The following is a 53997-nucleotide window of genomic DNA, read 5'->3' as shown; positions in this document are numbered from 1 at the left end:
GGCGCGCGAGCGCAGCCACATCCTCTGCGGTCTGGCCGTGGCGGTGTCGAACGTGGACGAGGTCGTGGCGACGATCCGCGCCTCGAAGGATGCGGCCGAGGCCCGTGACCGGCTGATGGAGCGGCGCTGGCCCGCGCACGACATCCTCGAATACCTCAGGCTGATCGACGACCCGCTGCACCCGGTGAACGACGACGGCACCTACAACCTGTCCGAGACGCAGGCCAAGGCGATCCTCGAGCTGCGCCTGCAACGCCTGACCCAGCTCGGCGTGCAGGAGGTGACGGACGAGCTGAAGGCGCTGGCCGACGCGATCCGCGACTACCTCGCCATTCTCGCCAGCCGCGCCCGGATCATGGAGATCATCTCGGCCGAGCTGACCGAGGCCAAGACGCTGTTCGCCGTGCCGCGCCGGACCGAGATCGTGGACTGGGCGGGCGATCTGGACGACGAGGACCTGATCGAGCGCGAGGACATGGTCGTGACCATCACCTCGGGCGGCTACATCAAGCGCACCCCCCTGTCCGAGTTCCGCAGCCAGCGGCGCGGCGGCAAGGGGCTGTCGTCTATGGCCACCAAGGAAGACGACGTGGTGACGACGCTGTTCGTCGCCAACACCCACACCGAACTGCTGTTCTTCACCACCGACGGGATGGTCTACCGGCTCAAGACGTGGCGGCTGCCCTTGGGCGGGCGGACCGCGCGCGGCAAGGCGCTGGTCAACATCCTGCCGATCGACGGCGGCACCTCGATCGCAGCGCTGCTGCCGATGGATGCGCCCGAGGCCGAGTGGGACGACTATCAGGTGATCTTCGCCACCGACGGCGGCGAGGTGCGGCGCAACGCGCTGTCGGACTTCACGAACATCATGCGCAACGGCAAGATCGCCATGAAGCTGCCCGAGGGCGTGAGCCTGATCGGCGTCCGCATGGCGACCGATGGCGACGACGTGATGCTGGTGACGGCCAAGGGCCGGGCGATCCGCTTTGCCGCGACCGACGTGCGGGTGTTCCAGTCCCGCGGCTCGACCGGCGTGCGCGGCATCCGGCTGGCCGAGGGCGACCGTGTGGTGTCGATGTCGGTGATCCGCCACTTCGAGGCCGACCCGGCCGAGCGCGCGGCCTACCTCAAGATGCGCCGCGCGGTGGCCGGCGCGCTTGATGACGGGGCCGAGGCGGACGAGGACGATGAGGCCGCCGAGGGCACGACCGAGGGCGCGATCACGCAGGAGCGCTATGCCGAAATGTCGGCCGCCGAGGACCTGATCCTGACGGTGACGGCGCAGGGGGCGGGCAAGATCAGCTCGAGCCACGGCTACCCGCTGCGCGGCCGCGGCGGTCAGGGCGTGATGGCGATGGACCGTGCGATGCGCGGCGGCGATCTGGTGGCGAGCTTCCCGGTCGAGCCGGGCGACCAGATCATGCTGGCGACCTCGACCGGCCAGTCGATCCGGGTGCCGGTGGACGGCATCAGCTTCCGCTCGCGCACCGCGGGCGGGGTGCGGGTGTTCAACACCGCGGGCTCGGAAACCGTCGTCTCGGTCGCCCGGGTGGCCGATCAGGGCGACGAGGCCGAGGACGAGGCGGGCGGCGAGGGCTGATCAGGGGGCGTTCTCGGGCGGGCTTGGGGCTGCGCCTGAGAGGCTGCCGCATGGTGAGCGTGTTCGGTCGATGGCGCCTTTGCCCGGACAGGGTGGCGACGCAAGCGTGAGGCCGGCACGGAGGGCTGACGGGCCCCGCGTCCGCCGGGAGACGCGCCGCGCCGGGGGTATCGCCACGTTGGCGTGTGCGGTCACTGAAGCCGCTCTCCTCCAACGTCGCCAACGTTCTGAGGCGACGCCGGTAAGGTCGCCCAATCCCCCGGCAAGGCCCCAGATCACCCCATAAGCCCCTGCCGCTAAGCCGTGAGCCCCCCTCCCCGCTCACCCCGCCAGCAGCTCCAGCGCGGCGGCGTGCAGCTCGGGCGTGGCGGCCGCGATCACCCGGCCGCCGTGGTGGGCCGGGCCACCCTGCCAGTCTGTAACGATCCCGCCCGCCGCCTCGACCACCGCGATGGGCGCCACGATGTCATAGGGCTGCAGCCCCGCCTCAATCACCAGATCGACGCAGCCGAGCGCCAGCAGCCCGTAGGCGTAGCAGTCGAGCCCGTAGCGCGTCAGCCGCACCGCCCCCGCCACCCGGCGGAAGGCGGCGCCATCCTCGGGCGTGCCGACCTCGGGGAAGGTCGTCATCAGCGTCGCCTGCGCCAGCGCCACGCCGCGCCGCACGCCGAGCGGCGCGGGGCCGTGCGGCGAGGCGATAGCGGCGGCCCCGAGACCGCCCTCGAACCGCTCGCCCGTCCAGGGCTGGTCGATGATGCCGTAGATTGGCCCCTGCGCATCGGTCACCCCGATGAGCACCCCCCAGCTCGGCGCGCCGCAGAGATAGGCGCGGGTGCCGTCGATCGGATCCAGCACCCAAGTCAGGCCGCTGGTGCCGGGCGTCGGGCCGTACTCCTCGCCCACGATGGCGTCGTCTGGCCGCCGCGCGGCGAGGATCGCGCGCATGGCGCGTTCCGAGGCGCGGTCGGCCTCGGTCACCGGGTCGAACCCGGTGGCCAGCTTGTTGTCGGGGGAGAGCGCCGGGCTGCGGAAGAGCCGCAGGGTCTCGGCGCGCGCGGCATCGGCCATGGCGGCGGCGGTCTCGCGCAGCGCGCGGGCCAGATCGGCGTCGGGCGCGCGGCGCAGTCTGTCGGGATCGGTCATCGGCGCGGCCTTCCGGGCAGGGTCGGTTCAGCCGCGAGACTTAGCCGACCGCCCGCCCCCGCGCCACCCGGCGCCGTCGCCGCCGTGTCCGTGGCCGTCAGGCCGACAGCGAGGTCGGGTTGGCGCTGACCGACAGCACCCGGGCCAGTTCGAAGATCTGCCGGCGCTGCGGCTCGGGGATGCTGTAATAGGCGCGGATCAGCTGCAGCGCCTCCTTGTCCGAGATCAGGTCGAACTCGGCCGGCGACGCGCCGTCCAACCCCTCGAAGAAGAAGGCCACGGGCACGTCCATCGCCTGGGCGATGTCCCACAGCCGCGAGGCCGAGACGCGGTTCATGCCGGTCTCGTATTTCTGGATCTGCTGGAACTTGATGCCGACAGAATCGGCGAGTTGCTGCTGAGTCATGCCGATCGTCCAGCGGCGATGCCGGATCCTCTGGCCGACGTGCACATCGACAACGTGTTTCATCGTGAACCTCGTGCAAGTGATACGGGAAATAACGCTGCGAAACGCAATCTGCGAGAATAATCGCATGACAAACAGGGACCTCTGCCTAAAAAGACAGGTCCGGCGGGCCTGACCGAGGGGCGCCGCGACGAGGGGGAATGACATGGACCGGATGATCCGAATCAACGCCACGGGCGAGGGGCCGACGCTTGTGACAGGGGCGGGGGCGGCGCGCCCCGCGCCGGGCCCGGGCGAGGTCGTCGTGCGGCTGCATGCAGCGGCGCTGAACTTTGCCGACCTGCTGATGGCCGAGGGGCGCTATCAGGACACCCCGCCGGTGCCCTTCACCGCCGGGCTCGAGGGCGCGGGCGTGGTCGAGGCGGCAGGTCCGGGCGTCACCCTCGCCCCCGGCACGCGGGTGGCGGTCAGCGCGCACGGCACGCTCGCCGACCGCGGCGTGTTCGCCGCCGACCGCTGCACCCCGATCCCCGACGCCATGCCGATGGAGGACGCGGCCGGCTTTCAGGTCGCCTACGGCACCAGCCACCTCGCCCTGACCGGGCCGGGACGGCTGGCAGCGGGCGAGACGGTCGCGGTGCTGGGCGCAGGCGGCGGGGTCGGGTTGACGGCGGTAGAGATCGCCGCCGTCTCGGGCGCCCGCGTAATCGCCATCGCGCGCGGCGCCGACAAGCTGGAGGCCGCCGCACGCGCAGGGGCGACCGAGCTGATCGACAGCGCCGAGGTCGAGGACCTGACCGCGACGCTCAAGGCGCTCGGCGGGGTGGACATCGTCTATGACGCCGTGGGCGACGCGCCGGGGCTGGCGGCGTTCCGGGCGCTGCGTCCGGGCGGGCGGCACCTGCTGATCGGCTTTGCCGGCGGGCGACCGCCCGCGCTGCCGCTCAACCATGCGCTGGTCAAGAACATCTCGATCATCGGCTTCTACTGGGGCGGCTACCGCATCACCGATCCCGCCGCCCTGCGCGCCAGCCTCGACGCGGCCTTCGCGCTTTATGCCGCGGGTCGCCTGCGCCCGACCACCGGCACCGTCCTGCCGCTCGAGGAGGCCGCCGCCGGCTACGCGCTGCTGCGCGGCCGCGGCGCGGTGGGCAAGGTCGTGCTCTCCATCGCGCCCGAGCCGGGCCGGGCGTGACGCCCCCCCGCGGCACGCCGAAGGGGGCCGTTTTTCGCCGCCCGGCGGTTGAAAACCCGCGGTGCGGCCACGATATTTCCGGGACAGTCCGCCTTGGCGCGGGCTGCAGAGCTTACTCGATCAAGGAACGACGATGGCAGACTACAACACGATCCGCCGCCCGGCCACGACGGCCCCCCGTGCTGCGGTCTATGACGAAGGCCTGCGGGCCTACATGAACAAGGTCTACAGCCTGATGACGGCCGGCATGGCGGTCAGCGCGGCTGTCGCCTGGGGCTTCGCCGAGATGGCCGGCGGCCCGGGCGCCTGGACCGAGTTCGGGCGGGTGATCTACCAGTCGCCGGTGCGCTGGGTGATCATGTTCCTGCCCCTCCTGATGGTGTTCGCGTTCGGCGCGGCGCTGAACCGGCTGTCCACGCAGGGCGCCACGCTGATGTTCTATGCCTTCGCCGCGGCGATGGGCGCCTCGCTCAGCTCGATCTTCCTGCGCTACACCGATGCGTCGATCGTGACGACGTTCCTCGCCACCGCGGGCGGGTTCGCGGCGCTGTCGCTCTATGGCTACACGACCAAGCGCGACCTGACGGCGATGGGGCGGTTCCTGATCATCGGTCTCGTTGGCCTAATCATCGCGATGATCGTCAACATCTTCGTCGGCTCGGGCGCGGTCGCGTTCGCGATCTCGACCATCGGCGTGCTGATCTTCGCGGGCCTGACCGCCTATGACACCCAGCGGATCAAGAACACCTACCTTGAGCTTGCCGCGTCCAACAGCGACTTCATCGGCAAGTCGGCGATCATGGGTGCGCTGACGCTGTACCTGGACTTCCTGAACCTCTTCACCTTCCTGCTGAGCTTCATGGGCCAGCAGGAGTGATCCTCAGGCACTGAGTTGACGGGGGCCGGCGGAAACGCCGGCCCTTTTCGTTTGGGCCTTGGAGAGGCCTGAGGAGCCAGCGGCGGGAGCCAGCGGTCACTGGTCAGGCTGGCTCACCCTGCTGGGCCCTGAGAGGGCCGATCCAGTCCCGGAGCGCGAAAGCGGTCACCAGCATCGCCTCGATTTCCTCGATGGCCGCCTCGATCTGCTCGTGATCGGCATCGGCGCAGGATGCAGGTGACCCGCCTCGTCCTTGACGAAATGAAGGTTCATCATCTCCGACCGACCCTCGACTTTGAACCACGCCCCGTGGACCGCCCGGTTCCGGTAATCGACCCGCTCTTCCACGCGGTGGCAGAAGATGGACACGTCAGCAGCCAAGTCAGCGGGCAGGTCTTTGGTCATCGCCCTTACAGCGCGAAGCAAGGTCTTCCTGCTCTTTCGCGCCTTGATCTCCTCTTGGATGAAGAGACGCGATTGGAAGCCGGGCAGCATTTCGTGAAGCGTATGCTCGATATGGCCGGCCACGACGACGTAGTACCCAAGCCGGGCAAAGAACTCGGGCGGAAGTCCGAAAGGCTCAGTCATCGCCGCTCCAGCAACGTCAGCCGTGTGTCTGAAATCTTTGGGAAAAGTGGCAGCCCGTAGGGGAGTCGAACCCCTCTTTTCAGGTTGAAAACCTGACGTCCTAACCGATAGACGAACGGGCCACCGTGGCGCCTCTCAGCGTCTGCTGCGCGGCGTGGAGCGGTGTTTAGGCGACCCTGCCGGGGGCCGCAAGCAGAAAATGATCCCCTCGGCGATCTTTCCTCTCGGCCCCGCCCCGCCCGGGGGGCGGGCCGCCCTGCCCCGCGCCTCAGGCCGCCGGCGCGGCGTCGTCCAGACGCAGCCGCACCCGCCGCCGCCCGCCCCAGACCGACAGGTCGAGCCGCCCGGCCAGGTGAAACCGCCGCCCGTGCGCGCCGAGCAGCGCGGGGCCCAGCGGGCCCTGCATCGCCCCCCAGCCAACCGCGTCGAGCGCCGGCGCGCCGGGGCTGCGGGCGCGCAGGCGCAGGTGGCCGTCGCCCATCGTCTCGACCCGCTCGAGGATCACGTCGGCCAGCGCAAACCGCGGCGCCGGCGCCGCCGCCCCGAACGGCCCGGCGCGGTCCAGCGCTTCGAGCAGATCGACGGTGGCGAAGGCCGGGTCGAGCAGCCCCGAGATCCGCAGCCGCCCGGCCTCGGCCCGCCCCGCGAGCGCCGGGGCCAGCAGCTCGGACAGCCGCGCCATCGCTGCGGGAATCGCCGCCTCGGCCACCGTCAGTCCGGCGGCCATCGCGTGCCCGCCGCCCTTCTCGATCAGCCCTTCCGCGGCCAGCCGCTGCACCGCGCGGCCGATGTCGACGCCGGGGACCGAGCGGGCCGAGCCCTTCCCCACCCCGCCCGCCACGCCGATCACAACCGAGGGCAGGCCGCTCGCCTCTTTCAGCCGGGCGGCGACGATGCCGACGACGCCCGGATGCCAGCCCGCGCCGGCCGCCCAGGCGAGGCTCGCGTCGCCGCGCGCCTCGGCCTGCGCCACGGCCTCGGCCCGCACCCCGGCCTCGATCGCGCGGCGGTCCTGGTTCAGCGCGTCGAGCTCGGCGGCGAGCCGCGCGGCCTCAGACGGGTCGCCGCAGCTCAGGCACAGCGCGCCCAGGTCGGCGCGACCGACCCGGCCGCCCGCGTTGATCCGCGGCCCGAGCAGGAAGCCGAGGTGGAAGGCCGAGGGCGGCCCGTCGAGCCGCGCGGCATCGGCCAGCGCCACCAGCCCGGGCCGCTCGCGCCGGGCCATGATGGCGAGGCCCTGCCGCACGAAGGCGCGGTTCACCCCGATGAGCGGCGCCACGTCGGCCACCGTCGCCAGCGCCACCAGATCGAGCAGCGGGATCAGCGCGGGCTCGGCCAGCCCCCGCGCCCGCAGGCCGCGGTTCGCCTGCACCAGCGTCAGGAACACCACCCCCGCGGCGCAGAGATGGCCGAGGCTGCCGTCCTCGTCGGCCCGGTTGGGGTTCACGACGGCCAGCGCCGGGGGCAGCGTCTCGCCGCCCTGGTGGTGGTCGAGGACGATGACCTCGGCCCGCCCCGCGGCGGCGAGCGCCTCGTGGCTCAGCGTCCCGCAGTCGACGCAGACGATCAGGTCATGGGCCGCCCCCAGCGCCGCGATGGCGGGGGCGTTGGGGCCGTAGCCCTCGTCGATCCGGTCGGGGATGTAGAGCGTCGCATCCCGCCCCTGGGCGCGCAGCCAGGCGAGGATCAGCGCCGCCGACGCGCCGCCATCCACGTCGTAATCGGCAAAGACCGCGATCCGCTCGCCGCCCACCGCCGCGGCCACCAGCCGCTCGGCCGCCACGCCCATGTCGCGTAAGGACAGCGGGTCGGGCAGCAGGTCGCGCAGCTTGGGTTCCAGATAGCCGCCCGCCGCCTCGGGCGCGACGCCGCGCGCGGCGAGGATGCGGGCCACCGGCAGCGGCAGGGCGGCGGCTTGCGCCAGCCCCTCGGCCAGCCGTTCTTCAGCGGGATCGGGGCCCGCCCAGCGGCGGCCGGTCAGCGACGCCTCGACATTCAGGAATGCGGTCATGGCGCGCTTGTCGCCAAGGCGGCCGCCTTAGGCAACCCCCTCGGGCCACGCGCCACGGGCCGGCGTCTGTCCGGCCCGGAGACCCATCGGCGGCGCAGCCGGTGCTGTGCCGCCGGGTCAGGTCAGCGGATCGGGTTGCGGTAGAACACCCGCCGCACCGACCCGGTCTTCGAGCGCATGAGGATCGTCTCGGTCTCGATGAACTGCGGCTCGCGCCGCAGCCCCTGCACGATCGAGCCGTTGGTGACGCCGGTGGCCGAGAAGATCACGTCGGCCGTCACCATCTCGTCGCGCGAATAGATGCGGTTCAGGTCGGTGATCCCGGCCTTGGCGGCGCGGCCGCGCTCGTCGTCGTTGCGAAACAAGAGCCGGCCCCACATCTGCCCGCCCATGCACTTGAGCGCCGAGGCCGCGAGCACCCCCTCGGGTGCGCCGCCCGAGCCCATGTACATGTCGATGCCGGTCTTCTCGGGCTCGGCCACGTGCATGACGCCGGCCACGTCGCCGTCGGTGATCAGCCGGATCGCGGCGCCGGTGGCGCGGACCTCGGCGATCATCTCTTCATGGCGCGGACGCTCGAGGATGCAGACGGTGATGTCCTCGGGCTTCACGCCGCCGGCCTTGGCCAGCGCGTGCACCCGCTCGGTCGGCGTCATGTCGAGGCTGACGACATCCTGCGCATAGCCCGGCCCCACCGCCAGCTTGTCCATGTAGACGTCGGGCGCGTGCAGCAGCGTGCCGCGCGGCGCCATGGCGATCACGGTCAGCGCGTTCGGCATGTCCTTGGCGGTCAGCGTCGTCCCTTCGAGCGGGTCGAGCGCGATGTCCACCTCGGGGCCGGAGCCGGTGCCGACCTCCTCGCCGATATAGAGCATCGGCGCCTCGTCGCGCTCGCCCTCGCCGATCACCACGACGCCCTTGATGTCGAGCATGTTGAGCTGCTCGCGCATGGCGTTGACCGCGGCCTGGTCGGCGGCCTTTTCATCGCCGCGGCCGATGAGTCGCGCCGAGGCATGGGCTGCCGCCTCGCTCACCCGGGCAAGGCCCAGCGAGAGCATCCGGTCGTTGAAATCCTTGGGCGCGGTCATCATCAGGTCTCCTGCGGGTTTGGCCGCTGTTACGCCCGCCCCCCCGCCGCGGCAAGACTGGGGGCGCTAACACGGGGGCGGCGGGGTGGTGCTGCTCAGTCGGCCGACAGCTCGAGCGCCAGCGCATGGATGCGCGGGACGATGTCGCCCAGCGCGCGGTTCACCAGCCGGTGCTGCTCGACGCGGCTCAGCCCGGCCAGCGCCGGGGCGCTCATCCGGATGCGCCAGTGGGTCTGGCCACCCTCGCGCCAGCCGGCGTGGCCGTGGTGCTGGTGGCTCTCGTCGATGACCTCGAGCCGGGTGGGCGCCAGCGTGGCCAGCCTTTCGCGCATCTCGTCGGCAATCTCTCGCGTCATGGGGCCGGTTCCTCTTTCCCTCGGGTTCAAATGCCCTACACTCCCGGTCCCGAGTCGAAAAGCAGGGCCCCATGACCAACAGCGACCCGTTCGGTTTCGATATGTCCGCCGCGTCGGACAAGAAGCGCCGCGCCAAGGGCCGGCGCGGGATGTCCGGCGCGTTCGAGACGTCGACCCGGCGCTGCGACAAGGTCGGCTGTTCCGAGCCGGGGCAGTACCGGGCGCCCAAGTCGCCCAAGCAGCTCGACGACTACTTCTGGTTCTGCAAGGACCACGTGCGCGAGTACAACGCCAACTGGAACTATTTCCAGGGCCAGTCCGAGGCCGAGTTCCAGGAGTTTCTGGACAACGCCACGGTGTGGGAGCGTCCGACCCGCCCCTTCGGCCGCGCGACGCAGGAACAGGCGTGGGCGCGCCACGGCGTCAACGACCCGCTCGAGATCCTCGGCGCCAACGGCACCAACCCCGAGGCGCGCAGCCGCGCCACCCGCAAGCTGCCCCCGACCGAGCGCCGCGCGCTCGAGATCCTCGACGCCCGCGACAGCTGGACACGTGCGGAAATCCGCAAGCAATACAAGTCGCTGGTGAAGGATCTTCACCCCGACATGAACGGCGGAGACCGCTCGGACGAGGACCGTCTGCAAGAGGTCGTCTGGGCCTGGGACCAGCTCAAGGACAGCCGCAGCTTCAAGGAGTGAGGCGGGCCGGGGCGCGATTTTCCGATGTCGTTACGGGATTGTCGCTGAGCCGCGCGACGCTCGGGCTGTGGAGCGCCATCATGGGAAAAGCCACGCGCTAGGTGTGCGTGCTATTCGTCCGCGCCCCACATCCTCACTTACTGAGCAAGGACCGAGCGACTGATCAACAAAAAGGGTGCAACGCTGTGCCCAAAAAGTCGATGGCCCGCCGATCCGGCGGGCCATCAGCATCTCGACCCACCCGCCTTACGGCGCGATGGTCACCTTGCTCATGTAGTCGGGCTTCTCGACCGCGCCGTTCGCCGCCTGGTCGCCCTTCTTGATCGCGTTGAGCACGTCCCAACCCTCGATCAGCTGCCCCACGACGGTGTACTGCCCGTCGAGGAAGTTCGCCGGCGCGAGGTCAATGAAGAACTGGCTGTTGGCGCTGTCCGGGTCGGCCGAGCGGGCCATCCCGACCGTGCCCGCGCCGAACGTCACGTCACTGAACTCGGCCTTGAGGTCGGGCAGGTCGGACCCGCCCATGCCGGCCTGGCTCGTGTCGCCGTCGTGGCGGCCGTGCTGGACGTCGCCGGTCTGGGCCATGAAGCCGTCGATCACGCGGTGGAACACCACCCCGTCATACTTGCCCTGCTGGGCCAGCGTGGTCAGCCGCTCGACATGGTTCGGCGCCTTGTCGGCATAGAGGTCGAGCACGATCTTGCCCTTGGGCTGGCCGGCGGCGTCGGCGACCTCGATCACCATGTTCGGGCCGGGGCCGTCGGTGGCCTTGGGGGCCGCGACCTGGGCCTGGGCCACGCCGGCGGCGAGGATCAGGGCGGAGGACAGGAACAGCTTACGCATCGGCAGCCACCTTGACCGAGATCATCCGGTCGGGGTTCGCCGGCGGCTCGCCCCGGGTGATCTTGTCCACGAACTCCATCCCCGAGACGACCCGGCCATAGACCGTGTACTGCCCGTTCAGGAAGTCGTTGTCCTTGAAGTTGATGAAGAACTGGCTGTTGGCGCTGTTCGGGTTCGACGACCGCGCCGCCCCCAGCGTGCCGCGCGAATGCGGCAGCTTCGAGAACTCGGCCGGCAGGTCCGGCAGGTCCGACCCACCGGTGCCGGCGCGCCGCGCATCGCCGCCCTCGCGGCCATGCTCGACGTCGCCGGTCTGGGCCATGAAGCCGTCGATCACGCGGTGGAACGCGACCCCGTCATACTTGCCGGCGCGGGCCAGCTCTTTCATCCGCGCGCTGTGCTTGGGCGCCACGTCGGGCAGCAGCTCGATCACCACCGGGCCGTCCTTCAGCTCGATGATGATGGTGTTTTCGGGGTCCTTGATGTCGGCCATCGGGGTCTCCTCGTCGTTGGTCCGGGATCGGTGTCCGGCGGCCGGTCTAGGCCGCGAACCGTGCCCCCGCAACGCCCGACGGAGGGCTGCGGGTCCATGCCGCGCGGCCACCGCGGGGTTGACGATGAGTTGACGCGACCGTGAAGCTGTCGGACAAGGCGCCAGCACCGCGCCCGCGAGGAGTAAGAGACCATGCCCCGTTTCCACACCATCGACGACCTGGACCTCGACGGCAAGGTGGTCCTGACCCGCGTGGACGTGAACGTCCCGGTCGAGGACGGGCGCGTGACCGACGCCACCCGCATCGAGAAGATCGTGCCGACCATCAAGGCCATCCAGGCCAAGGGCGGCATCCCGGTGCTGATGGCGCATTTCGGCCGTCCCAAGGGCCAGCCGGTCGAGGCGATGAGCCTGCGCCAGGTCCTCCCGGCGCTCGAGGCGGCCTTGGGCCAGCCGGTGGCCTTCGCCGAACACGCGATCGGCGGCGACGCCAAGCGCGCGGTCGCCGCACTGCAGCCGGGCAACGTGCTGCTGCTCGAGAACACCCGCTTCTATCCGGGGGAAGAGGCGAACGACCCGACCTTCAGCGCCTCGCTCGCCGCGCTGGGGCAGGTCTATGTGAACGACGCCTTCTCGGCCGCCCACCGCGCCCACAGCTCGACCGAGGGCGTGGCGCGGCTGCTGCCCGCCGGCGCGGGCCTGCTGATGGAGGCCGAGCTGAACGCCCTCAACGCCGCGCTGGGTGAGCCCGAGCGGCCGGTGGCGGCGGTGGTCGGCGGGGCCAAGGTCTCGACCAAGCTCGAGTTGCTCGGCAACCTCGTCGAGAAGGTCGATCACCTGATCATCGGCGGCGGCATGGCCAACACCTTCCTGCTGGCCAAGGGCGTCGAGATCGGCAAGTCGCTGGCCGAGCCGGACATGGCCGACACCGCCCGCGACATCCTGACCAAGGCCGCCGAGACGGGCTGCCAGATCCACCTGCCCGTGGACGTGGTGGTGGCGCGCGAGTTCCGCGAGGACGCGCCGCATGAGCTGGTCCCGGCCGAGGCCTGCCCGCCCGACGCGATGATCCTCGACGCCGGCCCGCAGACGGTCGAGGCGATCCGCGGCGTCTTCGCCGCCGCGCGCACGCTGATCTGGAACGGCCCGCTCGGCGCCTTCGAGATCCGGCCGTTCGACGCGGCCACCAACGCCGCAGCCCAGGCCGCGGCAGAGCTGACGCGCGAGGGCAAGCTCGTCTCGGTCGCCGGCGGCGGCGACACGGTGGCGGCGCTGAACAAGGCGGGCGTCGCGCAGGATTTCACCTTCATCTCGACGGCGGGCGGCGCCTTCCTCGAGTGGATGGAGGGCAAGGACCTGCCCGGCGTCGCGGCGCTGATCGATTCCAAGCGCTGACGCACGGCGTCGCGTGGACATGACGAAGGGGCGGCCCGCCGGGCCGCCCCTTTCCGCATCGCGGGGTGTAGGTCAGTTGCTCGCGGCCGGGGTGGTCGCCGCCGGACCGGTGGTGGTGGCGGGCGGCGTCGCGGTAGCGGGCGGCGTGGTCGTCGCCGGGGCCGCGGGCACCGCCGCGTCGGTCGCCGCGGGGGTCGTGCCCGGCGTCGTGGTGCTGACCGCGCCCGAGGCCGGGGCGTGCTCGCCCACCGGCTCGGGGCGGCCGTTCATCCAGCCGAACACCAGCGCCGCGATGCCGGCCAGCAGCAGCGCCGCGACGATGGCGATCAGCGCCGGGCTGTGGCGGCGAGCGCTGCGCTCGGGCGTGTTTTCGCTGTGGGACATGAGGTTACCTCGCTGCGGAAGGGCGGTGGGGTGTCGGGCGGTGCGGGTCGGGGTGCGCACCCGGTGTGGAACCAGAACCCCCGCAAGCGCGGCAGGGTTCCGGCAGGGGGGCCGCCGCGCCGCGCCCTCAACCCGAGGCACTGACGCCCCGCCGCAGCCGTTAGCGCAACCGGCCTTCCCCTCGCCCGGCGGTCTGCTAAGGGGTCGCCAACCTGATCCGTGAACCGTGGAGCGCCTCCGATGCAGATGACCGACACCGTCAAGAAGATCCTCGCCAACTACGAGGGCGAGAACCCGGGCGTGAAGGGCAATCTGGCCCGGATGCTGATGACGGGCAAGCTGGCCGGCACCGGCAAGATGATCATCCTGCCCGTCGACCAGGGCTTCGAGCACGGCCCGGCGCGCAGCTTCGCCAAGAACCCGCTCGGCTACGACCCCCACTACCACTACCAGCTCGCCATCGACGCGGGCTTGAACGCCTATGCCGCGCCGCTGGGCATGATCGAGGCCGGCGCCGACAGCTTCGCGGGCCAGATCCCGACGATCCTCAAGTGCAACAGCGCCAACTCGCTGATGTCGGACACCGCGGGCAAGAACCAGGCGGTGACGGCGACCGTGCAGGACGCGCTGCGTCTGGGCTGCGCCGCCATCGGCTTCACCATCTACCCCGGCTCGGACATGGCGCTCGACATGTTCGAGGAGATCTCGGAGATGCGCGCCGAGGCGGCCTCGGTCGGCATCCCGACGGTGATCTGGTCCTATCCGCGCGGCGAGGCGATCACCAAGGACGGCGAGACCGCCATCGACATCGCGGCCTATGCCGCGCAGATCGCGGCGCTCTTGGGCGCGCACATCATCAAGATCAAGCTCTCGACCGACCACCTCGAGAACAAGGACGCCAAGAAGGTCTATGAGGATCAGGGGATCGACATCTCGACCCAGGCCAAGCGCGTCGAGCACTGCATGCAGGCGGCCTTCGGCGGGCGCCGGATCGTGGTGTTCTCGGGCGGTGCGGCCAAGGGGTCGGACGCGGTCTACGAGGACGCCATCGCCATCCGCGACGGCGGCGGCAACGGCTCGATCATCGGCCGCAACAGCTTCCAGCGCTCGCGCGAGGATGCGCTGGCGATGCTCGGCAAGCTGGTGGACATCTACCTCGGCAAGGCCTGATCCGTTTCAGGTTGAGGAGTGGACGGGCGGCGCTGCGGCGCCGCCCGTTTTCGTTTCCGGCGTTGGATCGGGCCGAGGCGTCGGCCTGACCGGCGCGGGGTTTCCCTTTCCGCGCCGCGTGCTTTAGGGAGAGCGCAAAGTCACGGGGGCCGGCCATGTCGTTCTTTTCCAAGCTGCGCGAGCGTCTGACCAAGTCGTCCTCGAAGATCGGGACGGGGCTGGATGACCTGATCGGCCAGGGGACGGACGCGGCAGCGGCTGCGCCGCGCCCTGCGCCGGAGCCTGCGCCGACCTCTCAGCCTACGCCCGCCCCGCAGCCTCCTGCCCCTGCCCCCGCCCCGCAATCCCCGACGCCCGCGCCGCAGCCCGCCCCGCAGACGCCCCCGGCGCCTCGCCCGGCCGCGCCGCAACCCGCCTCGCAGCCCGGCCTGATGGGCCGGCTGTTCGGCGGCGGCGCCCCGGCCGAGCCGCGGCGTGAGCTGGACGACGCGATGCTCGAGGATCTCGAGGACATGCTCATCGCCGCCGACATGGGGACCGAGACCGCGCTGCGCGTCACCGCCAACATCGCCGAGGGGCGGATGGGGCGGAAGATCAGCGCGACCGAGCTGAAGCAGGCGCTCGCGGACGAGGTGACGCGGATCATGACCCCGGTCGCGCGGCCGCTGCCTCTTTATGCCAAGAAACCGCAGGTGGTGCTGGTGGTGGGCGTCAACGGCTCGGGCAAGACCACGACGATCGGCAAGCTCGCCAGCCAGTTCAAGGCCGCCGGCAAGTCGGTGGTGATCGCGGCGGGTGACACCTTCCGGGCCGCGGCGGTCGAGCAGTTGCAGGTCTGGGGCCAGCGCGCAGGCGTGCCGGTGATGGTCGCGGCGCAAGGGTCGGACCCGGCCAGCCTCGCCTATGACGCGATGGCGCGGGCCGAGGCCGAGGGCGCGGACCTTCTGCTGATCGACACCGCCGGGCGGCTGCAGAACCGCGCCGACCTGATGGAGGAGCTCGCCAAGATCGTCCGGGTGATCCGCAAGCGCGACCCCTCGGCGCCGCACAACACCCTGCTGGTGCTGGACGCGACCACGGGCCAGAACGCGCTGAGCCAGGTCGAGACGTTCCGCAAGCTGGCCGACGTCTCGGGTCTGGTGATGACCAAGCTGGACGGGACGGCGCGCGGGGGCGTGCTGGTGGCGCTGGCCGATCGGTTCGGGCTGCCGATCCACGCGATCGGGGTGGGCGAGCAGATCGACGACCTCGACGCCTTCGAGCCGGACGAGTTCGCCCGCGCGCTGGTCGGGCTGTAGCGGCGCAACGTTCGCGCAACACCCGCGCAACGGCCGGGCGTATGAACGCGCCCGGCGTCCCATCGGCGGAGGCCGGGTTTTGCCGGACATGGCCATGCACGGGGCGTGCAGGGTTCCTGCAACGTTCGTGCGATGTTCATGCACAGTTCATGCGAACGATTTCCCCGTCACCCCGCCCCGCGCATGAAAAAGCCCGCCGCGCGGGGGCGGCGGGCCGGATCGGGCGTTGGGCGCTCAGATCAGCGGGCCGCGTCGCCGTGGTCGACGGGCGAGCCGTCCTCTTCCTCGAGCAGCTGGCGGGCGTTGGCGGCGTCGGCCGACAGCCAGACCTTGCCGCCGTCGACCGAGGCGACGTTGCCCATCGGGATGTAGTGATGGTGCTCCATCTTCACCCCGTGCGCCTCGTCCTTGCGCTTCATCTTGATGCGGTCGCCGTCCATGTGGTCGACCACGCCGACGTGCACGCCGTCGGCGCCCACGATCTCCATGTCGTCCTTGATCTGGCTTGCGTCTGCCATGGGTCCGTCTCCTCGGATGGGGGCATGGGTGCCCCGGACCCGAGGGCAACGCCGGCTGCGGCCCTTCGGTTCAGACCGTCTCGACGCCCGGGGCCCGCAGGCCCAGCCGCGTCAGCAGGGCGCGCAGGTCGGGCCGCTCGACCGCGCTGCGGGCGGCGAAGAGCGTGGCCTGGCTGGGGTGGATCAGCGCGCCGTCGAGGATCTTGAGGTTGTTCGCCCGCAGCGTCTCGCCCGACGAGGTGATGTCGGCGATGGCCTCGGCCGTGAGGTTCGCCACCGTGCCCTCGGTCGCGCCCTGGCTGTCGACGAGCTGGTAGTCGGCGACCTCGTGCGCCGAGAGGAACGCGCGCACCAGCCGGTGATACTTGGTGGCGATCCGCAGCCGGTGGCCGTGGGCGGCGCGGAAGTCGCGGGCGATGGCGGCGAGGTCGTCCAGCGTCTCGCAATCCCGCCAGCAGGCCGGCACCGCGATCACCAGATCGGCGTGGCCGAAGCCCATCGGCGCGATCTCGGTCACGTCCGAGCGCCAGCCGGCAAGCTTCTCGCGCACCAGATCCGAGCCGGTGACGCCGAGATGGATGCGGCCGGCGGCAAGTTCGCGGGGGATCTCGCCGGCCGAGAGGAGGACCAGCGACAGGCCGTCCACCCCCTCGACCTGGCCCGCGTATTCGCGGTCGGCGCCGCTGCGGGCCATGCGCAGCCCGCGGGCGGCGAACCACTCGAAGGTCTGTTCCATCAGCCGGCCCTTGGAGGGGACGCCGAGCTTGAGGGCCTGGCTGGGGGCCGGGGTCAGCATAGCGCGGCCACCAGCGCGGGGCGGATGATGCCGCCGACGGCGGGGATGGCCCCGCTCCCGCTCCCGCTCCCGCCCCCGCCCCCGTTCCCGGACCCCTGCCCCAGCACCGCGGTCAGCGCGTCGTAGCGCCCGCCCGAGGCGACGGGCGGCCAGTCGGGATGGGCGGGGGCGGTGAAGGAAAAGGTCATGCCGTCGTAATACTCCATCGTCCGCCGCCCGTGGCTGGCGTCGAAGCGCACCGTCTCGGGGTCGATGCCGCGGGCGGCGAGCGCGTCGAGGCGGCCGGCGAGACGCTCGACCGCCTCGGCGATGGCGGGGATGTGGTCGGCCAGCACCCGCAGCTCGGCCAGCGCCACCGGCGCGGGGCCGGCGATGGTGAAGAGCCGGTGCAGCCGCTCGCGCCAGATCGCCGGCAGCGCCGGGCTGACGGCGCCGCGTTCCAGTCGGGCGATGCGGTCGTGCATCTCGGCGCGGGTGCGCTCGCCCGTCCACGGCGCGCCGTTCACGGCGAAGTGCCGCGGCGGGACGGGGTGCGAGAAACGCTCGAGCAGCGATTCGAAGCGGCGCGGGCGCCAGATGTGGTGGCGCAGCGCCGCGCGGCGGTCGTCGGGCAGCGGCAGCCCGTCCACCGCATCGAGCAGCAGGTCCATGTCGCCCATCGTGGCGTCGAGGCCAAGCGGCGCGAGGATGCCGTGGAAGAGCGCGAAGACCTCGGCATCGGCCTGCGGCTCACGGCTGAAGAGCTCGAACCCGGCCTGCAGGTATTCGTTGTCGCGCGGCGTCTCGGGGCGGGTGTCGCCCTGGTCCTGCTTGCGGAAGACCTCGCCCAGGTAGCAGTAGCGGGCCGGGTCGGCGCCGCCCGCCATGTGCATCTGCACCACCGGGACGGTGAAGTCGGGGCGCAGCATCACCTCGCCCCGCACAGGGTCGGTGGTGACATAGGCGCGGGCGCGGATGTCCTCGCCGTAGAGGTCGAGCAGGGTTTCGGCCGGCAGCAGGATGTCGGGGGCGACCTCGGTCGCTCCGGCGGCGCGGAAGGCCTCGAGAATGCGGCGGCCCTGGGCCTGCGCGGCGGTGCGGGGGGCGAGCGGGCGGGTCATGGTCGGCTCAGCGGGCGAGGATGCCGCGCACGGTCTCGACCAGGTCGGCGCGCGGGACCTCGACCTGCGCGGGCTGCGATTTCCATTCCTCGACAGAGGCTTGCGCGGCAATCTTCGCGCCGAGGATGAGGTCCTTGACCTGCACCACCCCGCGCGCGGCCTCGTCGGCGCCCGCGATCACCGCGACCGGCGCGGCGCGCTTGTCGGCGTATTTGAGCTGGTTGCCGAAGTTCTTGGGGTTGCCGAGATAGACCTCGGCGCGGATGTCCGCGGCCCGCAGTTCGGCCGCCATCGCCTGATATTCGGCCATGCGGTCGCGGTCCATGACGGTGACCACGACCGGCCCGCGGGCGGTCGTCTCGGCCGGATTGCGCGCCCTCAGCGCCGCGAGCAGGCGGTCCACGCCGATCGAGACGCCCGTGGCGGGCACCTTCTGCCCGGTGAAGCGCTCGACGAGATCGTCGTAGCGCCCGCCCCCGGCGACGCTGCCGAACTGGCGCGGGCGGCCCTTGTCGTCGAGGATCTCGAAGGTCAGCTCGGCCTCGAACACCGGGCCGGTGTAGTAGCCGAGGCCGCGGACCACCGAGGGGTCGATGACCACGCGGTCGGGGCCGAGGCCCGTCGCGGCGAGCAGCGCCGCGATCTCGGTCAGCTCGGCGATGCCCTCGGCGCCGACGGTCGAGCCGCCGACGGCGGCCGTGAGGTTGGCAAGCGTCGCCTCGTTGGTCGCCGCGCGGGCGGTGAGGAAGGCGAGGATGGGCGCGGTCTGCGCCTCGGTCAGGCCCACGCCGTCGATGCGGGCGCCGCTCTCGTCGGTGCGGCCCTGGGTCAAGAGCGCGCGGACGCCCTCGGCGCCCACCTTGTCGAACTTGTCCACCTGCCGCAGCACGTCGGCGGCCTGTTCGGGGGCGACCGCCGCGGCCTCGAGCACGCCGTTCAGCACCTTGCGGTCGTTGACGCGCACCAGATAGTCGCCGCGCGGGATGCCCGCCGCCTCGAGCGCGTCGGCGAGCATGGCGATGATCTCGGCGTCCGCAGCGACCGACGCGGCACCCACGGTGTCGGCGTCGCACTGATAGAACTGGCGGAAGCGGCCCGGCCCCGGCTTTTCGTTGCGCCAGACCGGGCCCATCGCGTAGCGGCGATAGGGCGAGGGCAGGTCGTTGCGGAACTGCGCCGCGACGCGCGCGAGGGGCGCCGTCAGGTCGTAGCGGAGCGCCAGCCAGTCGCCCGAGCCGCCGCCGGGGACCTGTTCCTCTTGCCACGCGAAGACGCCCGCGTTGGGGCGGTCCACGTCGGGCAGGAACTTGCCCAGGGCCTCGACCGTCTCGACGGCCGAGGTCTCGAGCGCGTCGAAGCCGTGCAGGCGATAGACGGCGGCGATGCGCTCGAGCATGAGGTTGCGCTCGGTCACGTCGGCGCCGAAGCTGTCGCGGAAGCCCTTGGGCGGCTCGGCGCGCGGGCGGCGGGGTTTGTCCTTGGCCATCGGTCTGATCCGTGAGATGCCGGGACCGCTTAGCGGAAGGGCCCGGGATGGACAAGTTTCAGACGCTGGAAGAGCGGATCGCGCATCTGACGCGGGCGGTCGAGGAGCTGTCGGACGTGGTCACGCGGCAGGATGTCGAGCTGAGGCGGCTGTCGCGCCGGGTCGGGCTGCTGATGGAGCGCGAGGCCGACCGCGAGGCGGCGGAGGGGACCATCCCGCTCGCCGACCAGCGCCCGCCGCATTGGTGAACTGCCCCGGCGCCCGCGCGGGGCGGGGGCGGCGGGAGCCTCCGGCGGGGATATTTGGGTCCAGCCCGAGGCGTCAGCGTTCCGCGGGGCCGAGGCGGTGCGGGGCGGTGAGCGCTTCCGGCGTGCTGGCCGCGAGCGGCGGGCGGCGGGTGAAGGCCGGGGGCGCCGCGGGGTCGGTCTCGGCGGGAGTTTCGGCGGGTGCGGGGTCGAAGCCGGGTTCGTCGTAGGCATCGACCTGCTGCGCCGCGGCGACGCCCTCGCCCGCGCCGGCGTCGGGCCAGTCGGCGGGCGGTGCGGCGGCCGGCGTCGCGGGCGCGGCGGGGCGCGGGGTGCTGACGACGGGGGCGGCCGCCGGGCGCGCCGGAGCGGCGTCAGAGGGCGCGGTGGCGGCCGGCGTCGGCTGGGCGGCGGCGGGACGCGCCGGGGCGAGCGCGCGGCGGAACACCAGCACGTTGTGATAGACCGTGCTGCGGCTCGTCAGCCCGCTGCGCTCTTCGCTGGGCAGCGTCTCGGCGCGCACGTATTCCCAGCCGTTCGCGGCCATGCGGTTCATCTCGGTCAGCAGCGCGAAGCTGAAGCGTTCGGCCGGGGTGCGGGCGCCGCGGGCCTTTTCACCCCGCGCCGGGGCGGGGATCACGGTGTATTCGTAGAGCTGCTGCACGCTGGCCTCCGGTTGTCCGTCGTCGGACCGGAGATAGGGCATCCGCGCCCGCCGGACCAGAGGCGGCGCGCCGATTGACCGGCGCCCCGTCCGGTGAGAGGGATGGCGCGGCCGGGGCGGACCGGCGCGCGAGAGGCGAGCGATGCTGAACATCCTGAGTTTCGTCGGCGGGCTGGCGCTGCTGGTCGCCGGCGCCGAATTGCTGGTCAAGGGCGCCTCGCGGCTGGCGATCTCGCTGGGGCTGACGCCGCTGGTCGTGGGGCTGACGGTGGTGGCCTTCGGCACCTCGGCGCCCGAGATCGCCGTTTCGGTCGGCGCGGTGGCGGGCGGGCAGACCGACATCGCCATCGGCAACGTGATCGGCAGCAACATCCTGAATGTGCTCTTCATCCTCGGCTTGAGCGCGCTGATCATGCCGCTGGCCGTGGACCGGCAGCTGATCCGGCAGGAAGTGCCGATCATGATCGGCGTCACCGGGCTGCTGCTGGTGATGCTGCGCGACCGGGTGCTGGGGATGGGCGAGGCGGGGCTGCTGCTCGCGCTGCTCGTCGCCTACACGGCGTTCGTGGTGATCCAGTCGCGCCGGACGCTGCGCGCGGGCGCCGTCGCCGACGAGCCGGCCCCGGCCGAGGACTGGGCGAGCGGCCGGCTGGTGCAGGCCGGGCTGATCCTCGGCGGGCTGGTCGGGCTGGTGATCGGGGCGCAGCTCGTGGTCAGCGCCGCGGTCAGCTTTGCCCGCGCGCTGGGGGTGAGCGACCTCGTCGTGGCGCTGACCATCGTGGCGGCGGGCACCTCGCTGCCCGAGATCGCCACCTCGCTGACGGCGGCGCTGAAGGGCAACCGCGACATGGCGGTGGGCAACGTGGTCGGCAGCAACCTGTTCAACATCCTCGGCTGCCTCGGGATCGCCGGGCTGGTGGCGGGCCCGGCGGGGCTGACGGTCGCGCCCTCGGTGATGGCCTTCGACGCCTGGGTGATGATGGGGGCGGCGGTCGCCTGTCTGCCGATCTTCCTGACCGGCTGCCGGATCGCCCGGTGGGAGGGGGCGATCTTCCTGGCCTATTACGTCTTCTACGTGGGCTATCTGGTGCTGGCCGCCGAGGACTATCACCGGCTGCAGGGCTATACGCGGGCGATGCTGCTGTTCGTCATGCCGCTGACGGTCCTGACCGCGCTGGCCATCTGGCTGCGGCCGAAGCCTCAGCCCCGCTGAACGCGCTCGGCCGCCGAGCGGCGCGCCCGCGCGCCGCCGGGGGCCCGGCCCTCAGAGCCCCAGCTTCTTCGCCACCAGTTCGTTGACCGCCGCCGGGTTGGCCTTGCCGCCCGAGGCCTTGAGCACCTGTCCGGTGAACCAGCCCGCGAGCTTGGGGTTCGCCTTGGCCTTTTCCACCTGCGCGGGGTTGGCGGCGATGATCTCGTCCACCGCGGCCTCGATCGCGCCGAGGTCGGTGACCTGCTTCATGCCGCGCGCGGCGGCGATTTCGGCGGGGTCGCCGCCCTCGGTCCAGACGATCTCGAACAGGTCCTTGGCCATCTTGCCCGAGATCTCGCCCGAGGCGATGAGGTCGAGCACGCCGCCCAACTGCGCCGCCGAGACGGGCGAGGCGCCGATCTCGAGCCCTTCCTTCTTCAGCCGCCCGAACAGGTCGTTGATGACCCAGTTGGCCGCCTGCTTGCCGTCGCGGCCCTGCGCCACGGCCTCGAAATAATCGGCGTTCTCGACCTCGGCGGTCAGCACGCCGGCGTCGTATTCCGACAGCCCCAGCGCCTGCACGAAGCGCGCCTTCTTCTCGTCGGGCAGTTCCGGCATCGAGGCCGCGATGTCGTCCACCCAGCCCTGCTCGATCTCGAGCGGCAGGAGGTCGGGGTCGGGGAAGTAGCGGTAATCGTGCGCCTCTTCCTTGGAGCGCATCGAGCGCGTCTCGCCCTTGTCGGGGTCGTAGAGGCGGGTTTCCTGCACCACCGAACCGCCATCCTCGAGGATGGCGATCTGGCGGCGGGCCTCATACTCGATGGCGGCCTGGATGAAGCGCAGCGAGTTCATGTTCTTGATCTCGCAGCGGGTGCCCAGATGACTGAAATCCTGGGTCTCCTGATAGCGCTCGTAATCGCCGGGCTTGCAGACCGACACGTTGACGTCGGCGCGCAGGTTGCCGTTCTGCATGTTGCCGTCGCAGGTGCCGAGATAGCGCATGATCTGGCGGAGCTTGGCGACGTAGGCGGCGGCCTCCTCGGGGCCGCGGATGTCGGGGCGGGAGACGATCTCCATCAGCGCGACGCCGGTGCGGTTGAGGTCGACGAAGCTGAGCGCCGGGTCCATGTCGTGGATCGACTTGCCGGCGTCCTGTTCGAGGTGGATGCGCTCGATCCGCACGCGGCGGGCGAGCCCCGGGCCCATGTCCACGATCACCTCGCCCTCGCCCACGATGGGGTGGTAGAGTTGGCTGATCTGATAGCCCTGCGGCAGGTCGGGGTAGAAGTAGTTCTTGCGGTCGAAGGCCGAGGTCAGGTTGATCGCGGCCTTGATCCCGAGCCCGGTGCGGACCGCCTGGGCCACGCAGAATTCGTTGATCACCGGCAGCATCCCCGGCATGGCCGCATCGACGAAGGCCACGTTGCTATTCGGCTCGGCCCCGAAGGCGGTCGAGGCGCCCGAGAAGAGCTTGGCGTTCGAGGCGACCTGGGCGTGGACCTCGAGGCCGATGACCAGCTCCCACTCCCCCTTCGCGCCCGAGATGACCTTGGGGGCGGGGGCGGTGAAATCGAGATGGTCGAGCATCGCGGGCGTCCTTTTCGAGTGTCGGCCGGTTCTAGGCCGCGCTCGGGTGCGGGGCAAGGGCGCGGGTGGGGCGGGGTGAGCCGGGGTTCGGGCCCGAAAGAAGGGGTGGGGCGCGCAGGGCGGCGGGTCAGCCCGGCCGGACGCGCCCGCGACGGTCGGTGGGGCACGGGTGGGCGCGTCCCCTGCCCCTGCCCCCGCCCCTGCCCTTGCCCCGGCCCTTGCCCTTGCCCTTGCCCTTGCCCAAACGCTTGCCCCAGCCCCGCCCCTTGCCCAATCCCTTGCCGCCACTGCCCCCGCCCTTGCCCCAGTCCCAGCCCCAGCCCCTGCCCCAGTCCCGGCCCTTGCCCCAGCCCCGGCCCCAGCCCCTGCCCTTGCCGCTTCGTTCCGGTTCACATACCCATTTCACGACGCTGACCGCCGAGCCGGACGATGACCCGACCCTTTCGCCGCCGGGTTCTCTACATCCCCGGCTATGACCCCATCCCCCCGCGCCGCTACCGCGAGCTCTACCGCCGCGAGGGGGCGCGGCAGGCGGCAATCTCGGGCTATCGGCTGGGCTTCGGGGCGCGCGGCGACCGGACCGGGTTTGGCTGGGGGGTGACGGGGGATTTCCCCGAGGGCGCAGCCGAGGCCGAGGTCGAGGTGCTGGTCTGGGCCGACGTGGTGGCGGGCTCGATGGGGCACTCGATCCCCGCGACCTACGGGCAGCTTGTCCGCACGGCCTGGGCTTATGTCGGCTCGGGCGCGCTCTGGCGGCTGATGCGGCTGCGCCGAGGGCCGGTGATCGCGGCACTCTATCCCATCGCGGTGCTGCTGGCGCAGGCGCTGGCCGCGGTCCTGCTGGCGGTGGGGATCGCGGTGCTCGGGGCGCGGCTGGTTCATTGGCTGCCGGGGGTCGTGCTGGGGCTGGCGGCGGGGGCGGCGCTGCTCGGGTGGTTCCGGCGCATCGACGGGCGGGTGTTCGCCTATTACCTCATGCACGATTATGCCTTCACCGCGCAGGACGGGGGCGCCTATCCGCCCGCGCTCGAGGCGCGGATCGCGGTCTTTGCCGACCGGGTGGCCGAGGTTCTGGCGGGCGACTGGGACGAGGTGCTGGTGGTGGGCCATTCCTCGGGCGCCTATCTGGCGGTCTCGGTGCTGGCCGATCTGCTGCGCGTCGGCCGGGCGGCCGAGGACGGGCGGCTGGCGCTGCTGACGCTGGGGCACGTGGTGCCGATGGCCTCGTTCCTGCCGCGCGCCGGGCGGCTGCGAGCGGACCTGCGGTTCCTCTCGGCGCGGGCCGAGGTGACGTGGGTGGACGTGAGCGCGCCGGGCGACGCCTGCTGCTTCGGGCTTTGCGACCCGGTGGCGGTGTCCTCGGTCGAGCCCGCGGGGCGGGTCGGCCCGCTGGTGCTGTCGGCGGCGTTCAGCCGGACGCTCTCGCCCGAGACGCAGCGGGCGCTCAGGGGCCGGTGGTTCCGGCTGCATTTCCAGTATCTCTGCGCCTTCGACCGGCCCGAGGGCTACGATTACTTCTCCATCACCGCCGGGCCGCTGCGGCTCGGGGACCGGTTCGCCGGGCGGGGCCACTCGCCGGGGCGGATCGCGCGGGCGGTGAACGACTGGCCCGGCCGGGCCGAGGGGGCGCCATGAGCGCGCCGCCGGTCCCGCCGAAGCCGCCCTCGACCGAGGGGCGTGGCAGCGTGCTGCGCTATGCCCGCGCGTTCCAGCGCGACCTCTTGTCGGCGCTGCCCGCGCGGCTCTACCGCGCCTGGATGGCCGAGTTCCGCAGCCCGCTGATCCACTCGGTCGTCTGCAACGATCCGGCGCTGGTGCGGCTGGTGCTGCAGGAGCGGCCGGAGGATTTCCCCAAGTCCGCGCGGCTGCGCGAGGGGCTGGCGCCGCTGCTCGGCCGGTCGGTCTTCGTCACCAACGGCGCCGAGTGGGCGCGGCAGCGCCGGATCATCGACCCGGCGTTCGAGGGCGGGCGGCTGCGCGAGACCTTTCCCGGCGTGCGCGACGCGGCGCTGGCGCTGGCCCAGAGGCTCGGCGCGCAGGCGGGGCGCGAGATCGACCTCGAGCCCGAGACGAGCCACGCCGCCGCCGATGCGATCTTCCGCACGCTCTTCTCGATCCCGATCGAGGACGCGACCGCGGCGCGGGTGTTCGCGGCCTTCCGCGCCCATCAGGACGCGCAGCCGATCGTGAACCTCGCCGCGCTGCTGCCCTGGCCTGCGTGGCTGCCGCGCCCGCACGGGCGGCGGACGCGGGCGACGGCGGCCGAGATCCGCGGGCTGATCGCCGGGCTGGTGGCCGCGCGGGCCGAGGCGATTGCGGCCGGCACCGCGCCCGACGATCTGGCGACCAAGATCATGACCACGCCCGACCCCGAGTCCGGGGCGGGCTTCTCGCCCGCCGAGATGGTCGATCAGGTGGCAATCTTCTTTCTGGCCGGGCACGAGACCTCGGCCAGCGCGCTGGCCTGGGCGCTGTGGCTGCTCGCCGCCTTCCCGGACTGGCAGGAACGGGTGGCCGACGAAGCGGCCGCGGTGCTGACCGGCGAGGCGCCCGAGTTCGCCGCCGTGGCGCGGCTGCGGGTGGCCCGCGCGGTCTTCCGCGAGGCGATGCGGCTCTACCCCCCCGTGCCGATGATGGTGCGCGAGACGACCCGCCCCGAGGTCTTCCGCGAGCGCCCCCTGCCGCCCGGGACGCAGGTGGTGATCTCGCCCTGGCACCTGCACCGCCACGCGCGGCTGTGGGACGACCCGGACGGCTTCGACCCCGGCCGGTGGGAGACGGAGAACGGCCGGGCCTGCGCGCGAGCCGCCTATGTCCCCTTCAGCGCCGGGCAGCGGGTCTGCCCCGGCGCGGGGTTCGCGATGGTCGAAGGGCCGCTGATGCTGGCGCTGATCTGCCGCGACCTGCGGCTGACCCGCGGCGCGGTCGATCCGGTGCCGGTGGCGCGGCTGACGGTGCGGGGACGCGACGGCATCCGCGTGCGGCTGTCGCGGCGCGGCTGAAGCGCGGGCTCAGCGCGCCCGCCAGCGGCGGTAGAGCCGGACGAGCAGCACCGCGCCCGCCACCGCGCCGAGCGCGCCCGCGAACATCCCGAGCAGCCGCACGACGATCCAGAACAGCACGCCGCCGAGGGCCCCGCCCAGCGCGCCCACGACCGCCGCCTGAAGCGTTGATTCGCGGTCGTTGTCGGCCATGAGTAACCCGGCGAGCGCGCCGACGAGAGCGAAGATCAGGATCATGTCCGGCGATATGGGTCGCGCGGCGGGCGGTTCAAGGACGCCGGTTCAAGGGCCGCGGTCAACGATGGCGCTCAGGCCCGCGCCCCCAGCCGCGGCACCCCGCCGGGGTTGCGCGCATCGCTGACCCCCATCCGCAGCCCTGCCCCGATCCGGTGCGCGAGCGCCGACCAGGCGGCCGCCGTCGCCGCCGGCAGCGTCCGGTGGAGCGTGGCGTCGAAGAGCATCAGCCAGTCGTCGAAATGCCCCGGCCGCACGTCGCCCGCCGCCATGTGCACGCGCATCGGATTGCCGTCGTAGCCACGCTCGTAAAGGATCGCGTTGCGCCAGAAGGCGGCGATGCGCGCCTCGTGCGCGGGCCAATCGGTGACATGGGCGGCGAAGACCGGGCCCAGCACCTCGTGCCGGCGCACGGCGGCGTAGAAGACCGCGACCACGCGGTCGATCTCGGCGGGGGTGACGGGGAAGCGGGGCGGGATCATGCGCCTGACATGGGCCGCCCGGCGCGAAACGGCAAGCGGCGCACGGTCGCAGGGGAGGCCGAGGGGGCGGATGATTGACGCCTGCCCCGGGCAGATGCGACGGGGCGGGGCTCATGCACCGACCGACGGGGACCGAGATGCCGCATTACACCGATTCGTTCACCCAGCTCGGCCGCCCGGCCGCGCTGCCCGCCTCGCCCGAGGAGGCGGTGCTCGAGCGGGTGCCGAACCCGCAGCCGGGCGCGCTTTACGCGGTGCGCTTCACCCAGCCCGAGTTCACCAGCCTCTGCCCGCTGACCGGCCAGCCGGACTTCGCCCATCTGGTGGTCGACTACGTGCCGGGCGACTGGCTGGTCGAATCGAAGTCGCTCAAGCTGTTCCTCGGCAGCTTCCGCAACCACGGCGCCTTCCACGAGGACTGCACGGTGGGCATCGGCCTGCGGCTGGTCGAGACGCTCGCGCCGCGCTGGCTCAGGATCGGCGGCTACTGGTATCCGCGCGGCGGGATGCCGATCGACGTGTTCTGGCAGACCGGCGCCCCGCCCGAGGGGCTGTTCCTGCCCGACCAGGGCGTGCCGCCCTATCGCGGCCGCGGCTAGGCGCGCTGGGGTCGGGCGGGGTGCAGCGCGGAGCTTTCGGCAGGCGCCGGAAAAACCCCCTTGCACCCCCCGACCCTTGCCGCTACATCGCCCCGCACGGTCCGAGACGGACCACCGGCGCTGTGGTAGCTCAGTGGTAGAGCACTCCCTTGGTAAGGGAGAGGTCGAGAGTTCAATCCTCTCTCACAGCACCATCCACCCTTCCTGACATCGTTGGAAGAACGGGGCATTGCGGCGCTGCCGCTGAGGGCACAGACAGGCAGTATGCCACCTTTGCGTGGCACGGAATCGTCACAGGGTTGCTGCGGGCTCATCCTCGATACCCCCGCCCACCGAGCCGGAACTCGGCATCCCCTGCCCCATCGCCCCGCGCACGCAGGGCGCCCGCCGCTCCGCCCTCGTCAGGGCTTTGCGCCGGCCTGCCTGCGAGGATACCGTTCGGCATGGACCTGCGTTTCCCCCACCACCACGACGACCGCTGCCCCGTGACCCACCGCCGAGCTATACCCTCGGCCGCCGATGCTTGAGCGCCGCGACCCGCTGCGCGGCCTGCTGGGCGTCGTTCTCGGGGCGCTGCTGGTCGCGCTGACCGGCTGGTTCCTCGTCATCGGTAAAGCGGTGGTGCTGCCGATCATCATCGCGGTGATCTCGGTCTACGTGCTGACCGCGGCGAGCCACGCGCTCGCGCGCCTGCCCGGCGGCGCGGCGCTGCCCGAGTGGCTGCGGCGGGTCGTCGTGCTGCTGGCGTTCCTCGTCGCGGTGATCACGCTGGCCGCAGTCATGACCTCGACCGCCGATCAGGTGCGGGTGCGGCTGCCCGAATATCAGCGCACGGTCGCGGCCCTGCTGACGCGGGTCTTCGACAGCGTGGGTGCCGACCGGCCGGACTGGCAGGCGCTCTGGGACCGGCTGGTGGCGCGGATCTCGTTCGCGCGGCTGGCGGGGACGGTGCTCGCCTCGATCAGCGCGGCGGCGGGGATGGTGTTCATGGTCGTCGTCTACGCGATCTTCCTGATGGCCGAGCGCGACGCCTTCGGCCACAAGATCGCCGTCGCCCTGCCCGCCGAGCACCGCGACCGGGCCGAGGCGATCATCCGCGCCACCAACACCGCGATCCGCGACTACCTCGCGATCAAGACGCTGGTGAACGCGATCCTGGCGACGATCTCGTTCGTCGTCATGTGGCTGTTCGGGGTGGATTTCGCGCTCTTCTGGGCGATCCTGATCGGGCTTCTGAACTACATCCCCTATGTCGGGTCGATGCTGGGGGTGGCGTTTCCGGTCGTCCTGTCGATGGCGCAGTTCGGGGCGCTGTCGACCACGCTGGGGATCGCGGCGCTGCTGACCGCGGCGCAGGTCTGGGTCGGCAACGCGCTCGAGCCGCGGCTGATCGGGCGGACGGTGAACATGTCGCCCTTCGTGGTGATGGTGGCGCTGGCGCTCTGGTCCTCGCTCTGGGGGATCGCGGGGGCGATCCTGGCGATCCCGCTGACCTCGATCATCGCCATCATCATGGCCAATTTCCGCGCCACGCGGCCCTTTGCGGTGCTGCTGGCCAAGGACGTGAGCGTGTTCGAGGACAGCTCTCCCACGGCCCGGCCGGGGCCGCATCGGCTGGACGCTCGGCCCCGCGCCGATTAACAGGGGCGGATGACCGACACCCTGCCGCCCACCCTGCCGCCCGACGACGAGCCGACCGGCCAGCCGGCCCCCGCCCCCGCGGCGCGGGGCGGGGCAAAGGCCGGGACGGGGCGGGCCGCCGCGGGCGGGCGCGAGGCGCGCCTGGGTGCGGCGCTGCGCGCCAACCTCGCGCGGCGCAAGGCACAGGCCCGCGACCGCGCCCAGGACGAAGGCCGCACCGACGACACCCCCGCCCGCGCGCAGGCGCTGAACACGGACGCGCGCAGCACGGGCGCAAGCGAGGACTGATGGACACGATTCTGGTGCGCGGCAACGGGCCGCTGAACGGCGAGATCGCCATTGCGGGGGCCAAGAACGCCTGCCTCACGCTGATGCCGGCGACGCTTCTGACCGATGAGCCGCTGACGCTGACCAACGCCCCGCGGCTGTCGGACATCCGCACCATGACGGCGCTGCTGGCCTCGCTCGGGGCCGAGGTGGCGAGCCTGCAGGACGGCCAGGTGCTCGCCATGTCGAGCCATGCGCTGACCAGCCACACCGCGGATTACGAGATCGTGCGCAAGATGCGCGCCTCGATCCTCGTGCTCGGCCCGATGCTGGCGCGGGACGGCGAGGCGGTCGTCTCGCTGCCCGGGGGCTGCGCGATCGGGGCGCGGCCGGTGGACCTGCACCTCAAGGCGCTGGCCGCGATGGGGGCGGAACTCGACCTGCGCGACGGCTATGTGCACGCCAAGGCGCCCGCGGGCGGCCTGCGCGGCGCGGTGGTCGAGTTTCCGCTGGTCTCGGTCGGGGCGACCGAGAACGCGCTGATGGCCGCGACCCTCGCCCGCGGGACGACGGTGCTGAAGAACCCCGCGCGCGAGCCGGAGATCGTCGACCTCGCCCGCTGCCTGCGCCGGATGGGCGCGCGGATCGAGGGCGAGGGCACCGACACGATCACCGTCGAGGGGGTGGACCGTCTGGGCGGCGCCACCCATCCGGTGGTGACCGACCGGATCGAACTGGGCACCTACATGCTCGCCCCGGCGATCTGCGGCGGCGAGGTGACCTGCCTCGGCGGCCGCATCGACCTGGTCGAGAGCTTCTGCGAGAAGCTGGACGAGGCCGGGATCGCGGTCACCGAATCCGAGCGCGGCCTGACCGTCAGCCGCAAGAACGGCCGGGTGCGGGCGGTCAACGTCCGCACCGAGCCCTTCCCCGGCTTCCCGACCGACCTGCAGGCGCAGATGATGGCGCTGCTTTGCACCGCCGACGGGGTGAGCGACCTGGAAGAGACGATCTTCGAGAACCGCTTCATGCACGCGCCCGAGCTGACCCGGATGGGGGCGCGGATCGACGTGCACGGCGGCCATGCCCGCGTGACGGGCGTGGACCGGCTCAAGGGCGCGCCGGTGATGGCCACCGACCTGCGGGCCTCGGTCAGCCTGATCCTCGCCGGGCTGGCGGCCGAGGGCGAGACGGTGGTGAGCCGCGTCTATCACCTCGACCGCGGCTACGAGAAGGTCGTGCGCAAGCTGCGCGGCGTCGGCGCCGACATCGAGCGCATCAAGGAGGCACCCGCGCATGAGTGACCCCGTTCCGAACGGCGATGCCCGCAGCATGGGCCGCGACGCGAGCTTCGCGGACGCCGATCCCGACCGCCCGCTGGCGATCCGGGCCGAGGATGCCGAGGATCTCGCGGTGCTGGCCGCGCTCGCGCAGGATTCGGTGCTGACCGTCGCGGACGCGGTGTGGGACCGCCAGAGCCGGCATTTCGCCCTGCTGCTGAGCCGCTTCCGGTGGGAGGACGCGGACGCCGCCGAGGCCGAGGGCCGCCCGTTCGAGCGGGTGCGCACGATCCTCGCCATCGGCGACGTGACCGCGGTGCGCCACGACGGGATCGACCGCTCGGACCCGGGGCTGGTGCTGTCGCTTCTGGACCTCGAATGGCGGCCGGGCGAGGACGGGACCGGCACGCTCATCCTGCAATTCGCCGGCGACGGCGCGGTGGCCGTGGATGTCGAGGCGATGTGCGTCGATCTGCGCGACGTGGCCCGCCCGCACCGGGCGCAGGCGGCCGCGCGGCCGCAGCACGGTGATTGACGCGATCCGCGGCCGCCTGTGGCGGTCGCGCGCGCCGGTGCTGTGGCAGCTGACCCCGGACCGCGCGGCCGAGTGGCGGGCGATCCGCGCCGCGGCGCTGCGGGATGCGCCGCTCGCCTTCGCGCTCGGCGCGGGCGACGCCGAGGCCGACGACAGCGCCGACCCGCTGACCGAGGCGCGGGCGCATCTTGCCGCGGTCGAGGTCTGGGCCGCCGGCCCGCGCGAGGGCCGCGCCCAGGCGATTGCCGGCTGGCAGCCGGGCTGGACGCCGGGCACCGAGGACATGGGCTGGATCACCGGGGTCTTCGCCGCCCCCGAAGCGCGCGGACGCGGGCTGACGGCGCTGACGCTGGGCCGGATCGCCGAGCGCGCGGCGGCGGCCGGCTTCCGCCGGCTCGGGCTGCGGGTCGGCAGCGGCAACGAGGCCGCCCGGCGCTGCTACCTGCGCGCGGGGTTCCGGCCGGTGGGCGCCCCCTTCCTGAACGAACGCGGCCTGCCCGAGATCGAGATGCACCGCCCGCTGCCAGCCCCCGCCGCCTCTGCCCGCCGGAGCGCTTGAGGCCCCCGTCGCCAGCCGCTAACAGCAGCCTGAACCCGGCCCCCGCCGCCCCCGGCGGCCCCTCCGGCGAGGAGATCACCATGCCCGTCACGCTCAACACCTCGGACCCGGATTTCGAGACCGGCTTTGCCGCCATGCTCGCCGCCAAGCGCGAGGATGCGGCGGACGTGGGGGACGCGGTGGCGGCGATCATCGCCCGGGTCAGGGCCGAGGGTGACGCGGCGTTGGTCGAGCTGACCAACCGCTTCGACCGCACCGACCTGACCGCCGACCGCCTGCGCCTGACCGAAGGAGAGATCGACGCCGCCTGCGCCGCGGCCGACCCCGAGGACCGCGCGGCGCTGGAACTCGCCGCCGCGCGCATCCGCGCCTATCACACGCGGCAGATGCCCGAGGATGCGCGCTGGACCGACGAGACCGGCGCCGAACTCGGCTGGCGCTGGACGCCGGTGTCGGCCGCGGGGCTCTATGTGCCCGGCGGGCAGGCGAGCTACCCCTCGTCGGTGCTGATGAACGCGGTCCCGGCCCGGGTGGCGGGCGTGCCCCGGCTCGTGGTCTGCGTGCCCGCGCCCGAGGGAGTGCTGAACCCGCTGGTGCTGGCCGCCTGCCGCATCGCCGGGGTGGACGAGGTCTGGCGCGTCGGCGGCGCGCAGGCGATCGCGGCGATGGCCTATGGCACCGAGACGATGCAGGCGGTGGACAAGATCACCGGGCCGGGCAACGCCTATGTGGCCGCCGCCAAGCGGCAGGTCTTCGGCCGGGTCGGGATCGACAGCATCGCCGGCCCCTCCGAGGTGCTGGTGATCGCCCAAGGCGCGCAGAACCCCGAGTGGCTGGCCCTCGACCTGCTGGCGCAGGCCGAACACGACGCCGACGCGCAGGCGATCCTGATGACGCCCGACCCGGCGCTGGCGATGGCGGTGGTTGCGGCCGTGCACCGAATCCTGCCCACCCTGCCCCGCGCCGCCATCGCCGGCGCAAGCTGGCGCGACCACGGCACGGTGATCGTGACCCGCGACCTGACCGAGGCCGCCGCGCTGTCGGACCGGATCGCGCCCGAGCATCTCGAACTCTGCGTGGACGACCCCGAGGCGCTGGCCGCGCGGGTGCGCCACGCGGGCGCCATCTTCCTCGGCGGGTGGACGCCCGAGGCGGCGGGCGACTATGTCTCGGGGCCGAACCACGTCTTGCCCACGGCACGCTCGGCGCGGTTCTCGTCAGGGCTGTCGGTGGTGGATTTCCTCAAGCGCACCACGCTCTCGCGGCTCGACCCGGCCTCGCTCGGGGCCGTCGGCCCGGCGGCGGTGCGGCTGGCCGAGGCCGAGGGGCTGGGCGCCCACGCCCGCTCGGTCGCCGCGCGGCTGGCGCAGGTGAACGGGTGAGCGCGACCGAACTCGTGGGCTTCGCCGCAGCGATCCTCGGCACGGTCTGCTGGCTGCCGCAGGTGGTCAAGACGTGGCGCAGCCGGGCGGTCGACGACCTCTCGTGGGCGACCAACCTGCTGCTGTTCGCCACCGTCACGATGTGGCTGAGTTACGGCTTGATCAAACGCGACGCGCCGTTGATCCTGTCGAACATCGTGGCGGTGCTCAGCATCGGCGCGATCCTTGTGGCCAAGCTGCGCTGGGGGCGCCGATGACCGAGACGCTTGCGAAATCCCGGCTGTTCCGGGTCGAGATCGACGACACCGCCCTGCCCCCCGCCACCCCCGAGATGGAGCAGGAGCGCCGCGTCGCGGTCTTCGACCTGCTCGAGGACAACTCGATCAGCCTGCCCGCCCGCGGCGAAGGCGCCGCGCCCGAAGGCCCCTATGCGCTGCTGCTCGCGGTGCGCGACCGCCGGCTGGTCTTCGACCTGCGGGCCGAGGACGAGGCGCCGGTGGCCGAGTTCCACCTGTCGATGGGCCCCTTCCGGCAGGTGGTGAAGGACTACTTCCAGATCTGCGAAAGCTACTTCGACGCCGTGAAGCGCCTGCCCCCGGCGCAGATCGAGGCGATCGACATGGCCCGCCGCGGCATCCACAACGAGGGTGCGCGGACCCTGCAAGAGCGGCTCGAGGGCAAGGCGAGCGTCGACATCGACACCGCCCGGCGCCTTTTCACCCTGATCTGCGCGCTGATCGCGGATTAAACCGGGTGGGTGTGCCGGCCGATCCTGCTGCCTCGGCCGCGGCCGCCCCCGCGGGCCTCGCCGCGGAGGTGCGGTTCCCGGCCTCGGTGCTCTTCTGCTGCGATCACAACGCCATCCGCTCGCCCATGGCCGAGGGGATGATGAAGAAGTTCTACGGCCGCCGCGCCTATGTGCAGTCGGCGGGCGTGCACAACGACATGGAGATCGACGGCTTCGCCATCGCCGTCTGCCAGGAGATCGGGGTCGAGCTCTCGCGCCACCGCACCCGCAGCTTCGAGGAGATGCGCGACTGGGGCGACGATCTGGGTCAGTTCGACCTGATCGTGGCGCTGACCCCGGCCAGCCAGCGGCAGGCGCTGGAGCTGACGCGCAGCTATCACCTGGACGTGGAATACTGGCCGATCATGGACCCGACCGGGATGGCCGAAAGCCGCGAGGCGCGGCTGGGCGTCTATCGGCAGGTCCGCGACCACATCCGCAGCCGGATGCTGGCGCGCTTCGGCCCGGCGCTCGACGTGGAGCCCTGAGCGCTGAGCCCTGAGCCCTGAGCCCAGAGCCCTGAGCGGGCCGGGGGTCCGCCTCAGGGCCGCCAGTCGAGAAAATTGCCCAGCATCGCCAGCCCCAGCCGCTGCGACTTCTCGGGGTGGAACTGCAGCCCCACGATGTTGTCGCGCGCCACGATCGCTGTGACCGGCCCGCCGTAATCGACGCTCGCCACAAGGTCGGCGGGGTCCGCCACCCGGAACTGCCAGCTGTGGACGAAATAGGCGTGACCGCCCGCCGGGATGCCGGCGAGGATCGGGTGCGGCCGCGCGACCTCAAGGTCGTTCCAGCCCATGTGTGGCACCTTGAGCGCCGGGTCGGCCGGCGTGATCCGCTCGACCCGCCCGCCGATCCAGCCGAATCCGGGGGTCGGGCGGTATTCCAGCCCCTCATCGGCCAGCATCTGCATCCCCACGCAGATCCCGAGGAAGGGGACGCCCCGCCCCATGACCGCCTCGGTCAGCGCTTCGAGCATCCCCGGCACCGCGTCGAAGGCCGCCCGGCAGGCCGGGAAGGCCCCGTCGCCCGGCAGCACGATGCGGTCGGCCGCCGCCACCACCGCGGGGTCCGAGGTCACCGTGACGGCCGCGCCCCGGTCACGGCCGGCCAGCGCCACGGCCTTTTCGGCCGAGTGCAGGTTGCCGCTGTCATAGTCGATGATGGCGACGCGCATGGGACCTACAACGCGCCCTTGGTCGAGGGCAGCGCGTAGCCCAGCCGCGGGTCGGGCTCGACCGCCTCGCGCAGCGCCCGCGCCACGGCCTTGAAGGCCGCCTCGGCGATGTGGTGGGCGTTCAGCCCGTGCAGCAGGTCGACGTGCAGCGTCATGCCGGCGTGGGTCGAGAGCGCCTGGAAGAACTCGCGCACCAGCTCGGTGTCGAAGCTGCCGATCTTGTCGGCCGGAAACGGCAGGTTCCAGACGAGGTAGGGCCGTCCCGACAGGTCGAGCGCGGCGCGCACCAGCGTGTCGTCCATGGCGAGGTGGAAGCTGCCGTAGCGGCGGATGCCGCGCTTCTCCCCCAGCGCCTCGCGCAGGGCCTGGCCCAGCGCAATGCCGCAATCCTCGACCGAGTGGTGGTCGTCGATGTGCCGGTCGCCGTCGCAGCTGAGCGTGATGTCGATCAGCGCGTGGCGGGCAAGCTGGTCGATCATGTGGTCGAAGAAGCCGATGCCCGTGACGCTCTCGGACCGGCCGGTGCCGTCGAGATCGACGCGGACCTCGATCCGGGTTTCGTTGGTCTCGCGGGTGACGGTGGCGGTCCGGGGGGCGCGGCGCGGGTCCATGGCGGTGTTTCCTCGGCTGACGGTCGGTCCATGGTGAACGGGGCGGGCTTAGCCCATCCGCGCGATCGGGCGCAATGCAGTCGCGCGCGGGGCACTCGGGCGCAATGCATTCGGGCGCGCGGGCGCCAACGCGCGGGTCAGGCGAGCCACAGCCCCTCGGCGCGCAGCCGCTTGCGGATCGCGCGCTCGGGCGGCAGCGGGCGCGCGCCCGCGAACATCGGCCGGATGCGGCTGCGGCCGAGGCCGGCGCGGATCAGGCGCTCGCCCGCCGCCCACCCGTCGATGAGCGGGGCGATCTCGGGCAGGGCGGCGAGCGCCTCGATCTCGGCCACGGCGCGGTCCGATTCGCGGGCGTAGAGCAGCGGCAGCCGGCGCCAGTGGCAGGTCACGTCGCCGTCCATCCCCGCCAGTTCCGGCCCCGGACGGCCGCCGCCGAGGCTGTGGATCACCAGCGGCAGCACGATCTGGTCGAGCCACGGGTCGAGCGACTGGCAGGCCAGCGCCTCGCCCGGATCGTCGCGCACCGCCGCTGCCCAGTCGCGGAACCGCTGGCCGAACAGCGCCGGGTCGGCGCCGAAGAACCAGCCCGCGTTGAAGTAGAGGAACCGTTCCCAATGCTCGTCGGGCTGGGTGCGGTCGACCGTGGGGGCAATGTCGAGGCCGAAGCGGTCGTAGAGCGAGGCCCAGATGTCGTGATGGCCCGGCCCGTAGAGCGGCGGGCTGGGCCACGTCCCGGTGCGGCGCATCGAGGCTGCGGGGCGCGCGAAATCGAAGGGCACCGCGCCGAGGTCGCCGAGGATCAGCGTGTCGCTGTCGAGGAAGAGGAAGGGCCGGCCCGGCTCAAGCACGCCCAGCGCCTCGATCTTGTTGCCGTGCGGGTAGCTGGCGCCGAAGTCGCGGGCGACCAGCGGCCGGATCTCGGCGCCGAAGCCGGTGAGGGCGGCGCGGGCGGGGTCGCTGATGCGGGTGGCGTGGCCCGCCCATGCGGCCTCGGGCTGCGGCTCGGCGACGATGAGGCGGCCGGGGAAGCCCGGCGCATTGCGGCGCAGGCTGGCGGCGAGCAGCGCGGCCTGCCGGTCGATGCCGCCGCCCTGGGCGACGATGAGGATGTCGAAGGGGGTGGGGCGGGGGCGCTCTTCCGTGGGTCGGGTTGCCGTGGGGGCGGAGGCGCGGGCCGGGGGTGCGGCGCTCGCGGGCGATCCGGCCGCGGCCGGACTCTCTTGCGCGGCATCGCGCTCAGACGCCTTGGCCTGGGCGGCGGTGCGGAGCGCCTGACGTTCGGCCTGACGCTGGGCCTTCTGTGCGGCCCGCTCGGCCTGCCGCGCCGCCCGGCGCGCGGCGCGCTCGGCCGCGGCGGCGGCCTTGCGGGCGGGGTTGGGCCGGGCGGTTCGGTCGGGATCGTCGCTGCGGTTGATCATGGCAAGCCCGTGGCGCGGCACCGGCCACCGGTCAAGCCGGATCGGTGCGGGATGAGACCACCAGGGGGAGGATGGTGGGCGACCCTGGAATCGAACCAGGCATGGGTCTCCCCGGCGGAGTTACAGTCCGCTGCCGCACCTTGCAGCACGTCGCCCGACGCCGGGGGTGATTAGCCGCGGGGCCACGGGTGGTCAAGCGGTTTTGCGGCGGTGTCGGGAGGGTGGTGTCGCCCGGCGTCCCCGAGCCGCGCCGCGGGGGCTGGCGGCGTTGTCGGGTGTCCCGTTTGGCGAGGGTCCAGACCCGACGGCACGACCGGATGCAGAGAGTGCCTCGGCGCGGGAATATCCGTCCCCAGCAAGCGGAGGACTTGAGAGCGGGGAGCTGGTGAACGCTGCGAACGGGAGAGTTGGTCAGTTGGAGCGCTGGAGAGGAGGATCGGCAGAGGCAGAGACGCAAAGGGCCAGTGAGCCAGTGAGCTAGCGCAAGATACCCAAGGGACCGGCGATCAATCCCCCCGACCCCGACCGAAGCTCCCGCGCCGGCGCCCCAAACACCACCGCCCACCCCCTGCCCCTTGCGCCGCACCCCCGCGCGGGTGATCACGGGGCGGACAGGAGAGCCCATGACCAGACCCCCCGCCCCCCGCACCCCCGACGGCGCGCCGCGCAAGACCAAGAAACCCGCCTGGGTGATCGACAAGGAACGCGCCCGGCGCGCCTCGGCGGCCGAGACGGTGTGGCTCTTCGGCCTGCACGCGGTGCGCGACGCGCTGTTGAACCCCAACCGGACCCGGCTGCGGCTGGTGCTGACGCGCAACGCCGCCGGGCGGCTCGAGGACGCGCTCGCCGCCTCGGACATGACGCCCGAGATCGTCGATGCGCGGGTCTTCGACCGTGAGGTGCCGCTCGACCCCGGCAGCGTCCACCAGGGCGCGGCAATCGAGGTCAAGCCGCTCGGCTGGGGCGCGCTCGACACGGTGGCCGCCGAAGGGGGCGGCGCGGGGCGGGCGCTGGTCGTGGCGCTCGACCGCGTCACCGATCCGCACAACGTCGGCGCCATCCTGCGCTCGGCCGAGGTGTTCGGCGCCCGCGCGGTCATCGCCACCGCCCGCCACGCCGCGCCCGAGACCGGGGCGCTGGCCAAGACCGCCTCGGGCGCGCTCGAGCGGCAGCCCTATCTGCGGGTGACGAACCTCGCCGACGCGCTGATCGCGCTGAAGGAGATGGGCTACACCGTCATCGGCCTCGACGGCACCGGCACCGAGACCCTGCCCGAGGCACTCACCGCGCTGCCGGGGCGGGCGGTGTGCCTCGTCCTCGGGGCCGAGGGGCCGGGACTGCGCGACAAGACGCTCGAGACCTGCGACCGGGTGGTGCGCATCCCCTTTGCCGCGGATTTCGGCTCGCTCAACGTCTCGAACGCGGCGGCCGTGGCGCTGTACGCGGCGGCGACCGGCTGAGGCGCTGTTGCGCGGACGCAGCACGGGCGGTCACAACTGGGCGACGGGAGGGCCGCGCGCATTGCGACGAAAGTCGCGGGATGCCACATCGACCTCATGTCCCGCCCTTGCCCGAAACCCGTCCCGATGTCCCTGCGCCGCCTCTCCCTCGCCCCCCTCGCGCTCGCGCTGAGCGCCGCCCTCTGCCTCGCGGCCGGGCCGGTCTGGGCGCAGACGGCAGTCGGCGGGATGGACGTGGTGAGCCTGCGCGACAGCGGCCGGGCGATTGCCGGCGACGACGCGATCTCGACCCATTGGCGCGGCCGCGAGTGGAGCTTCGCCAACGAGGCGAATCGCGCCACCTTCGAATCGAACCCCTCGGCCTATGCGCCGGGTTTCGGCGGCAACTGCCCGGTGGCGCTGTCCGAGGGCGCGCGGCGCCCGGGCCTGCCGGACTTCCCGGTCGTGATCGGCGGGCGTCTGTATCTGACCAGCAGCGGCGCGGCGCAAAGCGCGATGCGGGCCGATCCCGACGCCATCCTGGGCCGGGCCGCGACCGCCTGGGCCAATCTCAAGAACTGAAAATCACGAAACCGCGAGAGGTCTGGAACCGCAGGCCGGTGATGCGCATTTACATCGGGAACACGGACCACGGAACGGTCCTGTTCGGATCACTGTCCCTCGTTCCGCGACTCGCGCCCGGTCTCTGACCGGGCGTTTTTTTTGGCCTCGCCCGTCAGGCCACGGCGGCACGCTGGAACGCCGGACGCCGGCGGAGGGTTCGGCTGGCAGAACCATGAGGGACACCGCCATGACCGCCCAACCCGTGACCGCTGCCGACATCGCCCGCATCGCCCGCGAGACCCGCGCCATCGCCGTCGTCGGCTTGTCGCCCAAGCCCGAGCGGCCGAGCCACGGGGTCGCCCGCTTCCTGCAGTCCCAGGGCTACCGCGTCGTCCCGGTGAACCCCGGCCACGCCGGCCAGACGATCCTGGGCGAGACGGTCTATGCCACGCTGTCGGACATCCCGGCCGAGGCCGGCATCGACATGGTCGACATCTTCCGCCAGTCCGAAGCCGTGCCCGCCATCGTGGACGAGGCGATGGCCGCGCTGCGGGGGCTGCGGACGATCTGGATGCAGCTCGGCGTGAGCCACCCGGCGGCCGCCGCCAAGGCGCAGGCGGCGGGGCTGACGGTGGTACAGAACCGCTGCCCGGCCATCGACTTTCCCCGCGTCGGCCGCTGAGCGGACCTGCGAGCGCCCGGCATGACGCAGCGGCGCTTTTGGCCTTTTCAACGCCTCTCGCGCTTGTATAGTCCGGGCCCATGACCCGGACCCTGCCCCTTGCCACGACCCGTTCCGCCGGCGCCCAGCCGGGCGCGCGGGCCGTGCTGCGTCTCCGCGGTCTGCTGCTTCTTACGCTGCGCTGAGCGGGTCCGCCGGGCCGCCGCTCGAGCCAGCAGCGCCCGGCCCCCCTCTCTAACCGACGCAGCCAGGATGCCCCCCATGACCGATTCCGCCACGCCCGCCCGTGACGCCAGCCAGACCCGCGACGCCAGCCGGGTGCTGATCTTCGACACCACCCTGCGCGATGGCGAGCAGTCGCCGGGCGCCACCATGTCCCACGCCGAGAAGCTCGAGATCGCCCAGATGCTGGACGAGATGGGCGTGGACATCATCGAGGCCGGGTTCCCGATCGCCTCGGAAGGCGACTTCGCCGCCGTCTCCGAGATCGCGAAGCAGGCCCAGACCGCGGTGATCTGCGGCCTCGCCCGCGCGCAGCTGCCCGACATCGACCGCTGCTGGGAGGCGGTGCGCCACGCGCGTCGCCCGCGCATCCACACCTTCATCGGCACCTCGCCGCTGCACCGGGCGATCCCGAACCTCGACATGGACCAGATGGCCGAGCGCATCCACCAGACGGTGAGCCATGCGCGCAACCTGTGCGACAACGTGCAGTGGTCGCCCATGGACGCCACCCGGACCGAGCACGACTATCTGTGCCGGGTGGTCGAGATCGCCATCAAGGCCGGCGCCACGACGATCAACATCCCCGACACCGTGGGCTACACCGCCCCGCGTGAAAGCGCCGAGCTGATCCGCATGCTGCTCGAGCGGGTGCCGGGCGCCGACGAGATCATCTTCGCCACCCATTGCCACAATGACCTGGGGATGGCGACCGCCAACAGCCTCGCCGCGGTCGAGGCGGGCGCCCGGCAGATCGAGTGCACGATCAACGGCCTGGGCGAGCGCGCCGGCAACACCGCGCTGGAAGAGGTGGTCATGGCGCTCAAGGTGCGCCACGACATCATGCCCTTCACCACCGGCATCGACACCCGCAAGATCATGGGGCTGTCGCGCCGCGTGGCGCAGGTCTCGGGCTTCCCGGTCCAGTTCAACAAGGCCATCGTCGGCAAGAATGCCTTTCTGCACGAGAGCGGCATCCATCAGGACGGGGTGCTGAAGAACGTCGAGACGTTCGAGATCATGCGCCCCGCCGACATCGGCCTGAACGAGGCCAACATCGCCATGGGCAAGCACTCGGGCCGCGCGGCGCTGCGCGCCAAGCTGGCCGATCTGGGCTATGAGCTGGGCGACAACCAGCTCAAGGACGTGTTCGTGCGCTTCAAGGCGCTGGCCGACCGCAAGAAAGAGGTCCACGACGACGACCTGATCGCGCTCATGCAGGACAGCATGGCCAACACCGACACCGACTATCTGCAGGTCCGCAAGCTGCGGGTGGTCTGCGGCGGCGGCGAGCCGGCGATGGCGACGCTGACGATGGTCGTGGGCGACGCCGAGCGGACCGAGACCCGGCAGGGCGACGGGCCTGTCGACGCGGCCTTCAACGCGGTCGATGCGATGTTCGACCATCACGCGACGCTGCAGCTCTATCAGGTCCACGCGGTGACCGAGGGCACCGACGCGCAGGCCACCGTCTCGGTGCGGCTGGAGGAGGACGGGCGCATCGCCACGGGTCAGTCGGCGGACACCGATACGATCCTCGCGTCGGTCAAGGCCTACACGGGCGCGCTGAACCGGCTGAAGGTGCGGCGCGAAAAGACCGCGCCGGACAGCGACGCCAAGCAGGTGTCGATGTATTCGCACTGAGCGGAGCCGGGCACGGGGGTTGCCTCCGTGCCCGGCCGACGCTGTGTGAAAGGCTTTGGTGGCCTCAGTGACCGTTGAACGGGGCGACGTTGAGCCCTCCGTTCGGCACCGCGGACGCCTCGATGCGCCCGCCCGGCCTTGGATCAAGGCGAACGCTGCCCCTCGCGGGACAGCGTTACCCCTCACCCCAGCCGATAGTTCGGGCTTTCGCGCGTGATCTGCACGTCGTGGACGTGGCTCTCCTTCAGCCCGGCGCCGGTGATGCGGACGAACTCGCAGCCGCGGCGCATCTGCTCGACCGTGGCGCAGCCGGTATAGCCCATCGCCGCGCGCAGGCCGCCGACGAGCTGGTGGATCACCGCCGCCGCCGGGCCCTTGTAGCTGACCTGGCCCTCGATCCCCTCGGGCACCAGCTTGTCCGAGGCCGCGTCCTTCTGGAAATACCGGTCCGCCGAGCCGCGCGCCATCGCGCCGAGCGAGCCCATGCCGCGGTAGGATTTGAACTGCCGGCCCTGGTAGAGGATGACCTCGCCCGGGCTCTCGTCGGTGCCGGCGATGGCGCTGCCGACCATCGCGCAGGCGGCGCCCGCCGCGATCGCCTTGGCGAAGTCGCCCGAGAACTTGATCCCGCCGTCGGCGATGATCGGCACGTCGCCCGCCCCCGCCACGGCGTCCATGATCGCGGTGAGCTGCGGCACGCCCACGCCCGCGACGATCCGCGTGGTGCAGATCGAGCCGGGGCCGATCCCGACCTTGACCGCATCCGCCCCCGCATCGACCAGCGCCCGGGCCGCCTGCGCGGTGGCGACGTTGCCGGCGCAGATCTGCTGGCCCGGATAGGCCGCGCGCAGCCGCGCCACGGCCTTGGAGACACCCTCGGAATGGCCGTGCGCGGTGTCGATCACCACCAGGTCCACGCCCGCCTCGATCAGCGCCACGCTGCGCTCGAACCCCTCGTCGCCGACGGTCGAGGCTGCGGCCACCCGCAGCCGCCCGCGCTCGTCCTTGCAGGCGAGCGGGTTCAGCACCGACTGCTCGGTGTCCTTGAGCGTCAGAAGCCCGGTCAGCGCCCCGGCGTCGTCGGTGATCAGCAGCTTCTCGATCCGCCGCGCCTTCATCAGGCTGATCGCCTCGTCCCGGTCGGCGGGCTCGCGCAGGATCGCCAGGTTGTCGCGCGACATCATCACCCGCACCGGGGTCCGGTCGTCGCTGGCGAAGCGCATGTCGCGGTTGGTCACGATGCCGACCACGCGACCCTCGGCATCGACCACCGGAAAGCCGGTGACATTGAAGCGCGCCCGCAGCGCCTTGGCGTCGGCGAGTGTCTGGTCGGGGCTGAGCGTGATCGGGTTGTAGACGATCCCGCTTTCGAACCGCTTGACGCGGCGGACCTCGTCGGCCTGCTGCTCGGTCGTCAGGTTACGGTGGATGACGCCCAAGCCCCCCGCCTGCGCCATGGCGATGGCCATGCGGCTTTCGGTCACCGTGTCCATCGCCGACGAGATCAGCGGGATGTTCATCGGGATCGAGCGGGTGACGTAGGTGGTGGTGTCGGCCGTGGACGGCATCACGTTCGACGCCGCTGGAACCAGAAGAACGTCGTCGAAGGTCAGCGCCTCGCGAATCTGCATGGGATGCAATCCTGTCAGGGGTTCGTTTGGCAGTTCCCCCTTTCACGGGACGCCGGGAAAGTCCAGCGCGCCCGATGCGTCCCCCGCTCAGGCGATGGCGGCGTTGGTCCGCGCGGCGAGGCGCCCCTGCGCCCAGGCTTTCAGGACGAGGAACAGGATCGGCAGCACCACCAGCGTCGCCACGACGAGCGTTCCGCCGGCGACCAGCCGGTGGCTCTCGGTCGGGACCGCGCGCCACAGCGTCACCCACAGCCCGGCGGTGGCGCCGAGCGGAAAGGTCAGCGCCCCCCAGAGCGGCGAGAATCCGTCGGCGAGCAGCCAGCGCCCGCCCACCGCGAGCGCCAGCACGCCGGCAAGCGCGGCCCAGGCGAAGGCGGTGCCCGCGCCGGTCCAGCCGAGGCCCAGCGCCACCGTCCCGAACAGCGCCACCGGCGCGAGGTGGATGGCCAGCATCGGCCGCAGCGGCGGCGGCACGCGCATCCGGGCCGCCTGCGCGAGGCTCAGCCCCCAGATCACCAGCGCGGCGGCGAGGCTCGGCCAGAACAGCCAGCCCGCGAGGTCCGGCCAGCCGAGCACGAGCGCGGCGCGGGCCGCGACGATCCAGCCGGTGAAGCCGAGGTGGAAGGCCGGCGTCACGCGCCGCTGCTCGGCCGGGCCGCGGCGCAACACGCTCACCAGCACCGCCAGATAGGCCGCGTGCAGCAGCATGGTGGCGATGAGCAGCCCCCGGCCCAGCCCGGGCGAGGCCATGACCCCGATCAGCGCCGCGAGCAGGTAGAGCGACAGAACCCCCGCCGCGACCCCGGTCCGTCCCGGCAGAACTGTCAGCTCCTCGGCCAGCACCGCCGGGCGGCGGATCAGCTTGACCGTATAGGCCGTCACCGCAAACAGCCCGACCGCCACGGCCATCCCCGCCCCCATCTGCGCCAGCCCGAGCGGCAGGCCAAAGGCCCCCGCCCCGCCCAGCCACGCCAGCGCCAGCGCCAGCGTGCCGAGAATCGGCGGAAACATCGCGGGCGGGGTGCGCCGCCACAGTCCGGGCGGCACGGGGCGGGGCATGGCGAAATGCAGGCGGTCGCGTGTCATGGCGCCATTCTGCCCAAAGCTGCGGCGCTGACCAGCCACCGCGTCGGCCCGAGCGTTGCGCCCGCGCCACGCAACCCCCGCCCGTTCCATGCAACGCTGCGTCATTTCGCCGACGTGATTGACCCAAGCCCCCCCTCTGCCCCTAGCTTGCACCCGACGGCCGCCGACCTGCGGCCTGAGGGAGGACATCATGAAACATACCTTGACCGGCGCCGCGGCGCTGATGCTGACGGCCGCTCCGGTGCTGGCGGGCGGGATCGAACGGGCGCCGCAGTCGCTCAACATCCTGTTCGAGCCGGGCAACTACGTCGAATTCTCGGGCGGGCGGGTCACGCCGGACGTCTCGGGCCGCGACCTCGCGCTGCGCGGGCCGGGCGGCGTCGTCGTCTATCCGGGCGGGCGCTCGACCGGCGACGTGGCGGACGACTACAGCTTCGTCGGCATGGGCTTCAAATACCAGATCAACGACCAGCTCTCGGCCGTCTTCATCATCGAGCAGCCGTTCGGCACCGACATCCGCTATCCGAACCTGAACCCGGCGTCGGCGACGCAGGGGTCGCTGAACCTCGGCGGCACCTACGCCACGGTGGACTCGACCACCTACACCGCCCTGCTGCGCTACAAGTTCGACGACCGCTTCGGCATCCACGGCGGTCTGCGCGGCTCGCGCGCGTCGGGTGACGTGGGCCTGCGCGGCGCGGCCTACGGGCCGGTCAACGGCTACGACGTCGATCTCGACAGCGCCTGGGGCACCGGCTACGTGCTCGGCGCGAGCTGGGAAAAGCCCGAGATCGCGGCCCGCGTCTCGCTGACCTACAACTCGCCCATCGAGCATGACTTCGACACCACCGAAAGCGGCCCGGCGATCGATCCCGATGGTCCCGGCCCGCTGCCCGCGCTGCCGCTGCTGAACGGCAACAGCGAGACCACGGTCAAGACGCCGCGCTCGTGGACCCTCGAGGGCCAGACCGGCGTGGCGCCCGGCACGCTGGTGTTCGGCTCGATCCGCTGGGTGAAATGGTCCGAGTTCAAGGTCGATCCCGACCGCTTCACCGCCGTCACCGGCGGCGGCCTGGTCGATCTGGACGACACCACGACCTACGTGATCGGCGTCGGCCGCAAGTTCACCGACAACTGGTCGGGCGCGCTGTCCTTCACCTACGAGAAGGCGGGCGACAAGCTTGTCTCGCCGCTGTCGCCCACCACCGGGCGCAAGGGCATCTCGCTGGCGGCGATCTACACCCAGGACAAGTGGAAGATCACGACCGGCGTGAGCTACTTCAAGCTCGGCGACGCGACCCCGGAAACCGGGACCCCGGACGTCGCCCGCGCCTCGATGACCGACGCCGACGCGCTCGGGGTCGGGATCAAGGTCGGCTACAGCTTCTGAGCCGCGCCTGACGCGCACCATCGGGGCCTCGCGCAAGCGGGGCCCTTTTTGCTGCGCGCTCCGGCCCGCCCCCCTTTCGCCCGCCCCCCTTTCGCTCACCCGGCCCGAGGCTTAGCTAGACGGCGACAGAACGGGGACAAGCGATGATCTACGACAGCGGGCAGGCGTGGCGGGCGGCGGCCGACAAGCGGGTGATGCTGTTCGGGATGTCGGGTCTCGGCAAGACGCACATCGCCTCGATGCTGCGCCGGTCGGGGGACTGGTTCCACTACAGCGTCGATTACCGCATCGGCACCCGCTACATGGGCGAGCTGATCGCCGACGAGTTCAAGCGTCACGCCATGAAGCTGCCCCTGCTGCGCGAGCTGCTGCTGACCGACTCGGTCAGGATCGAGTCGAACATCACATTCCACAACCTCGCGCCGCTCTCGACCTATCTCGGCAAGCCCGGCAACCCGTCCCGCGGCGGGCTGGCGTTCGACGAATACAAGAAGCGCCAGAACCAGCACCGCACGGCCGAGATCGCCGCGATGGCCGACAGCGGCCATTTCATCGAGCGGGCGCGCGCGCTTTACGGCTATGGCAATTTCGTCTGCGACACCTCTGGGTCGATCTGCGAGGTGGTGGACCCCGAGAACCCCGCCGACCCGCTGCTCGAGCGGCTGTCGGCGCTGATGCTGCCGATCTGGATCCGGGGGACCGAGGCGCACACGGCCGAGTTGGTGCGCCGCTTCGACGCGGCGCCGAAGCCGATGTATTACCAGCCCCGGTTCCTCGACGACGCCTGGGCGGCCTATGGCGCGACCCACCCCGGGCCCGTGGACCCAGACGCCTTCGTGCGCTGGACCTACGCCCGCGCGCTCGCCCACCGCCAGCCGCGCTACGCCGCCATGGCCCGGCGCGGGGTCACGGTCGAGGCCGACGAGGTCGCCGCCGTCACCACGCCCGAGGATTTCGTCGATCTCGTCGCCCGCGCCATCGACCGCAAGACCGAGGAGGCCCGCTGATGCCGATCACCCTGCCCGAGAACCTGCCCGCCTATGACATCCTGGGGCGCGAGGGGGTGATGGTGATGACCCCCGACCGGGCGGCCAAGCAGGACATCCGCCCGCTCAGGATCGCGCTGCTGAACCTGATGCCGAAGAAGATCCAGACCGAGAACCAGTTCGCCCGGCTGATCGGCGCGACGCCCTTGCAGATCGACCTGTCGCTGATCCGGATGTCGGACCACGACAGCCGCAACACGGCGGCCGATCACATGGTCTCGTTCTACCGCCGCTTCGCCGAGGTCGAGGCCTCGGGCGAGCGCTTCGACGGGCTGATCGTCACCGGCGCCCCGGTCGAGCACCTGCCCTTCGACGAGGTCACCTATTGGGACGAGCTGCGCCGCGTCTTCGACTGGGCGCAGAGCCACGTCCATTCGACCTTCGGGGTCTGCTGGGGCGGCATGGCGATGGCGTGGCATTACCACGGCGTCCCCAAGCTGCTGCTCGAGGACAAGGCCTTCGGCTGCTTCCGCCACCGCAACCTCGCCCCCGCCTCGCCCTATCTGCGCGGCTTCTCGGACGACGTGCTGATCCCCGTCAGCCGCTGGACCGAGATGGCGCAGGCCGACCTCGACCGCGCGGGGCTGGCGACGCTGCTCGCCTCGGACGAGGTCGGGCCGTGCCTTGTCGAGGATGCGAGGAACCGCGCCCTCTACATCTTCAATCACCTTGAATACGATTCGGGTACGCTGAAGGAAGAGTACGACCGCGACGTGACGGCAGGAAAGCCGATCGACGTGCCGGTGAACTATTACCCGGATGACGATCCGTCGCAGGTCCCGACGAACCGTTGGCGTAGCCACGCGCATCTGCTTTATGGCAACTGGATCAACGAGATTTACCAGACCACCCCGTTCGACCTCAACGACATCGGAAGGGACTGACGATGGCAGACAGCGCCGCCCCGAAATCCGCCAAGCCCGGCGACAAGTCCGACCCCAAGGCGGGCGCCAAGGCGGCCCGGACCGACGGCAAGGCGGGCGCCAAGTCCGACGCGAAGGGTGACGGCAAGGGCGACGGCAAGCCGGGCAAGTCCGGGGCCAAGACGGCGCGGCCCACGCCCGAGATCCCCTTCGTGGGCGAAATCTCCGAGTATTTCCACAAGGGCGCCCCGCCCGAGGTCCGCCGCGCCATCGAGGCGGCGGGGAAGAAGGACATCCTCGACCCCGGCTACCCCTATCGCGCCGAGCTGCCCGAGGCCGACTACGAGGCGCACGGCGAGATCCTGCAGGTCGAACTGGTCAAGATGCTGCGCGACATCATCTCGACCGGCAAGCGGCTGGTGGTGCTGTTCGAGGGCCGCGACGCCGCCGGCAAGGGCGGCACGATCGAGGTCGTGCGCCAGAACCTCAACCCGCGCTCGGCCTATATCGTGGCGCTGCCCAAGCCCAACGAGCGCGAGGCGAAACAGTGGTATTTCCAGCGCTACGTGGCCCAGATGCCCGGCGCGGGCGAGATCGCGCTCTTCGACCGTAGCTGGTACAACCGCGGCGTGGTGGAAAAGGTCTTCGGCTTCGCCTCGGACGCCCAGCGGGCGCATTTCTTCCGCCAGTTGCCGGATTACGAAAAGCTGCTGGTCGAGGACGGCGTGATCCTCGTCAAGCTGTGGCTGAACGTGGGCCGGGCCGAGCAGCTGCGCCGGTTCCTCGCGCGTGAGCAGGACCCGCTCAAGCAGTGGAAGCTGAGCTGGATCGACGTCGAGGGTCTGGCCAAGTGGGACGAATATACCGTCGCCATCCGCGAGACCCTGTCGCTGACCCACACGCCGGTGGCGCCGTGGACGGTGATCCGCTCGGACGACAAGCGCCGGGCGCGGATCGCCGCGATCCAGACCGTGCTGCACCGGGTCGATTATGCCGGCAAGGACCTGTCGCTGATCGGCACCCCCGACCCGCTGATCGTCGGCGGTCCCGAGATGCTGGTGCGCTGAACCGGGGCCCTGGTGCCGGTCCCGGCGGCTGCCCCCGGTGGCGGTGCTGCACACGTCCCCTCACGGGGCCGCGTGTTGACGCCCGCCCGGCCCCGCGCCACCCTCCGGCGCTGCAACCACGGGGGATGAACCCATGACCGCCCTCTCCGCCCGCGTCCGGGCGCCGCTCGCCCTCGCGCTCACGCTGCTGCTCGCGCTCATGCTGGCGCCGGTCACGGGCCGGGCGCAGGCGCTGCCGGACTGGCAGCACACCTCGATCAACGATTTCGCCGGGCTGCTCACGCCCGCCGACACCCGCGTGCTGGACGAGGCGCTGATCGCGCTGCACGACCAGACCGGGGTCGAGGGCACGGTGGTCACGCTGACCGACCGGGCCCGCTACGGCGGCACCGACGGGCTCGAGCCGTTCGCCACCCGCCTCTTCAACCACTGGGGGGTGGGCGACCGGACCCGCAACGACGGCTTCATGGTGCTGGTCCTGCCCGGCGACCGCGAGGCGCGGATCGAGCTCGGCCGCGGCTACCCGCCCGAGGCGGGGCTGATGGCGCAGGACATCATGAACCGCGTCATGCTGCCCTCGTTCCGCGAGGGCGACTATGCCCGCGGGCTGCGCGAGGGCACGCTGGCCGTGATCGACCGCATCGCCCGCCCGCACGCCGCGGGCCAGCCGATCGAGCGGCCGCGCCGACAGTCTCCGCTGCCCGGCCTCGCCGCCTTCGGGGCGATGGTGGCGGGGATGTTCGGGCTGCAGGCGTGGCAGCGGCGGCGGCGCAACCGCTGCCCCCAGTGCGGCCACCAGGGGCTGACGACCGCCGCCGAGCCGATCCGCGAGGACCAGCCCGACGGCGGCTGGCGCACCGCGACCGAGACCCGCACCCGCCGCTGCCCCGCCTGCGGGTGGGAGGCGAGCCGCATCGCCCCCCTGCCCACCGTCACCTGGTACGACCGCACCGGGCGGCGCGAGCGGGTCGAGCGCGTGGGGAACCGCGGCGGCGGCTCGTCGGGCTTCGGGGGCGGCTCGTCCTCGGGCGGCGGCGCCTCTGGGCGCTGGTAGCCCGCCGGGCCACGCCCGGCCGATGCGGCGCTTGCCCCGCGACGGGCGCCGCCCTAACACCGTCCCGACCGTATCTGAGGGAGGGGTTTTTCACATGGATATCAGCACCGCACGCGCCGTCGTCACCGGCGGCGCCTCGGGCCTCGGCGCCGCCACCGCCGCCCATTTCCGCGCCCGCGGCACGCAGGTCGTGATCCTCGACCGCGAGGCGGCGGGCGAAGGCTACGCCGAGGGAATCGGCGCCGGCTTCGCCCGGACCGACGTCACCGACGAGGCCTCGGTCACGGCCGCGCTCGACGCCGCGGTCGAGCGGATGGGCGGGATCGACGTCTGCGTGAACTGCGCCGGCATCGTGATCGGGGAAAAGACGCTGGGGCGCGAGGGGGCCCACCGGCTCGACAGCTTCCGCCGCACCATCGAGGTCAACCTGATCGGCAGCTTCAACGTCCTGCGCCTCGCCGCCGAGCGCATGGCCCGCAACGGCCGGGCCGAGGACAACGGCGTGATCGTCAACACCGCCTCGATCGCGGCCTTCGACGGGCAGGCCGGTCAGGCGGCCTATGCGGCGTCCAAGGCCGCGATCGCCGGGATGACCCTGCCCATCGCCCGCGACCTCGCCCGCAGCGCGATCCGCGTCTGCGCCATCGCGCCGGGCATCTTCGGCACGCCGATGCTGCGCGGCCTGCCCCAGGACGTGCAGGACGGGCTCGCCGCCGAGGTCACCAACCCCAAGCGGCTGGGCGACCCCGAGGAGTTTGCGCGCCTCGCCGCCTTCATCGTCGAGAACCCCTACATGAACGGCGAAACGATCCGCATCGACGGCGCGTTGCGGATGCGCTGAGGCGCGCTGCGCCCGGCCATTCCCCGCAAAGGTGCCTGCCATGTCCGACCGCCCCGACCCTGCCGCCCCGACCGACGCTGCCGCCCCCGGCCAGTGGCCCGCCACCCCAGCCGAGGCGCAGGCGCCGGTCACGCCCGGTCAGGACGCGCCGGTCGACTGCCTGGTGATCGGCGGCGGCCCGGCGGGGCTGACCGCGGCGATCTATCTCGGCCGGTTCCGGCGCCGGGTGATGCTCGTGGACCGGGGCGACGGGCGGCTGAAGATGATCCCGCGCTCGCACAACCATGCCGGCTACCCCGAGGGGGTGGTCGGCGCCGACCTGATCGAGAACATGGCCGCGCAGGCGCGGATGTATGGCGCCGAGCTGGAGCAGGGCGAGGTCACGACGCTCAGCCGCGACGGCGAGGGGTTCCGCGCCGAGTGGAGCGGCGGCGCCCCGATCCGCGCCCGCACCGTGCTGATCGCCACCGGCGTGGTGAACCACCGCCCGCCGCTGGCCGAGGCCGTCCACGACGACGCGGTGCAGCGCGGCCTGCTGCGCTATTGCCCGATCTGCGACGCCTTCGAGCAGGCGGGCCGCCGCATCGGCGTGCTGGGCGGCGACCGCCACGGGCTGGCCGAGGCGCTGTTCCTGCGCAGCTACAGCCCCGACATCACCCTGCTGTCGCTGACCGGCGAGTCGCTCGACGCGACCGAGCAGGACGAGGCGCGCATCGCCGGGGTCACCGTCATCCCCGCGCCCGTTTCGGGCTTCGACTTCGACGACGACACGCTGACCCTGACGCTGGCCGACGGGGACCGGGTGACGCTCGACACGCTCTATGTCGCGCTCGGCTCGCACACCCGCAACGGGCTGGGGATGGACCTCGGGACCGAGCTGGTCGAGGGCGAGTGCTTCGCCACCGACCCCCACCAGCGCACCAGCGTCGAGGGCGTCTATGCCGCGGGCGACGCGGTCGAGGGGCTGGACCAGATCAGCGTGGCGATGGGAACCGGGGCGCGGGCCGCGGTGGCGATCCACAACGATTTGCGCGCCAAGGATGGGCAGGTGCTGAAGGACTAGCCCTCGGCGGCCAGCGCCGCTTCCACCACGTCGAGCGCGGCGGCCAGCCGCTGGTCGATCACATCAAGGTAGCGCGTCCAGTCCAGCATCCCGCCCAGCGGTGCGGCCCCGTCCGAGATCCCGCGCAGCCCGATCAGCGGCACGCCATGCGCCATGCAGGCGCGGGCGACGGCATAGGTCTCCATATCCACCATCTCGGCGTCGATGGCGTCGTAGCCCGCGCCCGAGACGATCGCCGCCCCGGTCGACAGCCGCGCCGCGGGCAGCCCCGGCACGGTCCTCAGCGGAAGCACCGCCGGCAGGTCCGCGAACGGGGTCTCGCCCTTCGGAAACCCCAGCGCCGAGGCGTCCATGTCGCGGTAGCCGACGCTCTCGGCCTGATAGACCGCCGCCTGCTCGAGCCGCCGCGCCCCCGCGCTGCCAAGGCAGACGGCGAGATCGGGCAGCGCCCCCTGCCCCGCCAGCCGCGCGAGCGCCACGGCGGCCGAGAGCGCGGCCTCGACCGGGCCGACCCCGGTCATCACCGGCGTGATCCGCGCCCTGAGCGCCGGCCCGTACTCCGCCGCGGCGGCCATCAGGAACAGCACCCGCCGCCCGCCGAGGCGGGTGACGGGAACGGGATTGGGGAGGGCTTCGACGGTCACGGGGATGTCCTCGGCAGGGGGTTCGTGCTCGACCTGCCCCGCGCGTGGTCCCGACGCAAGCACCATGCGCGGGGCTGGCGGCAGGCGCCCCCCACGCCCGGCACACACCCCCGTGCCCCGGCCGCTGCTCGCCCCTCTCGCGCTCTTGCGCGGGCGCATCTTGCCCCACGCCACCGCCACCGCTAGCGTCCCCCCAGCAACCCGCGCCCCGCGACCATCCCCGGAGGACCCGCCTTGACCTTCCTGCGCTCGACCGCGATCACCCTTGCCCTCTCCGCCCTCGGCACCGCGGCGCTTGCCGCCGATCCCGAGCTGACGGTCTTCGACTGGGCCGGCTTCGAAGAGCCGTCGATCTTCCAGGGCTACATCGACAAGCACGGCACGGGTCCGACCTACGCCTTCTACGGCGACGACGACGAGGCCTATCAGAAGCTCGCCTCGGGCTTCAAAGCCGACGTCGCCCACCCGTGCAGCCAGATGGTGTCGAAATACCGCGACGCCGGACTGATCGAGCCGTGGGACACCTCGCGCATCGCGGCCTTCGCCGACATCGACCCGCGCTTCCTCAACTCGCCGGTGTTCAAGGACGACCAGGGCGTGTGGTACATCCCCACCGACTTCGGCTCGACCGCCATCGCCTACAACACCGAGAAGGTGCCGGCCGAGGACGTGGCGACGCTCAACGTCTTCATCAACCCGGCCTATCAGGGCCGCACCACGCTGCCCGACAGCGCCGATGACGTGTGGGCGCTGGCCTATCTGGCCACCGGCGTGACCGACTGGACCCACGTCACCGACGAGCAGTTCCAGAAGGCCGCCGACTGGCTGCGCGAGGCACACAAGAACGTCAGCGCCTACTGGGCCGACCCGGCCGACGAGGCGCAGATGATGGCCTCGGGCGCGGTGGACGTGGCGTGGTCGTGGAACGACGTGCTCGCGCTCCTGCGCAAGGAAAACTACCCGGTCGGCTATCAGCGGGCGGCCAAGGAAGGCTCGTCCACCTTCTTCTGCGGCTTCGTGAACCTGAAGAGCGGTCAGGGCAGCGAGGACAAGATGTATGATTTCATCAACGCCTGGCTCGACCCGTCGTCGGCCAAGGGGCTGCTCGACACGATCGGCTACGGCTCGACCAACGTGAAGGGCCTGGCCACGGTCTCGGACGACCCGCGCGTGAAGGAGCTGGGCGAGACCGGCGGCCCGATCCTCGCCCAGACCCCGAACGACCCCGCGCAGCGCGAAAAGCAACTGGCCGAGTTCGAGAAGATCAAGGCCGGGTTCTGACCCACCCCTGGGGCGCGCTGACGCCCCCCGGCGGGCGGCCGGCGCGCCGCCCCCATCCCGAAGCGATCCGGCGCCGCGGCCCGACCCCGCGGCGCGCCCGACCGAACAGGAGAAGCTGATGAAACGCCGTGTCTTTCTGTCCACCGCCGGCATGGGCAGCGCCGCTGCCATGCTCGCCGCCCCGGCGCTTGCGCAGGGCAAGCCCAGCATCAGCTGGCGCCTGACCTCGAGCTATCCGAAAAGCCTCGAGACGCTGTGGGGGATTTCCGAGCAGGTCGCGCGGCGCGTGTCGGAGATGACCGACGGCGGCTTCCAGATCCAGCCCTTCGCGGCGGGCGAGATCGTCCCCGGCCTGCAGGCCATCGACGCGGTG

57 protein-coding genes and 3 tRNA genes (2 of these 60 running past the window's edge) are annotated in these 53997 nt (G+C 72.0%); 36 read left to right on the top strand and 24 right to left on the bottom strand.

Going from position 1 to position 53997, the window contains the following annotated elements; all coding sequences use genetic code 11:
- A protein-coding gene (gene gyrA, locus HGN31_RS14475) for a DNA gyrase subunit A (protein WP_168783963.1) crosses the window boundary here: on the top strand, positions 1 to 1600 show its 3' portion. 1103 nt of this gene lie to the left of the window's left edge; only the last 1600 of its 2703 coding nucleotides appear in the window; its start codon lies beyond the left edge, outside the window; the stop codon is at positions 1598 to 1600.
- A gap of 321 nt (positions 1601 to 1921) precedes the next feature.
- Here gyrA and HGN31_RS14470 read toward each other — a convergent pair whose 3' ends face one another.
- Together HGN31_RS14470 and HGN31_RS14465 are read right to left on the bottom strand one after the other, a co-directional pair.
- Positions 1922 to 2743 (bottom strand): inositol monophosphatase family protein, encoded by an 822-nt coding sequence (locus HGN31_RS14470; RefSeq protein WP_168783658.1) that lies wholly within the window; start codon positions 2741 to 2743, stop codon positions 1922 to 1924.
- A gap of 97 nt (positions 2744 to 2840) precedes the next feature.
- Positions 2841 to 3212 (bottom strand): helix-turn-helix domain-containing protein, encoded by a 372-nt coding sequence (locus tag HGN31_RS14465; protein ID WP_168783657.1) that lies wholly within the window; start codon positions 3210 to 3212, stop codon positions 2841 to 2843.
- A gap of 151 nt (positions 3213 to 3363) precedes the next feature.
- Here HGN31_RS14465 and HGN31_RS14460 point away from each other — a divergent pair, with 151 nt between their 5' ends.
- From HGN31_RS14460 to HGN31_RS14450, 3 genes are all read left to right on the top strand, one after another.
- Positions 3364 to 4344, top strand: coding sequence for an NADPH:quinone oxidoreductase family protein (locus tag HGN31_RS14460; protein ID WP_168783656.1), 981 nt, complete (start codon positions 3364 to 3366; stop codon positions 4342 to 4344).
- Between the two features lie 133 nt (positions 4345 to 4477).
- Positions 4478 to 5221, top strand: a complete 744-nt coding sequence (locus HGN31_RS14455) for a Bax inhibitor-1/YccA family protein (protein ID WP_036712627.1) — start codon at positions 4478 to 4480, stop codon at positions 5219 to 5221.
- A gap of 237 nt (positions 5222 to 5458) precedes the next feature.
- Positions 5459 to 5869 carry a hypothetical protein gene (locus HGN31_RS14450; RefSeq protein ID WP_139305879.1) on the top strand — a complete coding sequence of 137 codons (411 nt, stop codon included), beginning with the start codon at positions 5459 to 5461 and terminating at the stop codon, positions 5867 to 5869.
- Here HGN31_RS14450 and HGN31_RS14445 read toward each other — a convergent pair.
- The 4 genes from HGN31_RS14445 to HGN31_RS14430 all read right to left on the bottom strand — a co-directional run bounded on the left by HGN31_RS14445 (position 5857) and on the right by HGN31_RS14430 (position 9264).
- Positions 5857 to 5931, bottom strand: a tRNA-Glu gene (locus HGN31_RS14445). The genes HGN31_RS14450 and HGN31_RS14445 overlap by 13 nt on opposite strands.
- Positions 5932 to 6077: 146 nt before the next feature.
- A complete protein-coding gene (gene recJ, locus HGN31_RS14440; protein ID WP_036732022.1) occupies positions 6078 to 7820 on the bottom strand; it encodes a single-stranded-DNA-specific exonuclease RecJ in 1743 nt (580 codons plus the stop codon).
- 122 nt (positions 7821 to 7942) lie between these two features.
- Positions 7943 to 8908: a class II fructose-bisphosphatase gene (gene glpX / locus HGN31_RS14435; protein ID WP_036702465.1), complete on the bottom strand. Its 966-nt coding sequence runs from the start codon at positions 8906 to 8908 to the stop codon at positions 7943 to 7945.
- A 95-nt stretch (positions 8909 to 9003) separates the two neighbouring features.
- On the bottom strand, positions 9004 to 9264 hold the full coding sequence (locus tag HGN31_RS14430) for a BolA family protein (protein ID WP_168783655.1): 261 nt from the start codon (positions 9262 to 9264) through the stop codon (positions 9004 to 9006).
- A gap of 71 nt (positions 9265 to 9335) precedes the next feature.
- Here HGN31_RS14430 and HGN31_RS14425 point away from each other — a divergent pair, with 71 nt between their 5' ends.
- On the top strand, positions 9336 to 9962 hold the full coding sequence (locus HGN31_RS14425; protein ID WP_036702439.1) for a J domain-containing protein: 627 nt from the start codon (positions 9336 to 9338) through the stop codon (positions 9960 to 9962).
- A gap of 246 nt (positions 9963 to 10208) precedes the next feature.
- Here the strand turns inward: HGN31_RS14425 and HGN31_RS14420 are convergent, their stop codons facing one another.
- Positions 10209 to 10805: a peptidylprolyl isomerase gene (locus HGN31_RS14420; protein ID WP_036702440.1), complete on the bottom strand. Its 597-nt coding sequence runs from the start codon at positions 10803 to 10805 to the stop codon at positions 10209 to 10211.
- Entirely contained in the window at positions 10798 to 11298 is a 501-nt protein-coding gene (locus tag HGN31_RS14415) for a peptidylprolyl isomerase (RefSeq protein WP_036702441.1), read from the bottom strand. The genes HGN31_RS14420 and HGN31_RS14415 overlap by 8 nt, the downstream gene beginning before the upstream one ends.
- 192 nt (positions 11299 to 11490) lie before the next feature.
- Between HGN31_RS14415 and HGN31_RS14410 the strand changes: the two genes are divergently transcribed.
- The gene (locus HGN31_RS14410) at positions 11491 to 12693 is read left to right on the top strand and encodes a phosphoglycerate kinase (RefSeq protein ID WP_168783654.1); all 1203 of its coding nucleotides are present in this window, start codon (positions 11491 to 11493) and stop codon (positions 12691 to 12693) included.
- A 72-nt stretch (positions 12694 to 12765) separates the two neighbouring features.
- On the opposite strand, the gene HGN31_RS14405 is transcribed toward HGN31_RS14410, so the two are convergent.
- Positions 12766 to 13077, bottom strand: coding sequence for a hypothetical protein (locus tag HGN31_RS14405; protein ID WP_168783653.1), 312 nt, complete (start codon positions 13075 to 13077; stop codon positions 12766 to 12768).
- A 240-nt stretch (positions 13078 to 13317) separates the two neighbouring features.
- On the opposite strand from HGN31_RS14405, the gene HGN31_RS14400 reads away from it, so the two are divergent.
- Complete coding sequence (locus tag HGN31_RS14400; RefSeq protein ID WP_036702449.1) at positions 13318 to 14247, top strand: class I fructose-bisphosphate aldolase; 930 nt, start codon at positions 13318 to 13320, stop codon at positions 14245 to 14247.
- A gap of 155 nt (positions 14248 to 14402) precedes the next feature.
- Positions 14403 to 15545 carry a signal recognition particle-docking protein FtsY gene (ftsY, locus tag HGN31_RS14395; RefSeq protein ID WP_168783652.1) on the top strand — a complete coding sequence of 381 codons (1143 nt, stop codon included), beginning with the start codon at positions 14403 to 14405 and terminating at the stop codon, positions 15543 to 15545.
- Between the two features lie 239 nt (positions 15546 to 15784).
- Here the strand turns inward: ftsY and HGN31_RS14390 are convergent, their stop codons facing one another.
- The 4 genes from HGN31_RS14390 to hisS form a co-directional block, all read right to left on the bottom strand.
- On the bottom strand, positions 15785 to 16063 hold the full coding sequence (locus HGN31_RS14390) for a DUF2171 domain-containing protein (RefSeq protein WP_036712510.1): 279 nt from the start codon (positions 16061 to 16063) through the stop codon (positions 15785 to 15787).
- A gap of 70 nt (positions 16064 to 16133) precedes the next feature.
- The gene (gene hisG, locus HGN31_RS14385) at positions 16134 to 16859 is read right to left on the bottom strand and encodes an ATP phosphoribosyltransferase (protein WP_168783651.1); all 726 of its coding nucleotides are present in this window, start codon (positions 16857 to 16859) and stop codon (positions 16134 to 16136) included.
- Positions 16853 to 17959 carry an ATP phosphoribosyltransferase regulatory subunit gene (locus tag HGN31_RS14380; RefSeq protein ID WP_168783650.1) on the bottom strand — a complete coding sequence of 369 codons (1107 nt, stop codon included), beginning with the start codon at positions 17957 to 17959 and terminating at the stop codon, positions 16853 to 16855. Before HGN31_RS14380 ends, hisG begins: the two co-directional genes overlap by 7 nt.
- A gap of 7 nt (positions 17960 to 17966) precedes the next feature.
- A complete protein-coding gene (hisS, locus tag HGN31_RS14375) occupies positions 17967 to 19445 on the bottom strand; it encodes a histidine--tRNA ligase (protein WP_168783649.1) in 1479 nt (492 codons plus the stop codon).
- Positions 19446 to 19492: 47 nt separating this feature from the next.
- On the opposite strand from hisS, the gene HGN31_RS14370 reads away from it, so the two are divergent.
- On the top strand, positions 19493 to 19693 hold the full coding sequence (locus HGN31_RS14370; RefSeq protein WP_168783648.1) for a SlyX family protein: 201 nt from the start codon (positions 19493 to 19495) through the stop codon (positions 19691 to 19693).
- A gap of 73 nt (positions 19694 to 19766) precedes the next feature.
- On the opposite strand, the gene HGN31_RS14365 is transcribed toward HGN31_RS14370, so the two are convergent.
- Entirely contained in the window at positions 19767 to 20396 is a 630-nt protein-coding gene (locus tag HGN31_RS14365) for a DUF4177 domain-containing protein (RefSeq protein ID WP_168783647.1), read from the bottom strand.
- Between the two features lie 100 nt (positions 20397 to 20496).
- Here HGN31_RS14365 and HGN31_RS14360 point away from each other — a divergent pair, with 100 nt between their 5' ends.
- Positions 20497 to 21567 carry a calcium/sodium antiporter gene (locus tag HGN31_RS14360; RefSeq protein ID WP_211096305.1) on the top strand — a complete coding sequence of 357 codons (1071 nt, stop codon included), beginning with the start codon at positions 20497 to 20499 and terminating at the stop codon, positions 21565 to 21567.
- 51 nt (positions 21568 to 21618) lie between these two features.
- Here HGN31_RS14360 and gatB read toward each other — a convergent pair whose 3' ends face one another.
- Positions 21619 to 23133: an Asp-tRNA(Asn)/Glu-tRNA(Gln) amidotransferase subunit GatB gene (gene gatB / locus HGN31_RS14355; RefSeq protein WP_168783646.1), complete on the bottom strand. Its 1515-nt coding sequence runs from the start codon at positions 23131 to 23133 to the stop codon at positions 21619 to 21621.
- A gap of 429 nt (positions 23134 to 23562) precedes the next feature.
- Here gatB and HGN31_RS14350 point away from each other — a divergent pair, with 429 nt between their 5' ends.
- Positions 23563 to 24768 (top strand): hypothetical protein, encoded by a 1206-nt coding sequence (locus HGN31_RS14350; RefSeq protein ID WP_168783645.1) that lies wholly within the window; start codon positions 23563 to 23565, stop codon positions 24766 to 24768.
- A complete protein-coding gene (locus HGN31_RS14345) occupies positions 24765 to 26135 on the top strand; it encodes a cytochrome P450 (protein ID WP_168783644.1) in 1371 nt (456 codons plus the stop codon). Before HGN31_RS14350 ends, HGN31_RS14345 begins: the two co-directional genes overlap by 4 nt.
- 9 nt (positions 26136 to 26144) lie before the next feature.
- Here HGN31_RS14345 and HGN31_RS14340 read toward each other — a convergent pair whose 3' ends face one another.
- Both HGN31_RS14340 and HGN31_RS14335 read right to left on the bottom strand, forming a co-directional pair.
- Positions 26145 to 26372 (bottom strand): hypothetical protein, encoded by a 228-nt coding sequence (locus HGN31_RS14340; protein WP_168783643.1) that lies wholly within the window; start codon positions 26370 to 26372, stop codon positions 26145 to 26147.
- 71 nt (positions 26373 to 26443) lie between these two features.
- Positions 26444 to 26851 (bottom strand): group III truncated hemoglobin, encoded by a 408-nt coding sequence (locus tag HGN31_RS14335; protein WP_168783642.1) that lies wholly within the window; start codon positions 26849 to 26851, stop codon positions 26444 to 26446.
- Positions 26852 to 26988: 137 nt separating this feature from the next.
- On the opposite strand from HGN31_RS14335, the gene queF reads away from it, so the two are divergent.
- From queF to HGN31_RS14280, 11 genes are all read left to right on the top strand, one after another.
- Positions 26989 to 27450, top strand: coding sequence for a preQ(1) synthase (queF, locus tag HGN31_RS14330; protein ID WP_168783961.1), 462 nt, complete (start codon positions 26989 to 26991; stop codon positions 27448 to 27450).
- A 119-nt stretch (positions 27451 to 27569) separates the two neighbouring features.
- Positions 27570 to 27644: transfer RNA gene (locus tag HGN31_RS14325), tRNA-Thr, on the top strand.
- Positions 27645 to 27969: 325 nt separating this feature from the next.
- Positions 27970 to 29091 (top strand): AI-2E family transporter, encoded by a 1122-nt coding sequence (locus HGN31_RS14320; protein ID WP_168783641.1) that lies wholly within the window; start codon positions 27970 to 27972, stop codon positions 29089 to 29091.
- A 9-nt stretch (positions 29092 to 29100) separates the two neighbouring features.
- Positions 29101 to 29379 (top strand): hypothetical protein, encoded by a 279-nt coding sequence (locus tag HGN31_RS14315; protein ID WP_168781931.1) that lies wholly within the window; start codon positions 29101 to 29103, stop codon positions 29377 to 29379.
- Positions 29379 to 30662, top strand: coding sequence for a UDP-N-acetylglucosamine 1-carboxyvinyltransferase (gene murA / locus HGN31_RS14310; protein WP_168783640.1), 1284 nt, complete (start codon positions 29379 to 29381; stop codon positions 30660 to 30662). The genes HGN31_RS14315 and murA overlap by 1 nt, the downstream gene beginning before the upstream one ends.
- The gene (locus HGN31_RS14305) at positions 30655 to 31173 is read left to right on the top strand and encodes a DUF2948 family protein (RefSeq protein ID WP_231555410.1); all 519 of its coding nucleotides are present in this window, start codon (positions 30655 to 30657) and stop codon (positions 31171 to 31173) included. Before murA ends, HGN31_RS14305 begins: the two co-directional genes overlap by 8 nt.
- Positions 31166 to 31732: a GNAT family N-acetyltransferase gene (locus HGN31_RS14300; protein ID WP_168783639.1), complete on the top strand. Its 567-nt coding sequence runs from the start codon at positions 31166 to 31168 to the stop codon at positions 31730 to 31732. Before HGN31_RS14305 ends, HGN31_RS14300 begins: the two co-directional genes overlap by 8 nt.
- Before the next feature lie 80 nt (positions 31733 to 31812).
- Positions 31813 to 33114 carry a histidinol dehydrogenase gene (gene hisD, locus HGN31_RS14295; RefSeq protein WP_168783638.1) on the top strand — a complete coding sequence of 434 codons (1302 nt, stop codon included), beginning with the start codon at positions 31813 to 31815 and terminating at the stop codon, positions 33112 to 33114.
- Entirely contained in the window at positions 33111 to 33371 is a 261-nt protein-coding gene (locus tag HGN31_RS14290) for a SemiSWEET family sugar transporter (RefSeq protein ID WP_036705355.1), read from the top strand. Before hisD ends, HGN31_RS14290 begins: the two co-directional genes overlap by 4 nt.
- Positions 33368 to 33862 (top strand): UPF0262 family protein, encoded by a 495-nt coding sequence (locus HGN31_RS14285; protein ID WP_036705353.1) that lies wholly within the window; start codon positions 33368 to 33370, stop codon positions 33860 to 33862. Before HGN31_RS14290 ends, HGN31_RS14285 begins: the two co-directional genes overlap by 4 nt.
- A 125-nt stretch (positions 33863 to 33987) precedes the next feature.
- Positions 33988 to 34389 (top strand): arsenate-mycothiol transferase ArsC, encoded by a 402-nt coding sequence (locus HGN31_RS14280; protein ID WP_231565774.1) that lies wholly within the window; start codon positions 33988 to 33990, stop codon positions 34387 to 34389.
- 53 nt (positions 34390 to 34442) lie between these two features.
- Here HGN31_RS14280 and hisH read toward each other — a convergent pair whose 3' ends face one another.
- From hisH to HGN31_RS14260, 4 genes are all read right to left on the bottom strand, one after another.
- Entirely contained in the window at positions 34443 to 35078 is a 636-nt protein-coding gene (gene hisH, locus HGN31_RS14275; RefSeq protein ID WP_168783637.1) for an imidazole glycerol phosphate synthase subunit HisH, read from the bottom strand.
- Between the two features lie 5 nt (positions 35079 to 35083).
- Positions 35084 to 35689 (bottom strand): imidazoleglycerol-phosphate dehydratase HisB, encoded by a 606-nt coding sequence (gene hisB, locus HGN31_RS14270; RefSeq protein WP_168783636.1) that lies wholly within the window; start codon positions 35687 to 35689, stop codon positions 35084 to 35086.
- Positions 35690 to 35826: 137 nt separating this feature from the next.
- The gene (locus HGN31_RS14265; protein WP_342355776.1) at positions 35827 to 37107 is read right to left on the bottom strand and encodes a hypothetical protein; all 1281 of its coding nucleotides are present in this window, start codon (positions 37105 to 37107) and stop codon (positions 35827 to 35829) included.
- A 72-nt stretch (positions 37108 to 37179) separates the two neighbouring features.
- Positions 37180 to 37263 (bottom strand) — tRNA-Tyr (locus HGN31_RS14260).
- Positions 37264 to 37730: 467 nt separating this feature from the next.
- Here HGN31_RS14260 and rlmB point away from each other — a divergent pair.
- The 4 genes from rlmB to HGN31_RS14240 all read left to right on the top strand — a co-directional run bounded on the left by rlmB (position 37731) and on the right by HGN31_RS14240 (position 41658).
- Entirely contained in the window at positions 37731 to 38567 is an 837-nt protein-coding gene (gene rlmB, locus HGN31_RS14255; protein ID WP_168783635.1) for a 23S rRNA (guanosine(2251)-2'-O)-methyltransferase RlmB, read from the top strand.
- Positions 38568 to 38693: 126 nt separating this feature from the next.
- Complete coding sequence (locus tag HGN31_RS14250) at positions 38694 to 39128, top strand: YHS domain-containing (seleno)protein (RefSeq protein ID WP_168783634.1); 435 nt, start codon at positions 38694 to 38696, stop codon at positions 39126 to 39128.
- Between the two features lie 229 nt (positions 39129 to 39357).
- Entirely contained in the window at positions 39358 to 39792 is a 435-nt protein-coding gene (locus tag HGN31_RS14245; protein WP_036705306.1) for a CoA-binding protein, read from the top strand.
- Positions 39793 to 40053: 261 nt separating this feature from the next.
- On the top strand, positions 40054 to 41658 hold the full coding sequence (locus HGN31_RS14240; protein ID WP_168783633.1) for a 2-isopropylmalate synthase: 1605 nt from the start codon (positions 40054 to 40056) through the stop codon (positions 41656 to 41658).
- Positions 41659 to 41840: 182 nt separating this feature from the next.
- Here the strand turns inward: HGN31_RS14240 and guaB are convergent, their stop codons facing one another.
- Together guaB and HGN31_RS14230 are read right to left on the bottom strand one after the other, a co-directional pair.
- On the bottom strand, positions 41841 to 43289 hold the full coding sequence (guaB, locus tag HGN31_RS14235) for an IMP dehydrogenase (protein ID WP_036705309.1): 1449 nt from the start codon (positions 43287 to 43289) through the stop codon (positions 41841 to 41843).
- 87 nt (positions 43290 to 43376) lie between these two features.
- Positions 43377 to 44375, bottom strand: a complete 999-nt coding sequence (locus HGN31_RS14230; protein ID WP_168783632.1) for a TDT family transporter — start codon at positions 44373 to 44375, stop codon at positions 43377 to 43379.
- 190 nt (positions 44376 to 44565) lie between these two features.
- Between HGN31_RS14230 and HGN31_RS14225 the strand changes: the two genes are divergently transcribed.
- The 7 genes from HGN31_RS14225 to HGN31_RS14195 all read left to right on the top strand — a co-directional run bounded on the left by HGN31_RS14225 (position 44566) and on the right by HGN31_RS14195 (position 51699).
- Positions 44566 to 45765 (top strand): OmpP1/FadL family transporter, encoded by a 1200-nt coding sequence (locus HGN31_RS14225; RefSeq protein ID WP_168783631.1) that lies wholly within the window; start codon positions 44566 to 44568, stop codon positions 45763 to 45765.
- Between the two features lie 143 nt (positions 45766 to 45908).
- Positions 45909 to 46772, top strand: a complete 864-nt coding sequence (locus HGN31_RS14220; protein WP_168783630.1) for a nucleoside/nucleotide kinase family protein — start codon at positions 45909 to 45911, stop codon at positions 46770 to 46772.
- Positions 46772 to 47695, top strand: a complete 924-nt coding sequence (locus HGN31_RS14215; protein ID WP_168783629.1) for a homoserine O-succinyltransferase — start codon at positions 46772 to 46774, stop codon at positions 47693 to 47695. The genes HGN31_RS14220 and HGN31_RS14215 overlap by 1 nt, the downstream gene beginning before the upstream one ends.
- A gap of 2 nt (positions 47696 to 47697) precedes the next feature.
- Positions 47698 to 48741: a polyphosphate kinase 2 gene (gene ppk2 / locus HGN31_RS14210; protein WP_168783628.1), complete on the top strand. Its 1044-nt coding sequence runs from the start codon at positions 47698 to 47700 to the stop codon at positions 48739 to 48741.
- Between the two features lie 133 nt (positions 48742 to 48874).
- Positions 48875 to 49795, top strand: coding sequence for a TPM domain-containing protein (locus HGN31_RS14205; RefSeq protein WP_168783627.1), 921 nt, complete (start codon positions 48875 to 48877; stop codon positions 49793 to 49795).
- A 94-nt stretch (positions 49796 to 49889) separates the two neighbouring features.
- Complete coding sequence (locus HGN31_RS14200; protein WP_168783626.1) at positions 49890 to 50636, top strand: SDR family oxidoreductase; 747 nt, start codon at positions 49890 to 49892, stop codon at positions 50634 to 50636.
- 40 nt (positions 50637 to 50676) lie between these two features.
- A complete protein-coding gene (locus HGN31_RS14195) occupies positions 50677 to 51699 on the top strand; it encodes an NAD(P)/FAD-dependent oxidoreductase (protein ID WP_168783625.1) in 1023 nt (340 codons plus the stop codon).
- On the opposite strand, the gene HGN31_RS14190 is transcribed toward HGN31_RS14195, so the two are convergent.
- Positions 51696 to 52343 (bottom strand): 5'-methylthioadenosine/S-adenosylhomocysteine nucleosidase, encoded by a 648-nt coding sequence (locus HGN31_RS14190; protein ID WP_244961049.1) that lies wholly within the window; start codon positions 52341 to 52343, stop codon positions 51696 to 51698. The genes HGN31_RS14195 and HGN31_RS14190 overlap by 4 nt on opposite strands.
- Before the next feature lie 234 nt (positions 52344 to 52577).
- On the opposite strand from HGN31_RS14190, the gene HGN31_RS14185 reads away from it, so the two are divergent.
- On the top strand, positions 52578 to 53624 hold the full coding sequence (locus HGN31_RS14185) for an ABC transporter substrate-binding protein (RefSeq protein WP_139305881.1): 1047 nt from the start codon (positions 52578 to 52580) through the stop codon (positions 53622 to 53624).
- Positions 53625 to 53742: 118 nt separating this feature from the next.
- Positions 53743 to 53997, top strand: the beginning of a protein-coding gene (locus HGN31_RS14180) for a TRAP transporter substrate-binding protein (protein ID WP_168783623.1). 954 nt of this gene lie beyond the right edge of the window; the window shows 255 of its 1209 coding nt (coding positions 1–255); the start codon lies at positions 53743 to 53745; its stop codon lies off the right edge, out of view.

The sequence above is a fragment of the Paracoccus sanguinis genome (assembly GCF_012689545.1).
GTDB lineage: Bacteria > Pseudomonadota > Alphaproteobacteria > Rhodobacterales > Rhodobacteraceae > Paracoccus > Paracoccus panacisoli.
Note: the sequence above shows the minus strand (reverse complement) of the source record. Positions and strands in the feature narration are given on the sequence as shown.

Excerpts from the sequence above, each read along its gene's own strand:
- HGN31_RS14470 (WP_168783658.1), bottom strand. The coding sequence starts at position 2,743 with ATGACCGATCCCGACAGACTGCGCCGCGCGCCCGACGCCGATCTGGCC.
- HGN31_RS14465 (WP_168783657.1), bottom strand. The coding sequence starts at position 3,212 with ATGAAACACGTTGTCGATGTGCACGTCGGCCAGAGGATCCGGCATCGC.
- HGN31_RS14460 (WP_168783656.1), top strand. The coding sequence starts at position 3,364 with ATGATCCGAATCAACGCCACGGGCGAGGGGCCGACGCTTGTGACAGGG.
- HGN31_RS14455 (WP_036712627.1), top strand. The coding sequence starts at position 4,478 with ATGGCAGACTACAACACGATCCGCCGCCCGGCCACGACGGCCCCCCGT.
- recJ (WP_036732022.1), bottom strand. The coding sequence starts at position 7,820 with ATGACCGCATTCCTGAATGTCGAGGCGTCGCTGACCGGCCGCCGCTGG.
- glpX (WP_036702465.1), bottom strand. The coding sequence starts at position 8,908 with ATGACCGCGCCCAAGGATTTCAACGACCGGATGCTCTCGCTGGGCCTT.
- HGN31_RS14430 (WP_168783655.1), bottom strand. The coding sequence starts at position 9,264 with ATGACGCGAGAGATTGCCGACGAGATGCGCGAAAGGCTGGCCACGCTG.
- HGN31_RS14425 (WP_036702439.1), top strand. The coding sequence starts at position 9,336 with ATGACCAACAGCGACCCGTTCGGTTTCGATATGTCCGCCGCGTCGGAC.
- HGN31_RS14420 (WP_036702440.1), bottom strand. The coding sequence starts at position 10,805 with ATGCGTAAGCTGTTCCTGTCCTCCGCCCTGATCCTCGCCGCCGGCGTG.
- HGN31_RS14415 (WP_036702441.1), bottom strand. The coding sequence starts at position 11,298 with ATGGCCGACATCAAGGACCCCGAAAACACCATCATCATCGAGCTGAAG.
- HGN31_RS14410 (WP_168783654.1), top strand. The coding sequence starts at position 11,491 with ATGCCCCGTTTCCACACCATCGACGACCTGGACCTCGACGGCAAGGTG.
- HGN31_RS14405 (WP_168783653.1), bottom strand. The coding sequence starts at position 13,077 with ATGTCCCACAGCGAAAACACGCCCGAGCGCAGCGCTCGCCGCCACAGC.
- HGN31_RS14400 (WP_036702449.1), top strand. The coding sequence starts at position 13,318 with ATGCAGATGACCGACACCGTCAAGAAGATCCTCGCCAACTACGAGGGC.
- ftsY (WP_168783652.1), top strand. The coding sequence starts at position 14,403 with ATGTCGTTCTTTTCCAAGCTGCGCGAGCGTCTGACCAAGTCGTCCTCG.
- HGN31_RS14390 (WP_036712510.1), bottom strand. The coding sequence starts at position 16,063 with ATGGCAGACGCAAGCCAGATCAAGGACGACATGGAGATCGTGGGCGCC.
- hisG (WP_168783651.1), bottom strand. The coding sequence starts at position 16,859 with ATGCTGACCCCGGCCCCCAGCCAGGCCCTCAAGCTCGGCGTCCCCTCC.
- HGN31_RS14380 (WP_168783650.1), bottom strand. The coding sequence starts at position 17,959 with ATGACCCGCCCGCTCGCCCCCCGCACCGCCGCGCAGGCCCAGGGCCGC.
- hisS (WP_168783649.1), bottom strand. The coding sequence starts at position 19,445 with ATGGCCAAGGACAAACCCCGCCGCCCGCGCGCCGAGCCGCCCAAGGGC.
- HGN31_RS14370 (WP_168783648.1), top strand. The coding sequence starts at position 19,493 with ATGGACAAGTTTCAGACGCTGGAAGAGCGGATCGCGCATCTGACGCGG.
- HGN31_RS14365 (WP_168783647.1), bottom strand. The coding sequence starts at position 20,396 with ATGCCCTATCTCCGGTCCGACGACGGACAACCGGAGGCCAGCGTGCAG.
- HGN31_RS14360 (WP_211096305.1), top strand. The coding sequence starts at position 20,497 with ATGCTGAACATCCTGAGTTTCGTCGGCGGGCTGGCGCTGCTGGTCGCC.
- gatB (WP_168783646.1), bottom strand. The coding sequence starts at position 23,133 with ATGCTCGACCATCTCGATTTCACCGCCCCCGCCCCCAAGGTCATCTCG.
- HGN31_RS14350 (WP_168783645.1), top strand. The coding sequence starts at position 23,563 with ATGACCCGACCCTTTCGCCGCCGGGTTCTCTACATCCCCGGCTATGAC.
- HGN31_RS14345 (WP_168783644.1), top strand. The coding sequence starts at position 24,765 with ATGAGCGCGCCGCCGGTCCCGCCGAAGCCGCCCTCGACCGAGGGGCGT.
- HGN31_RS14340 (WP_168783643.1), bottom strand. The coding sequence starts at position 26,372 with ATGATCCTGATCTTCGCTCTCGTCGGCGCGCTCGCCGGGTTACTCATG.
- HGN31_RS14335 (WP_168783642.1), bottom strand. The coding sequence starts at position 26,851 with ATGATCCCGCCCCGCTTCCCCGTCACCCCCGCCGAGATCGACCGCGTG.
- queF (WP_168783961.1), top strand. The coding sequence starts at position 26,989 with ATGCCGCATTACACCGATTCGTTCACCCAGCTCGGCCGCCCGGCCGCG.
- HGN31_RS14320 (WP_168783641.1), top strand. The coding sequence starts at position 27,970 with ATGCTTGAGCGCCGCGACCCGCTGCGCGGCCTGCTGGGCGTCGTTCTC.
- HGN31_RS14315 (WP_168781931.1), top strand. The coding sequence starts at position 29,101 with ATGACCGACACCCTGCCGCCCACCCTGCCGCCCGACGACGAGCCGACC.
- murA (WP_168783640.1), top strand. The coding sequence starts at position 29,379 with ATGGACACGATTCTGGTGCGCGGCAACGGGCCGCTGAACGGCGAGATC.
- HGN31_RS14305 (WP_231555410.1), top strand. The coding sequence starts at position 30,655 with ATGAGTGACCCCGTTCCGAACGGCGATGCCCGCAGCATGGGCCGCGAC.
- hisD (WP_168783638.1), top strand. The coding sequence starts at position 31,813 with ATGCCCGTCACGCTCAACACCTCGGACCCGGATTTCGAGACCGGCTTT.
- HGN31_RS14285 (WP_036705353.1), top strand. The coding sequence starts at position 33,368 with ATGACCGAGACGCTTGCGAAATCCCGGCTGTTCCGGGTCGAGATCGAC.
- HGN31_RS14280 (WP_231565774.1), top strand. The coding sequence starts at position 33,988 with ATGGCCGAGGGGATGATGAAGAAGTTCTACGGCCGCCGCGCCTATGTG.
- hisH (WP_168783637.1), bottom strand. The coding sequence starts at position 35,078 with ATGCGCGTCGCCATCATCGACTATGACAGCGGCAACCTGCACTCGGCC.
- hisB (WP_168783636.1), bottom strand. The coding sequence starts at position 35,689 with ATGGACCCGCGCCGCGCCCCCCGGACCGCCACCGTCACCCGCGAGACC.
- HGN31_RS14265 (WP_342355776.1), bottom strand. The coding sequence starts at position 37,107 with ATGATCAACCGCAGCGACGATCCCGACCGAACCGCCCGGCCCAACCCC.
- rlmB (WP_168783635.1), top strand. The coding sequence starts at position 37,731 with ATGACCAGACCCCCCGCCCCCCGCACCCCCGACGGCGCGCCGCGCAAG.
- HGN31_RS14250 (WP_168783634.1), top strand. The coding sequence starts at position 38,694 with ATGTCCCTGCGCCGCCTCTCCCTCGCCCCCCTCGCGCTCGCGCTGAGC.
- HGN31_RS14245 (WP_036705306.1), top strand. The coding sequence starts at position 39,358 with ATGACCGCCCAACCCGTGACCGCTGCCGACATCGCCCGCATCGCCCGC.
- HGN31_RS14240 (WP_168783633.1), top strand. The coding sequence starts at position 40,054 with ATGACCGATTCCGCCACGCCCGCCCGTGACGCCAGCCAGACCCGCGAC.
- guaB (WP_036705309.1), bottom strand. The coding sequence starts at position 43,289 with ATGCAGATTCGCGAGGCGCTGACCTTCGACGACGTTCTTCTGGTTCCA.
- HGN31_RS14230 (WP_168783632.1), bottom strand. The coding sequence starts at position 44,375 with ATGACACGCGACCGCCTGCATTTCGCCATGCCCCGCCCCGTGCCGCCC.
- HGN31_RS14225 (WP_168783631.1), top strand. The coding sequence starts at position 44,566 with ATGAAACATACCTTGACCGGCGCCGCGGCGCTGATGCTGACGGCCGCT.
- HGN31_RS14220 (WP_168783630.1), top strand. The coding sequence starts at position 45,909 with ATGATCTACGACAGCGGGCAGGCGTGGCGGGCGGCGGCCGACAAGCGG.
- HGN31_RS14215 (WP_168783629.1), top strand. The coding sequence starts at position 46,772 with ATGCCGATCACCCTGCCCGAGAACCTGCCCGCCTATGACATCCTGGGG.
- ppk2 (WP_168783628.1), top strand. The coding sequence starts at position 47,698 with ATGGCAGACAGCGCCGCCCCGAAATCCGCCAAGCCCGGCGACAAGTCC.
- HGN31_RS14205 (WP_168783627.1), top strand. The coding sequence starts at position 48,875 with ATGACCGCCCTCTCCGCCCGCGTCCGGGCGCCGCTCGCCCTCGCGCTC.
- HGN31_RS14200 (WP_168783626.1), top strand. The coding sequence starts at position 49,890 with ATGGATATCAGCACCGCACGCGCCGTCGTCACCGGCGGCGCCTCGGGC.
- HGN31_RS14195 (WP_168783625.1), top strand. The coding sequence starts at position 50,677 with ATGTCCGACCGCCCCGACCCTGCCGCCCCGACCGACGCTGCCGCCCCC.